We start from the raw sequence: 56,732 nt of genomic DNA, 5'->3' as shown, positions 1-56,732 counted from the left end.
GCCGCCGTAGCCAGATCCCACCGACGGCTTTTGCGCTCAGACCGCATCTTCTGTGTGTCGTTCGCCGCTAAAGTTTCGCCCATGTCGCTAGATATCCCGCCTTATTACCCTGAGAACAGCCTAGCCAGCCGATGCGCTCCGCACAACGCAGCGCGACCAGCAATCCAGTAGGTAACCGCCCGTCGAGTGATCGGCAGGCGCCCGTTCCCGGAATAGGTCAATCGGGCGCCGAACGGTCGAAAGCGGATCGTTCACGGCAGTTGGCAGCAAATGTCTGTGTTCCTCTGTCGTCGCTCCGCAGCGAACCGGCCGCTTTCCTCCCCATTCCGGCCATTCGTGCTACTCCGAGAAGAGCCACCACGCACACACCGCACATATTTACCTCTAGGTGCAGCAATCTGCATCCAACTGAAGGACCCAAAATCGCCCATAGAGGTTAGGTTGTGCCGGGCTGCATCAGATCTGCGAACTGCATCCAAAGCCACCTAAAAAGCTCGCGGGCGAGGCGGGGGTTCTTGCGCGGTATTTGGGGTCGCGGCACCGAGGGGCGGGTGGCCAGAGACCGGGGGCGGCTTTCACGTCGGATCGGTCAAGAAAGGTAGGCCCGGTCTCCGTCAGACGTCATTTGAGTTGTATCGTCGCGGAACGCGGACGACAGCTTGCGCCCAATTTCGGAAACTCGGGTTGCAAATCGGGGCTTCCAAAACGAGCCATTCGTTCAGGGCGATATTTCCCATACCCCCCATTCCGCATAAGCTCGATTGCGGACGTTAGAAGAGGCTGCCACTGCGGCGAGAGTATGTTGACCAGAATCGACAATGAAGATGCCGGCGTACTCGCGTGTGGGAGAACGAGATGATCCTGGCGACGTTTATCGCGGCATGGGCAGCGCAGTCTGCGCCAGAACAAGCTTTGCCGGTAGCAGCAAGTAAGCCGCTCTTTTCGTATTTTGTCTGCATCTTCGATCCGATTGCAGAGAAAACTGGCGGCGGGTTACCTGCTGGCCGAACGGAGCGAGAGCAGATCGTGACCGAGATACTTGCGCGATGTTCCGCCCGGAGATCGACTTCACGCAATGCAGCGAGACTGGCGGCGCCCTCAGGCTCTGGCAAAGCTGAGATCGAGCGTGCCTTGAATGCTGCTGAGAGCGAGTTTCGCTTCCTGATTGTAGATCGCGAGAAGGCCATAGCGGGGTCTGACGCGTTTTGCCGTGCTCGGGGAGACGAACCCGGATGCTGATAACTCAGCGGTAAGTGCGACAGCTTCGCGGAATGACGGCTAACCTTCCGAAACCGCCCATTCCGCTAACGCCCACACTCGGACATCCCGCTGGGCAATTCCCACTATCGAAAGCAGTCATCCGTTCATCCCGTCAGATTGACCACAGGGCTTACGGTCCGTATATGTTTCGTATTGCTTTGAGAAAGGGGCGGACATGGGCATTGTGAAAATTGACGACAGGCTGCACGAGGAGGCTCGCAAGGCCAGCACTGTTATGTGCCGCTCCATCAATGCGCAGGCAGAGTTCTGGATGAAGATCGGTATGCTTGCCGAAACGAACCCGGCCTTGTCGTTCAACGATATTGTCAAATCACAGTTAGCCAACGGTCCTGTTCGCCTCGTCGAAGCCGAAGCTGCCTGACATGGTCAAGACCTCGGATGAACTTGCGCTCATGCGCGTCTCCGGCAAGCTGCTTGCCTCGGTCTTCGAGATGCTCGACGAGCAAGACCTAGACGGAATGTCGACGCTCCAGATCAACGACATGGTCGAGCACTTCATCACCGTGGACCTCGCGGCACGCCCGGCCAGCAAAGGGCAGTACGGCTTCAAGTTCGTCTTGAACTGCTCGATCAACCATGTGGTTTGCCACGGCGTGCCGAACGAAGACGAGATCGTTCGCGGCGGCGACATCATCAATCTCGACATCACGCTCGAGAAGAACGGCTTCATCGCGGATTCGAGCAAAACGTATCTGGTTGGGGAGGCACCGCCAGCTGCGAAGCGACTGGTACGCGTTGCCCAAGAGGCAATGTGGAAGGGCATCGGCCAGGTTCGACCCGGCGCCCATATTGGCGACATTGGCTTTGCAATCGAGCGTCATGCTAAAAAGCATGGCTACTCAGTCGTGCGGGAATTCTGCGGGCATGGCATCGGTCGCGAGATGCACGAGGAGCCGCAAGTCATGAACTTCGGGCATCCGGGAACGGGTGTGCGGCTACGCGAAGGCATGGTGTTCACAATCGAACCCATGGTCAACCAAGGCACCCGGAAGGTCGTTACGCAGGACGACGTGTGGACGGTCGTTACCAACGACCGAAAACTGTCGGCCCAATTCGAGCATACGGTCGCAGTTACGCGCGATGGGGCGGAGGTTCTGACGCTTCGGCATGACGAGAAGTCCATGTCGGCGCGCGTGGCTTAACACCGGAACGTCTGCTTTCGCTGCCTGTCTTCTCAAGCAGCCCGACCGCTTTCCTCCCCTATACGGCCATCCCACTTGCGCTCATAGGCGGCCGTTCGAGGCTGGGTAAATCAGTGCGAAGCCTGTCGACGAAAGGTTAAATGCTTGCGGGCTCTATTTGCTCCGATCCTTGCTGGTGCCACGTTCGGTGGTCGACTTGTGGCGTGTATTGGCGCGGCGCTGAGCATCGCGTTCACCGCACTTGTGACAGCGATGGTATTCGGAGACGGGTGGCCCGCCGTGCTGCTCGTGGCCCCCATGGGCGCTTCGGCGGTACTCATCTTTACCGTTCCTGCCAGTCCGCTCGCGCAACCCTGGGCAGTGATCGGTGGCAACGTCATCTCGGCTATTGTCGGCGTTGGGATAGCATCAATGGTGTCATCGCCTGGGCTTGCGAGTGGCCTGGCAGTCGGAGGTGCAATCCTGGCGATGTCACTGCTGCGCTGTCTGCACCCTCCTGGCGGGGCTGCTGCACTGACCGCGGTGATGGGCGGTCATGCGGTGACCACAGCCGACTGGATGTTCCCGCTAATGCCAGTGGGGATTAACGCAGTAATCCTGACCACTGCCGGGGTGGTCTTTCATCATCTGTCTGGCCATTCGTACCCGCATCGCCCTGTATCAGGCCTGCAGATGCCCGCCGGTCCGCAGGTTGAGGGCATCCCTCATCCTGAAGATCTCGACGCAGCGCTCGCTGACCTTGGCGAGACATTCGACATCGGCCGCGACGATCTCGAGCTACTGTTCGACCGTGTGAGAGCCCATAGGGCAATGCGTCGTGGAAGTGAGAAGTTTGGGGGCCGCCGTTAGGCTCCACCGATCAGGTCGCGAGATCGTTTGCGTATACCCGTGCCCGTTCAATTCACCGACACCTAGAAGCGGACCGTCCGCTTTCCTTCCCATTCCAGCCATTCCGTTTCCGCCCATATAGCGGACATTCCACGGGCCGGGGTGACTGCAGGTTACCCGCCGGCTAGGTGAGACTGCTAATAGCGATCGGAAGTCGATCAGCCTTCAGGAGAGTGCCTGTGCTTTTTCACACCATGGTCGGATCCAATGACATTGAACGGTCCAAGCGCTTCTACGACACGGTGCTCGGCACCTTGGGTGCAGGGGAAGGGACGCGAAATATCGCCGACAGCGGCCATACACGTCTGATCTACAATAACGGCGACGGAACTAACTTTATCGTCAGCCAGCCGATCAACGACGAACCGGCAAGCGTCGCCAACGGCAGCACCGTCGCCTTTTCCTGCGACTCGCCCGAAAAGGTGAAGCAGCTTCACGATACCGCCGTTGCCGCTGGCGGGACATCGATCGAAGCTCCGCCCGGACCGCGCGAAACTGCCTCCATGGGCACCATCGAGCTGGCCTATTTTCGTGACCCCGACGGCAACAAATTGTGCGGAATTCATTTTCCTGCCTGATTTGTCCGACACGGGTCCGCTTCTATTTATAGCGGACCCCGATCATCGGATCCCGCGAATGTCCGCTTTCCTTCCCATTCCGGTCATTCCGTCCGCAAGCTCGCGCCTACCCGGCAGATGCGGGGCGGCATGACGCCGCCCCGATCGTCAGCGGGGATCAAAGTTTGAGATAATCAGCTCTGCGGCCTTCACCGGCCCGCCGCTGACGCTGTACGTCGTGTCCGCCTCGATCATGTGGAACGCGGCGAAGGTCGCACGCACGCCGGGCGTATCGTTGATCGACAAGAAGAACTTGCCCTTGATGCCGGCGAGCTGGGCGGCGAGCCGGTCGAAGTCGTCCCGCCCGAACACGTCCTGTCCATAGTCCTTCTCGCAACCCCAATAGGGAGGATCGAGGTAGAACAGCATGCCGGGGCGATCATAGCGGCCGATGAAGTCGCAGTAGCCGAGCTGCTCGATCATCACGCCAACGAGACGCTCGTGGATATCCGCAAGCATCGGCTCCAGTTTGGCGACGTTGAACCGCGCGCCCGTCGTCGTGCTGACGCCGAAGTTGCGGCCGTTCACCCTGCCACCGAATGCCAGGCGCTGCAGGTAAAGGAAGCGGCATGCGCGCTCCAGGTCGGTCAACGTCTCGGGTGGCGTCGCCTTCAACCGTTCAAACTCGGCGCGGGCGGCGACGCGGAATCGCAGCATGTCGATCATGTACGGGTAGTGGCGCTGGAGCACGCGGAAGAACGTCACGACATCGCCCGACACGTCGTTGATGACCTCGACCTTCGGTCGCGAACGGCGTCGCAGGAAGATCCCGCCCATGCCGACAAAGGGCTCGGCATAGCCGTCATGGTCGACGCGCTCGATCATCGCGACCAGCCGCGAGGCCAGATTACGCTTGCCGCCAACGTAGCCTGCCGCGGGTGCGACGGGCCGAACAAGATTCAGGGTGTTCACTTTACGTTCTCGCTGCATAAGGCCCGCACCCTGCGAATCGGCAGGGTGCGGGACGGCCGGTGGCCGATGGTCGTGGCGAGAGTGATCCTCGTCGGTTTGCCGGGTTGCACCCCGACATCCCCCGCCCGGCTATGCCGGACGCGAAAGCTATTTGACGGGCGCGATGGCGCGCGGCGTGAACCGGACGGCTTCGAAGCCGACGCGGTCGTTGATCTCGAGGAACGCCATCTGCAGCGGCAGGATCTCCAGCTCGAAGAACATGTCGACCGCCTCGCTGATCTTGCCGAGCTGCGATCCCTGCGCCGGCACGATCCCAAGGACGGACGGCGGGGTGCGGTGCGCCGCCAGCACGTCGTCGCGCGTCGCGTTCTTGATCCCGAGGAACTCGTCCTTCGCGCCGACCTCGGCGATCGGCAGGATCTTGATGCTGCCTTCCTTGCCGCCGGGCGCGTGGACGAACAGGTTTTTGAAGTTGCCCGGCCCCTTCGAGTTTTTCAGCGCGTCGCGCAGCTCGTCGGTGTCGTTCTCGTCGATGTCGCCGGTGGCGTAGCCGAGCAGCAGCCCGATCTGCTTGAGGGCACGGACCCGGAGCCGTTCGCGTTCGAGTCCGAACTGCTCGACGCCGAGCGCGCCGACGTCTCGATCAGCGTCGAGCTGACCGAGGCCGTTCGCGTCACGCCAAAGGAGGGTGGCGGGTTCGACGCGGACCACCTCGAGGAGCCGCGCCAGCTCGACGAGTTTCCCGGCGTTTGCTGCGTGAGCCTGTGGCAGCTGTTCATGCGCGATCAGCTTGTCGCACAGACATCGGACGCCGCGTTCGTGCCTGACGCATGACCGGCGACCTTGCCCAGATCGAGCAGCTTGCCGGTGCGCTGCTGCGCCGCGTCGATTCGGGCGAGCGCCGCAAGATCCTGCGTTTGATGGCGCGGAGGCTTCAGCGCAGCCAATCGGCCCGTATTGCCCGGCAGCAGGATCCTGACGGCCAACCCTATGCGGCGCGCAAGGCGCAGCCGGCCGGCCGGCTGCGACGGCAGGGCACGATCAAGCGCAAGGCGATGTTTCGAAAACTCCGCAACGGCTCCAATTTTAAGGCCGGCGCAACCGATACGGAGGCATGGGTCGGTTTCAGTGGTCGCGCGGCACAGATCGCACGCGTCCATCAGGAGGGGCTTGAAGACGCCCCTGCCAAAGGCCGTAAGCCGGTCCGATACGCGCAACGCATTCTTCTGGGTGACACCGAGGCAGAACGGCAAGCAATGTTGGACACCGTCTTTCGGCATATCGATGCTGACGTCCGGTGACTATTTCGCCCAAGAATGGACGTTCCGATGGGCATCATGCGCGCTCAAAAGCGGACATCCGTTCCAGCATCAAAGTTCGGACTTAGCGATTTTGGGTACAAGACCCGAGAATCTTTTGTCAGGAGCGCCAGCTGTCAGCAAACTGTAAGCAAACTTCAACATAAATAAGGGGGTGATTTTGATAAGTTTTCATACTGAAGGTAACGGACATGGTCGGCTACACAGGTTGGGATAGCTTAGTAAAGACAGTTAAGACCAAAAATATTACCGTATTGCTTATTGCATTTTCGTGTTTAATGCCGCCCTTAGCCAGTGGACAGACCTACCTCGTACGCCGCCTGAATGAGGGTAGTAGCAAGGGTTATTCGGATATCTATGCTTCACGTGCTGCTATATCCGGTGAGAAGATCAGAATATGGTTCGCCACACTGACCAATCCAGATTGTTCATCAGCAGGTACGGTAACGGCGCAGATTGTAACCCCACCCCATCACGGGCATGCCGACATCTCAACCGAAAAAGTTTATCCCAACTTTATTGCGCCGAACCCTCGAGTTATCTGCGACACACATAAAGTCGATGGCGTTCAGGCTTTTTATACATCCGATGCAGGATATCATGGACATGACAAAATTGTTTTGCAAAGCGCGACGTCCGAAGGACGCGTGCGACGCGTACTAATAGACGTTGACGTTCGCTAATCGCTTTTTGCTGCCAACTCGATCTGCCGCTAAGCCAACGAACACTATGGTGTGCGCATGCGTCGTGCTCGCCACTTTCCGTTTGCAATTGCAGACCCGCTCGATTCTTGGCTCGCTGAGTCGGCAAAGATAAGAACAGCATCAGCTCTATAGCTCCCCGTTCTCCGATCGTTGTAGTTGAAGGCGGTGCCGCGCTATGTCGGCCATCGACATCGGCGTTCCCGTAAGCTGCCGTTCCGCTTTCCTGCCCATTCCGGCCATTCCGCTTCCGCCCATAGTCGGTCACTTACCAAGCATCTTCGCTTCCTAATTGCGGACGTAGGAAAAACCGACGATCATGCGCCATGGCCAACCTCCGTATCGGTCGAGATGCTCTACCCAAGCCGTGGGCCAACCCGCTCATATTCGTTCTGACCGGCAGTGGTTGCAGCGTGGAGGCAGAGATTGAGCAGGAAGCAGCCATCGAATACCAAAGCGCGTGGCGTTCAGGCGGCGCATTCGCGCTTGCGCCACAGCGAACCGAGTATTTCGTCCAAAGCGTCGAGGATGCCGCAAACCGGATGTTGTCCACCGGTGACCCGGCCAGTTCCCCTCGACTCCTTCTAAGATGGGCGGATCTGAACCCGAGCGGACAGGGTAGCTAAGGCCATCTGAGCGCCCGAAAACGGACGGGCGGCTTTCATTCCCTTCCGGCCATACCGCTTCCGCTCAATAGCGCATGCGGGGGCGGCGTGTTAGCAGAAGAGGTGTCACGTCGATTCCTTGCCCATCCACTCGTCATTTGGCTTCTCGTCGTGAGCGCTGCGTTCGTAGTTGAGACTGCCTTTCGGGGTAGGACTGAGGCCATTGCGAACATTCCATTTCGAGCAATAGCAGTAGCCGTCACGATTTTTTGGACGCGTCGTGCAGCGCGGAGCCGCATGGCCGATCGTTGGTCGGCACTAAGAAAACCGGTCGTTCGTGATAAAAAAATCAAAAGTTTTGCATCAGCGCCTTTGGGGGAGTCGTTGACAGCCACATCCGGCCTCTGCCATTTTGATGATGGCAGATGTCGCCAGCCGCTCGCGTCCGCAAGGATAAGGTGAAGGCATCGAGGTATGATCTTCACCGGATAATCCGCCCGGCGATGGATCGGCAATGCGAGCACCGATGACCCGTTGCCGGCGCGAGGAACTATCATGCCGACTATTGATCAAGCCAAGGGAATGGCAAAACGACTGCGTTCGGCGCTCGCTGAGCGTGCCGTCGATATAACACACTCCATCAGCCTCGAACTCATTGCGGCCGAACTGGGCCATCAGGATTGGAATACGGCTGCGGCGAAGTTGCAACCAATCCCGCCAGATGGCGTATCCTTCCATCAGGCGATACCGATCCTTCGCATCTTCGATGTGGTCAAGGCGCGGGAATTTTACTGCGATTTTCTTGGCTTTGCGGTGACGCTGGAACAGCGCCACGAACCCGATCTTCCCCTGTATATGGCGGTGGAGCGGAGCGGACTCGAGCTTCATTTATCGGAGCATCATGGGGATGCCAGCCCAGGATCGACGGCGTTCGTTTGGATGGTGGGTGTACGGGCATTCAACGCCGAATTGATCTCGAAGCAATACGGCTATGGCCGCCCCGGCATTATACGACAGCCCTGGGGCGATCAGATGGAGGTGCATGACCCTTTCGGAAACCGCATCAGGTTCTGCCAGAAGCGTAGCTAAGCGTGACGCGGTCGTTTGGTGACACCTAGCATCGCCGAACGGCCGCGATACGTGATGCAAAACTCACGGATTTCGCATCAGCGCAAAAACAGCAGGAAACCGAGGGCTCCAGCGATGCAAAATATTGATGCATCTGGGATACCCGTTCAGTGGTGGGTTTCCTGGGGTGTGGCCTCCAAAGCGGACGGTTTGCTTTCCTCCCATATCCGACGTGAAGCGCGAGTGTGAAAAACGATCTCACACCCGAACATGATGGCGCTGCCATGAGCTGACCGACGACATGGCCGGATGGCCGAGCCGTCCACTTTCACCGCTGTCGATTTATCGCGCCTACCCGCGCCGACGATCGTCGAGACCCTCGATTTCGATACGATCTACGGGCAGATGCTGGCGCAATCGGTGGCGCTGGTTCCCGATTTCGATGCAACGGTTGAGTCCGATCCCGCGGTCAAACTCCTGCAGGTAGCAGCCTACCGTGAGATGCTGCTGCGCGCTCGCGTGAACGATGCAGCGCGCGCGGTCATGCCGGCATATGCCATCGGGGCGGATCTGGATAACCTCGCCGCGCTCATGGGCGTGGCCCGGCTCGTCATCACGCCGGCCAACGAACAGACCGGAGCGGCAGCAGTACTCGAAAGCGACGAGGATTTTCGCCGTCGCCTCGTCCTCGCACCGGAGGGCTATTCGGTCGCCGGTCCCGAGGGCGCATACATCTTCCATTCGCTGTCGGCGTCTTCCGACGTTCTCGACGCCAGCGCGACCAGCCCGGCCACCGGCGAGGTGCGGATCACGATCCTCGCCCGCGCCGGTACCGGCGTCGCCTCGGCAGCGCTGCTTGCCGCAGTCCTTGCCTATGTTTCCGCTGAGACCCGCCGCCCGCTGACGGACTATGTCACGATCCAGTCGGCGGAGATCATCCAGTATGGGGTCGATGCCTCGATAAGGACGTTCGCCGGACCGGATGGCTCGATTGTCATCGCCGAGGCTCGCGCACGCCTTGCCGCCTACATCGCCAACTCGCACTGCCTCGGCCGCGACATCACGCGGTCGGGGATCTTCGCCGCGCTCCACGTCGAGGGGGTACAGAACGTCGTCCTGACCAGTCCTGCGGCCGACGTCGTTCTCGATCGGACGCAGGCCGGCTGGTGCACCGCCACCAACGTCGTGCACGCCGGGCTTGGCGAGTGACGCTACTCCCGCCCAACGCGACCGCGCTCGAGCGCGCCGTCGAGGCCAGCATGGCGCAACTGGCGGAGGTTCCGGTGCCCCTGCGCTCGCTCTGGAACCCCGATACCTGCCCGGTCGAGTTGCTGCCCTATCTCGCATGGGCGCTATCGATCGATAGCTGGTCGAGCGACTGGTCGGAGACGATCAAACGCGCGCGCGTTCGCCAAGCCCTACCGATTCAACGCCGCAAGGGCACCGCGTCATCGGTCCGCGACGTCGTCGAGTCCTTCGGCGGATCCGTTGCGCTTCGCGAATGGTGGCAGATGACGCCGCCCGGCGACCCGCACACGTTCAACCTGCTGCTTAACATCACCGACCAGACCGGCGCTCCCGTCGATGCTGCCTTCGTCGATGCCGTGATCGCCGAGGTCTACCGCACCAAGCCGGTTCGCTCGCACTTTACCTTTAGCCAGGCGCTCAACGCCACCGCCGGCATCGTGCCGATCGCAGCCGCGCGTCCTGCCGTTTTCGCCCGCCTCACCATGACCGCACCAGCGGCCTGACCCGGAGAGATCATGTCGATCGTTCTACGCATCACCGACGCCGGCCGCGCCGCGCTCGTCAACGCCGCCCGCGACGGCACCAACGCCGTGCGGATCGCATCCGTAGGCGTTGCACCGACCGCGATCGTCGCCGCGGCGAACACCGCCGCGCTGCCCGGCGAGGTGAAGCGCATCGCGACTATCTCGGGTGCAGGCGTCGCGGCCGACGTCATCCACCTGATTGTGCGCGACGAAAGCGCCGACACCTACACAGTGCGCAGCCTCGCTCTGTACCTGACGGACGGGACGCTGTTCGCCTCCTATGGGCAGGCCGCACCGATCATCGAGAAGTCGGCGGGCGCGCTGCTGCTGCTCGCGATCGACGCCACGCTGCTCGACGTCGCCGCCAATCAGATCACGTTCGGCAACACCAGCTTCCTTAATCCACCGGCCACGACTTCGACCCCCGGCGTGGTCGCGCTGGCGACCGATGCCGAGGCCATAGTCACGCGCCCCTTCAAGGTTAGCGGCGGAGGGTTCCACAGTTGGACCGAGGAAGAGATCGCGGCTTTCGAGCGGCGCCACCCGATCGGTACGGTCGCGCGGCTGGCGTTTGATCTGATGATCTGGACGGGCCAGCGCGGCGGTGACGCCCGCAAGATGGGCCCAGCAAGCGTCCGTGATACTCGGCTCGAACTTACCCAGGAAAAGACGAAGGTTTTCGTCTCGCTGCCGATCATGCCCGGCCTCGCGGAATCTATTCTTGCGACGCCGACGGTCGGCGCGATCTTCGTGGTCACTGAGTTCGGCAAGCAGTTCTCGGTGAAGGGTTTCGGCAACAAATTTCGCCAGTGGTGCGACGAGGCCGGCCTGCCGAATTGCTCAGCCCACGGGCTCCGCAAGGCCGCGGCGCGGCGGTTCGCCGAGGCAGGTTGTTCGAACCAAGAGATCAAGGCGTGGACCGGTCACACGACCGACAGCGAGGTCGCACGATACACCGCTGCGGCCGATCAACGCACCCTTTCAGACACCGCCGCCGACAAGCTTTTGGCTAACCTTGCTGAAAGGTTAGCCAAAGATGCCGCTAAGGCATTGAAATCAGGAGAAAATAAATGACGTTTGGTGCACCCGACTGGATTCGAACCAGTGGCCTCTGCCTTCGGAGGGCAGCGCTCTATCCAGCTGAGCTACGGGTGCCGGATGGCCCGCCTAGCAAAGCGAAACGGGGGACGCCAGACGTTTTCGCGATCAGGGCTCTTCAGTCGGTGTGTGAATGACCGCTTGGGGTGACGAACTCGTGGCAGATCTGCTTTTTGGCAGCGGCGTCTTGGGTTTGTATGCGCACAGATCGCTCACGATGCAGCGCCAGCATTCGGGCGTCCGCGCCTTGCAGACATAACGGCCGTGCAGGATCAGCCAGTGATGCGCGTGGAGACGGAATGGCTGTGGAGTCGCCTTGTCGAGTTTCAGCTCGACCGCGAGCGGGGTCTTGCCGCGGGCGAGGCCGGTGCGGTTGCCGACGCGGAAGATGTGCGTGTCGACCGCGAACGTCTCGGCGCCGAACGCGACGTTGAGCACGACGTTCGCGGTCTTGCGTCCGACACCGGGCAGTCGCTCCAGTGCCGCGCGATCGTTCGGGACTTCGCCGCCATAATCGTCGATCAGCATCTGCGAGAGTGCGATGACGTTCTTCGCCTTGGTGTTGAACAGGCCGATCGTCTTGATGTGGCGCTTCAGCTCATCGAGGCCGAGCGCAACCATCTTCTCCGGCGTATCGACCTCGCGGAACAGCGCACGCGTGGCCTTGTTGACGCCGATATCGGTGGCCTGCGCGGAGAGCGCGACGGCGACGACCAGCGTATACGGGTTGACGAATTCGAGTTCGGTTTCGGGGTGCGGATCGGCTTCGGCCAGACGCGCGTAGAACTCGATGACGTCGGCTTTTTTCACCGCATCACAGCCCGAGCACGTCGCCCATCCGGTACCGGCCGGCAGGCTGACCGGCGAGCCAGATCGCCGCGCGTACTGCCCCTCGTGCAAAGATCGAGCGATCGTCGCCACGGTGGTTGAGTTCGATTCGTTCGCCTTCACCCGCGAAGATCACGCTATGGTCGCCGATCACCGATCCGCCGCGGAGTGACGCGAAGCCGATCGTACCTTCGGTGCGCGCGCCGACAAGGCCGGCGCGGCTGTCGACCCGGAGTTCGGCGAGTGACGATCCGCGGCCCTTGGCGGCGGCATCGCCGAGCAGGAGGGCGGTGCCCGACGGCGCGTCGACCTTGTGCTTGTGGTGCATCTCGACGATCTCGACGTCCCAGTCGGGGCCGAGCCGCGCGGCGGCCTCGCGGACGAGGATACCCAGCAGGGTCACGCCGAGCGAGGTGTTGCCGGTCTGGAGGATCGCGATATCGGCGGCGGCGTCGTCGATCATCGACTGATGCTGCGGCGACAGGCCGGTGGTGCCGATCACGATAGCGGTACCAGCCGCGCGCGCAGCGGTGAGGTGCGCCTCGACCGCGGAGGGCGTCGAGAAATCGACCAGCACGTCGGCAGTACGGGCGAGTGGGTTCGGGTCCTCGCGCGCGTCGACGCCACCGGCAAGCGATGCGCCGGCGGCCTCAATCGCTTCAACGATAGCCCGGCCCATACGACCGGCGCTGCCGTAAATGCCGATCGCAGGCGAACTGGTTACGGTCGGGGCGGTGTGGGTCGCTAGCGTCTGCATGCGCCGCGCTTTGCACCAAGCGGCGGTTCGGGGACAGGGGGGAGCGGTAGCTTGAGGCAATTTCTCCGCGAAAGACGACGTCGTCGTTCGCGGTGTACGGACCTTAGCGGCGGGCGATCAGGTCTCGGACAAGGTCGAGGTCGGCCGGCTTGTCGACATCGACCGCGGCGAGGCCGAACGGGCTGGCCACCGCTGCGGCGTTCAGGCCGGCGAGACGTCCGAGGTGCGCGAGGGCAGCGATCAATGTCAGGCGACCCGACATGTAACGGAACAGCGTGCCGATTCCGAGCCTACGGACGATCCGCCATGGCCGCTTGCGATCCGCCTCCACCTGCACCCAGAGATCGAGCGCGGCGACCGAGCGTGGCGTGGTGAAATGGAACAGATTGCACCCGGACCACGCGCCATCGGCGAAGCGGAGAAAGGTGCGTTTTGTGCCAGGCGCGGCGGCTTCGATCACGTCCTGGCGTGCGAGCAGGGCGGCGACGTCGGCGTTTGCCGGTACGTCGGCGAGGAAGCGTGTGATCCATTCGGGCTGGAGCAGTGCATGGTCAGCGGTGGTGACGAGGAGCGGGGTGCCGAGCGCCTCGATCCCGTCACGCACGCTGCGGCTGGGGCCGGATGCGGCGGTCAGGACAGTGAGGCCAAGCGCGGTGGCAGCGTCTCGGACCGTGTCGTCGGACACCGAGACCGCGATCTGCGTTGCGCCGGCCTCATGCAGCACCTGCGCGACACGGGCGAGCAGGGTCTGGCCATCGAGCACGATCAACGCCTTATGCGATACGTCCGCATAGGCCGCGACCGGATCGACGCCGCCGCGTGATCCCGCGAGGATCAGCGCGTTGAATCCTTTGCTCATACCGTCTTTTCACTCGTCTGCGCTCGCGCGCGCCAGACCCGCCATAGTACACCGGGTGCCGCGAGGATCGGATGCTTCTCACGCCATGGGGTCAGCGGCACGGCGACGCCGGTGTGGCGCTCGACCTTCCAGATGCCGTAGCGCGCGGCGCCCTCGAAGGTGAAGGCAGCGCGTACCAGGCGAGCGATGTTGAGCGGTTTGCCCGCGCGGCGGCGGCGTGCCCAGGCCTGAAGCAGGGCGCGATGTCGTGCCGGCGCCAGGTCGGGTTTCAGCATGCCGGCCTCGTCGCGGAAGGCGATGCCGTCGGCGGTCCACGCCAGCGGGAGGAGTTCGGCATAGCGCACTGGATCGAAGCCGAGGATTTGCCCCTCGCGACCCTTGCGTTCGACGCGGAGTTCCGCGGCATAGGTCTGGCGGAACAGCGCGCGCCAATACTCGTCTGCGGTGCCCGACTCGGGGCCGAGCGCGGCGGCAAAGCGCGCGGCGGACTTGGCCGCGTCGGCGATGGCCTCGGCAACCTGCCTCGCGGTGTCCGGATCGCGCACCCAGACGAGTGCGGAGGGCTGCACGAACCGGGTCCAGATCGTCGTGTCGAGCGTCCGCGCCGCCGCCGCCTTCGCGAAGGTTGCCAGCCGCATGGTGGCGATCTTCGCGCGCAGCGTCTCGCCGTGCAGGTCGAACTCGCGGTAGCTGACGGTCGGCCACATGCCGCGCTCGGGTGGGCCAGCGGTCAGCACGTAGAAGTCGAGCACGCCTTCGGTCGCGCCGGTGCGCAGGTTCGAGCCGTAGAACAGCACCGCCACGATGTCGTCCGATCCTTCCGCCAGCAACGCCGCAACGTCGCGTACCGCGGGGATGGTCGGGACGTGCAACTGGCGGCGGACGACGTCGCCGAGCGTGATCACGGGACGACGAAACTGAGCGCGCGCGCTTCGCGGACGGTCAGGTCGCCGCCGGGATAGACTTCGCCGTCGAGGATGAATCCCGAGTCGATCGACAGGTCGAAGCTTGGCGAATCGATCCGGTGATAGCCCGCGCGGTCGAGCCATGCGGCGGGCGAGCCAGCGACGATCAACGGCGTCGCAGCGGCGAGCCAGCGTGGCGGCGCATCGACCAACAGAGTCTTCAGCCCGGCGCGAGGGACGCCGAACGGACGGATGCCGATCGGCATGCGCTTCAGCGTCGAGGCGAGCAGGATGTAGCGCGCGCGATCGGTATCGGCGTGCTTGCCAGCGGCGTGTACGCCCTCGTCGCCGCGCGACTGGAAGCGGATCCGCATCCGGTTGCCCGCACGCCACGCGCTGTTAGCGCCACCGAACAATGTCTGCAGGATCGCCCAGCACAATGCGAGCCCGACCGCGACGCCGTTGAAGGCGCCGGCGCGGTGCGTCCGCTGGGCCAGCGCGGTGGCGTCGACGAACGCGCCCGCGCCGAACAGGAAGCCACATAGTTTGGCGCCGCTGTCCTTGCGGATCACTTCGACGGGACTGCGCAATTTGACGCGCCCATGGCGTGCCGCGGTCAACGCCTGATCGAGCGTCCAGCTATCGGGGATACCAAGATCGAGCGCGAGCGCGTTGGTCTTGCCCGAGGGGACGATCGCGACGCGTGGTGCGGCGCCGGTCCAGACGCGCGCGGCGGCGGTCATCACGTCGCGGATCGTGCCGTCACCGCCGTCGATCACGAGCAGCTCGATGCCGTGGCGTGCGAAATCGGTCAGGACTTCGGCGAGCTCGTCCTGCGTGCGCGGCGTGACGGCCAGAACGGTGCCCGACAGGAAGGGCTTGGTCGCCTCGACGCTGCTGCGGTTACGATGGCTCTTGGGGTTGCAGATGATCCCGGTACGGATCTTCGCAGCAGCCTCGCGCGGGTTCACGCCCGGCCGATCCAAGGCAGCGGAATCGAACATCCCCTCGGGCAGCCACGCGGGCACCACCGGAGGGGAGAGCGATTGCCCGCCAAAGGCATCAAAGTTCGAAACAGCATCAGCCACGATATAGGGATACCCGTCACGGTACAGAACCGCTACAAATTTGTGTCAGTAGGATTTCCGTTCCGCGTCGGTCGCAGTCCGGACGCAAATTATCCGCGATACCGCATCTTCATCCGCACGACGGCGCCGGATGCGGGCAAGGCGGTGCGGACCGCGTCGAACGACGGCAGTCCGATCGAGGTTGGTGCATCGTTGGAAAAGCCGAAGCCCTCCTTTGGCATGAGCAACGTCCGGTTGAATTTATGATCGCCATTCTCGTCGTGATATTGCGCGATCGCATAATGGCCGGGCTTCATCCAGAAGCAGGCGTGCGGGTTTGCGGCAGATACGCGAGCGCGTCCCACCTTCGCACCCTTTGCCAAAAACCGGGATTTGTCGTCGGGATAGATCGCGAATGCGACTTCGCCGGCGGTGTTGTGCAGTGTCATCGCCTCGAGAATCAGCTTGGCGTTGCCGTTGCCCGGCGCGCCTTCGCAGGTCTCGACGGCCCGGGCCTGAACCGGCGCGAGCGCGGTCGCCGCGCCGAGCGCGATAAGGAATGCGTAGTTCATCGCTAGACCAAGACCCGAAAATAGTGGCGATAGAGCGGCGCGCAGATGACATTTGCGACGTGAACGCGGCGTTATCGCAAACGCCGGTCGCTCTGTGGGCTTATGCCCGGTCCGGTGTCCGCGTCATCCGTGCCGCCGCGAAGCCCAGCAGGATTGCCACCGCAACCGATCCGGAGGCGACCGCAGCGGCAATCCCTGCCGAGCCATATGTCGGCATCAACGCAAACGCCGCCACGAACAGCAAGCCGACGCCGACCGCTCGGATCGCGAACACCGTGCCCGCGCGGTGCAGCGCGGTCATAACCGTGTCGAGGCTGACGGTGGCAAGGTCGAAGCATCCCGCGGCGGCGAGCCACAACAGCACCGGGTAGGCGCCGACGAACGACTTGCCGCCAACGAGCTTCAGGATCGGCTCGCCGACCATCGCGACGATGGCGAGGATGACGAGCGCGGCAGCGGTGCTGGCGAGCATCGTCCGGATCAGGATACGGCGCAGGCGTGACGGCTCGGCGGTGCGGACCGCGCGGACGATCTCGGGGAAGGCGGCGCGCGACAACATCTGCGACAGTTTCGCCAATGCCTGGGCTAGTTGAGTCGCCAACCGGAACGCACCCGCCGCCGCCGGGCCGATCGATGCGCCGACCAGGAGCAGCGGGATCTGCTTGCTCGACAGGCCCAGCGTCGCGCTCGCGTTGGTGCTGAGCGAGAAGCGGACGATGCCGGGGTTCTCGTCGCGGACCTGCCGCCAGGTGCCGCGGCCGCTCGCGAGCAGGCGCAGATCGCCGCTTTTCGCGACCATGATCCAATAGGTCGCGGCGGTGACGATCTCGGCGACCGCCCAGGCGAGCATGAAGCCGCGGATCGTCGGTTCGAAGATCATCGCCGCGCCCGCGCCGACGAAGCGCATGATCGGCGTCATGCTGTCCGCCACCGCCGACAACGAGAATTTGTCGCGCAGCCGCAGGATGCCGAGCGGGGTCGAGCGGATCGTGATCAACTGCACCACCGCGAACATCAGCGTGTCGCGCATCAGGTCGGGCGGGATGCCGAACCCGTCGCTCCACGCGAACAGGATCGCCACGGTCAGCGCGGCGCCGACTAGCGCGCTGCAGATGTCCAGGATCGCCGACAACCGGAGCAGCCGCGCGAGCCTGGGCGTGTCGCCGTGCTGGATCGGCTCGACGCCGTATTGGACGATGATCTGCCACGTCTGGAAGCCGACGAAGGTCGCCAGCGCCTGCGCTGCGCCCGAGATCAGCGCGAACCGGCCGAAATCGACCACGCCCAGCGTGCGTGTCGCGAACCCGAGATAGAAGAGCGACAGGATCGCCAGCACGCTGCGACTGGCGAGCAGCCAGCCGAGGTTGCGCGCCGCCGCCCGGAAAATCCCGGTCGTGCCGGCACGTGCCGGCGCATCCGCCGGGGCCGGAGAAGGAGCGGGGTCCTGAACCATCTGCGATCGGCCCCTAGAGCGCGACGGCGAGTGCGGCAAGGTGCCCGGGGGCCGTGAGGTGTGAAGAAGGGGCCGGCGCGCCCGAAGGTGACAAAGCGCCGGGCGGCTCCTAGACCGCGCGCGTCCGGGCGGCGGTGCTGCCGTCATGCGAGGGATCGTTCGTCATCTGCGGAATTGCCGGCCTTTACGCACGAGGTGGCGGTGTCGTCTCGCCCCGCCTCATTACCGCGCAGTGCGATACGATCCTGCACCGCGGACCCGACGACCAGGGCGTGATCACCGATGGCGACTTCGGCTTCGGGATGCGCCGGCTGAGCATCATCGACATCGAGGGCGGGCACCAGCCGTTCCATTCGCCCGACGGCCGCTATGTGCTGGTCTTCAATGGCGAAATCTACAATTTCCGCGAATTGCGGAGCGAGTTGCAGGCGTTGGGGCGGGTGTTCGACAGCGCGGGCGATACAGAGGTCATCCTCGCCGGCTATGAACGCTGGGGCGACGATGTCTGGGCAAGACTCGACGGCATGTTCGCGGTCGCGGTGTGGGATACGCACGCCCGACGGCTCACGCTGGCGCGCGACCCGATCGGCATCAAGCCGCTATACTATACCGACCAGGCTGCCGGCTTCGCGTTCGGCTCCGAGTTGAAGACGCTGACGTTGCTGCCGGAGATGGCGTTCGACGTCGACCACCGCGCGCTCCACGATTATTTCAGCTTCGGCCATGTCCGCACCCCGCGTTCGATCTATGCGCAGGTTCGCACCTTGCCGCCGGGTCATGTAATGACTGTCGACGCGAGCGGACCGCCGACGATGCGCGCCTATTGGACGCCGGCCTACCATCCCGCCGAGCCTTTGTCGGAAGCGCAGTGGATCACGCGGTTCCGCAACGAATGGCTCGACACGATCGGCAAGCAGATGGTCGCCGACGTCGATGTCGGCGCGTTCCTGTCGGGCGGCGTGGATTCGTCGGCGGTGGTCGCGGCGATGGCGCAGGTCTCCGACCGCCCGGTCCGCACTTTCACGATCGGCTTCCCGGACCCGCGCTTCGACGAATCGCCGCATGCGGAGGCGATAGCGCGGCATCTCGGCTGCCACCACGTTACGCGCACCTTGGAACTCGCGGATGCGCAGGCGATGCTGCCCGAGGTCCAGCATTGCTATGACGAGCCGTTCGCCGACCCCTCCGCGGTGCCGACCTGGTACGTCAGCCAGATCGCCGCGCAGGAGGTGAAGGTCGCGCTGTCGGGCGATGGCGGCGACGAGCTATTCTTCGGGTATAAGCGGCATGCGACCGAGCGACGGATTGGCGCATTGCCGGCACCGCTGCGTCATCTCGCCCGCGCGCTCGACGCGGTGCCGACCCTGCCGTCGCGCCACGCGAACGCGGTGCTACAACGCTGGCGGAAAACCACCGGTAGCGCCGCGCTCCCGAACGGCATCGCGCGATTCTTCGCCAAGACGCAGATCACGAACGAAGCCTTTCGTCGCGAGATCTTCTCGGCGGAGTTCATCGCCGAGGAGGAGGGCGGGATCGCCGCGCTGGTCGCGGAATATTTCCCCGACCCCGACGCGATCTCGACCGACACGCTGGAGCAGTTCGGCTTGGCGGACCTCGCGCTTAACCTCCCCGGCGCGATGCTGACCAAGGTCGATCGCGCGAGCATGGCGCATTCGCTCGAGGTTCGCGTGCCGATGCTAGGGCAGGGGATGGTCGACCTTGCCTTGTCAATGCCTGCAGACATGAAACTGCACGGCAAAATCGGCAAATACGTTATCCGCCAAGCCATCGCGCCGTGGCTGCCGGAAGGGATTCTCGACCGCCGGAAACAGGGGTTCCAGATGCCGCTGGCGGCGTGGTTCGCAGGCGATTTCGGGGCCTATGCCGAACAGCTCTGGCGCGACAGCGGCGTGCGCGAGCAGGGCATCTGGCGCGCCGGCGCGGTCGACAAGGTGTTCGCCGATCACCGTGCGGGACGGCGGGACTATAGCCGCTTCCTGTATGCTCTGGCGATCTACTGCCTGTGGTGGATCGGACGGCCCAAGGCCGTAACCGTTCGTGCTGAGTAGCGACCGAGTAGCTTCGAAGAAGCGTATCGAGGGCGCGTATCGAAGCATGGGTTCCGCGCGCCAACCTGTCCTTCGATACGCCCTCTCGATACGCTGCAAGAGCAGCTACTCGATGGCTACTCAGGACGAACGGAAGGGAGGGAGGTCGGCGTTAGCAGGTAGCGACCCCGCGAATCCTCAAGCCAACCAGCTCACTAACGTCTCACCCCGAGCTTTGCGCAGCATCGCCTGCACCAGCCGCACGAGATGCACCACCAGCGAAATCGCCGTCCACGCCGCCACCCCGATGATTCCCCAGTCCGGCCGCGTCACTAGCAACCCCACAAACAAAATCACCATGTTCGGATTGCGCCGCGCGGTGATCAGCCGGAACCAGCTGTCGAACCGCTCCCACACATGGATGTGCATCCCGAACCGGACGATGAACGCCCCCTCGATCAGCCGCTGCGCGACATAGCCGAACAGCATCGTCCCGATCACCGCCCAGAACACGCCGTCCTCGAGCGGTCGCCCGTATGGCGCACACCCCGCCGCCCAGGCCCACCACCAGAATGGCGGATGCACCAGGTCGACCCCGTGATCCCACGCATTCCCCAGCTTCGACGACGTGATCGTGCAGCGCGCGAGCTTCCCATCGACGGTATCGAGCACCATGAAGAACAGCCCGGTCGCGAGGCCCGTCCAGAACCAGCCATACCAGAACGCCACCGTCGCAACGATGCACAGCACCGATCCGAGCGCAGTCACCTGGTTCGGCGTGATCCCCGCACGCGCGCAGACCCGCGTGATCGCCAGCGCCCATTCGGGCCACAGATACTTGGTCAGCAGGTCGGTGACGCCCTTGTACGCGCCGACATAGCTCGCCCGCTCGATCGCCGGCACGGCGGCGGGGGTGAGCAGTTCGGCGAACGGGCGCTCGCGCTTGCGCAGCGCCTCGTTGAGGATGCCTTCCTCGGCCTCGGCGGCGATCACCGTCAGCCCGGTCACCAGCGGCGCTTCGCCGAGCATCGCCGCGGTCATCCGCGCACGCTCATCGGCGTCGCGGACATGCGCGAGCACAGGTACGCCGGTACGCGTGACGACGGTACCGGGGCGCGACTTTAGATGCGCGATCCACACCGGATCGAACGCATAAGCGAGGTTGGCGAGGATTACGGGACCATTCCCATCGTCCTCCGGCAACCCCTGCGCGACGCCGATCCGCCGAATCCGCTCGGCATTGGTCATGCCCCAAAGCAGCGTGTCGTTCGCCCTGACCGTCCGGAGCGCTGGCGTGGGGGCTGTCGAATCTACCATCCCGCACCCGTTACCCGATCTGGTCGTGAAAGCGAGAGGGGCGTGGGATAGGTCGAGGCGCATACCTTCCCGCCCACCACGACTGCACCACACCGATTGCAACCACCCCGGCGAAGGCCGGGGCCCAATTGGAACGTCCGGAGTAATCTCGCGCAGTCCCTCGTTGGCAACGTCCCCCAATTGAGCCCCGGCCTCCGCCGGGGTGGTGGAGACTTAACGGGCTGGCGTGGCCTCCAGCAGTCGAAGAATCTCCCCCGCAGCCCGAGCCGCGCCCCCTTCGACCGCGCCGAGCGATTGCCCGGCGAACTCCACCTGAATCTTCACATACTCCGCATGCATCAACGCCGCCCGGTCCACCGCCGCCACGACGTCCGCAACCTCCTCAACCACCTCGCCACACCCCCACATCACGTAATTCGGATCGCCCTCCCACACGGCCCCCCCCGCATTGAGGAACACGCAAGGCCGCGGCCGCATGAGAAACTCGATCACCTGGCTCGACGTATCGCCCAGATACACGTCCGCGACGCCGGTATAGCTCCCATCGACCATCGCGAACCCATCGATATCGCAGTGCACATGGGCGAGATCGCCAATCTCCCGCATAAGATCCGCCACCTCGGGCGCGCGCTCGACCAGTCGCTGGTGCGGCGCGAAGATCAAATTGTAGCGTCCGTCCGCGACGATCCGCCGCACCACCTCCGCGCCCCAGCGCCACCACGACGAGCGATGCTGCTGCCAGTGCGGCGTATACAACACCACCGGCCGCGTATCCGCGAACGGCGGCGCGGCGTGCGTGCGATGCGTGAAATCCGCCTTCACATAGCCGGTCGCGACGAACCGTTCGGGCGCGAACCCGCGGTCGAGGTACGTCAGCCGCTCCAGTTCGCTCGGCACCAGCGTCAACGCCGCCGCCCGCCGGCGCGGGTCATCGCGCGCGCTCATCGACCCGACCCCGTGCGAGGTCTTCACGAACTTCGCGCGCATCGGAAACAGCCGCGGGAGCCACAAACTCGTCTGCTCGGCACACACCACGATCGTCGCGCTACGCAGATAGGGCAGTAGCCGAAGCAGTATCGGTATCTTCGCAGGCAGCACCGGATTACGCCCACTGCCGTCATCCGCAACGACACTAAACCCCGGTGCCCGCCGGATGCGAACGGTCGGGAAGGGCGCCGTCCAGCGCGTCAGCAACGTCTCGTGCACCGACGTGCTCACCCAGAGCTCGATCGGCACGTCCGACGTCGCGGCGAGCGCCTCGACGATCGGATAGAGATGCGGGATCAGCAGCGTCTCGCCGAGAAACAGGAACGCGACCTTTCCGCGCGCGCCGGGGCGGGTCATGCTCGGTGATCGCCTTCCCACAGCGCGATATCCTCGGGCCGGTCGATTTCCTGCCAGTGCGCGTCCGGCGGGATCCGGATGGCGCGGACGCCCGGCCCCCGCGCGACGCGGCCGACGACGGCGTGGTGATAGGCGTGGATGCCGTTCTCCTCGCCGATCACTTCGCGTAACGCCTCGGCATAGGCCGCGCCGCCATGTGACACGATCAGCCCGAGCGAACGATCCGTCGCCTCATGGCCGACGAGGTGCTTGCCGACTGCGATAACGCGGTCGCCGTCCGCTTCGACCAGCATGTCGTCGAGCCCGGCATCGGTCAGCGGCTCGACCAGCAACGATACGCCGTCCGCGACGCCGCTCAGCGCGGTGCGCAGGATCGTCGGCTCGAACACCGTGTCGCCGTTCATCAGCGCGAACGGCGCTTCGAGATACGCGCGCGCCGCCCAGACGCTGCCGATGCTGTTCGCGATCGACCAGAACGGGTTGAAGACGAGCTCGGTCGGTAGGCCACCGTCTCGCGCTGCCAGATGCGCGGCGATCTGGTCGATCCGGTAGCCGCCGATGACCACCGCGCCATCGAACCCGGCCGCGGCGACCGCGTCGAGCTGGTGATCGAGGATCGCGCGACCGCCGACCTCGACCAGGCATTTCGGCGTGGTGAGCGTGAGTGGCAGGAGCCGCGATCCGTGACCCGCGGCAAGGATGATGGCCTTCATGGCGTGAGGCTGTACGGGCGAAGTGTGGCAGGAAAATGCATCGATCGAGCGGCCTTCTACCTGCGGGTGCTCCCGCTTCTGCGGAGGAACATTATCGTCGAACCGCCGCCGCATCCTCGCGAGACCAGCCCCCACCCATCGCCTGGTACAAGGTCACATACGCCGTCAGCCGATCCGCCCGCGCCTGCACCAGCGACAGCTCCGCGGTGAGCAGCCCACGCTGCGCATCAAGCTGGTCGATATACGCCGAATATCCGGCGCGGTAGCGGTTCGACGCATTGCGCAGCGCGCCCGCGAGCGCATCGCGCTGCCCGGCGAGCGCCACCGCCTGCTGGCCCGACCGCTGGACGCCGGCGAGGCTGTCGTCGACTTCGCGGAACGCCTGCAACGCGGTCCGGCGATAGGCGAATGCCGCCTGATCGCGGCGTGCGGTCGCGGCATCGGCCTGTGCCCCCAGCCGCCCGCCATCGAAGATCGGGCTGAGCACGCTAGCGCCGATCGAGAACACTACGATCGGATTGGCAAGCGCGGACGACAGAACGACGCCGGTCGAGCCGGTCAGCGCAAGGTTCGGCAGCATCGCCGCGCGGGCGCTGTCGAGCGAACGGTCGGTCGCGACGAGGGTCTGCTCGGCTTGATAGAGATCGGGGCGGCGGCGGAGCAGGTCGGCGGGGAGGCCATCCGGGATCGCTGGAGCCGCCAACTGGTCGAGCGTGCGGCCGCGCGGGATCGGGCCGGGATTGTCGCCGAGCAGCAGGCTCAGCGCATTCTCCTGCCGGCTGATCGCGAGCTGGGCGGCGGGGACGAGCTGTTCGGTGGCGTGGAACTCAGCCTCCGATTGGCGCAGCTCGAGGTTCGAGGTGTAGCCGGTCTCGGCGCGGCGACGTGCGATGCGCAGGCCTTCCGCACGCGCTGCCAGCGTCTGGCGCGCGACGGCGAGACGCTGGTCGAGTGCACGCAGCGTGATGTAGCCGGTCGCAACGCTGCTTGCGATGCCGAGGCGCACCGTGTCGCGCGCTGCCTCGCTGGCGAGCAACTGCGCGCGGGCGGCGCGGGCCGCCTGGCGGAGGCGGCCGAACAGGTCGAGATCATAGCTGATCGACACCGCTGGCTGCGCACCGATCGCGTCGGAGGGCAGGCCAAACGGGCTGACGGTCTGGCCGGTGGTGCTCGGCGCCGAGCCGCTGACGAGCGGCGTCTGTTGCGCGCGGGCGAGGCGGGCGGTGGCGCGGGCTTCGTCGATGCGCGCGGCGGCCGAGCCAAGGTCCGGGCTGTTGGCGAGCGCTCGGGCGACGAGGCTGGTGAGGGCGGGGTCGCCGAATGCACTCCACCAGTCCGCCCGGATCGGCGCGCCGGTGCCGAGTGGCGTGCGCCAAGTCGGGGGCGGGGCGACGGCGGTGGTTGCAGGCGCTTCGGGGCGGGGGCCGATGCAGGCGGTGGCGAGGAGGGCCAGGGTGATGGCGCCTAAGCTTTTACTGCGCCGCCATCGTGATGCGCGATGCCACCCCGCAACGCTACGCCACCCCGGCGAAGGCCGGGGCCCAGTTGGAAAGGTTGAGGTAATAGCCGACCGCGCTTCGTTACAGCCGTCCCTCAACTGGGCCCCGGCCTTCGCCGGGGTGGTGGCATGCGTCGGGGCGGTGGCGTGGGGCGGGGCGGCGGCGTTCTGGATTCGAATTACCCCCTCCTTCACGCCGCTAGGCTCGCGGCTGGAACAAACCGTGTTTCCCCGCGAAGGCGGGGACCCAGACTGGGCTCCCGCCTTCGCGGGAGAACAAGACGCGGGCGCTATGCCAGCTCGGGCCCCATCACCGAACCCCCGGCCCGCCGGCCGTATCCACGCGAGCCTGCACCGACATCCCCGGTCGCAACCGTGCGCTCAGCGGCTGCCCCGCATCCACCCGAATCCGCACCGCGATCCGTTGTGGCACCTTGGTGAAGTTGCCCGTCGCGTTGTCCGCCTTGAGTACCGCGAACTCCGACCCAGCCGCGGGCGAGATCCGCTCGACATGCCCGGTCAGCCGCGCGTTCGCCAGACCGTCGACGGTGAACGAGGCCGGCTGCCCAACCACCATCTTCGCGGTCTGCGCTTCCTTGAAGTTCGCGATCACCCACGTCTCGGGCGGCACCAGGAACATGAGCTGCGACCCGGCCGTCACATACTGCCCCAGGCGAACGCCGACCTCGCTCAACCGCCCCGTCTCCGGCGCGCGGATCACGGTGTTGGCGAGGTCGATCCGGGCAAGCTGTCGCGCTGCCTCCGCGCCCGAGACGCCTGCCTGCTGGCCACCACGCCCGACCTCGACCGTGCGGATATCCTGCCGCGCGATCTCCCGCGCGGCCTTGGCCTGCCGGACCTGCGCCTGTGCCTGGCGCAACGCCGCCAGCGTCTGGTCACGCTCGCGCAGTGACACCGAGCCGTCGGTCACGAGGTCGTTGACGCGCGCCATGTCGGCCTGCGCGCGCATCAGTTGCGCCTCGGCATTGGCGACCGCGGCATCCTGCGCCGCGAACGTCGCTTCGCGGCTGGCGGCCGTTTGCCGGCTGTTGGCGAGCGTCGCGGCCTGCGCATCGACCTGCGCCTGAGCCTGATCGACGCGCTGGCGGTAGATGCGGTCGTCGATCTTCACCAGCGGATCGCCCTGCTTCACATCGGCGAAATCGCGCACCAGAACCTGCGTCACGTAGCCGCTGACCTGCGGGCTGATCACCGTCGTCCGGCCGCGCACATAGGCGTTGTCGGTCGACTGATAGCTAGTCGCGAACGGCGGCAGACGCCACGCCGCAAGCACCGCGCACACGCCCGCGATCGCGAGCAGGGCGATGACGATGATGACGTTGCGGCTGGGCGGTTGCGGTCGCCAGCCGGAGCCGACCGGCGTGACCGGGGCGGCGGGTGCAGCAGTCGTCTCCGCCTGCTTTTCTTCGGTCGCCGGCCCCTCGGCCACCGGGCTACGTGCGTCGCTCATGTCGTCCCCTCAACCGGGCCCTCAAGCCGCGCCCGTCGTTCGCGTCGCGCGCGTCTCGCCAGCAGGAACAGCAGATACCCGAACGTCCCGCCGGCCAGCACCGCGATCAACCGGAAGACGTCGTCATACGCAAGCACGTTCGCCTCCCGCGTCGTGGTTTGCGACAGGATCGCGGCGCCCTCCGCATTGCGCAGCGTTGGATCGACGATCACCCGGCTGACCGCGGCGCCACCGGCGGCGATGCGCTGCGTCACGATCGGGTCGGTCGGCGAGATCTGCTGGACAAGCGCGACGCTGTTCGCCTTCTCGCGGATCACCTGATAGCTGCCGAGCAGCGCGGTGCCGCCGAGCCCGCCAAGCGAATTGATGATCCCGAACAGCGCGATGAAGCTGATGATGTGCCCCGCGCCTTCCTTCAGCGCGCGGGTCATGCCGAACAGCAAAGCGGGGCCGAGGAAGAACGTCGCGGAGAAGCCGATGATCGCCTGCGTCACGTACATCTGCGGCGCGCGCGTCAGGCTGGTCGCGTAGGAATCGAACCATGCCGCTACTGCTACGAGGCCAATGGCCAGCATGATCGGGTGGCCGAGCCGCTCGACGTCCAAGGTCACCGCGCTCGCGATCACGCCGGCGACCGACGCGACGAAGATGATCAGGAAGAACGGCACGAGCTGGTCGTTGTTCTGGCCGAGCACGGTGAGCAGCCCGACCGACGCATAGGTCTGCTCCGACAGCACGATCCGCGCCATCACGATCACGATCGTGAAGCGGACGATGTCGGCGCTGCCCAGCCACCGGGTGTTGAGCAGCGGGTTGGCGCGGTGATGCTCGACGACGATCGCGGCGGCGAACATCGGGATCGCGACGATCAGCGCCCAGCCGATCCACGGCGCATTGGTCCACCACACGATCCGGCCGAGCCCGAGCACGGCGGCGAACAGCGCGGTCGATCCGGCGAACAGCACGAACGTCAGGAAGTCGAGCGGCTCGAACGCCTTGCTCCGCGTCGTCGGCGGGAGGCGCAGCGCTGCGACCGCGGCGAGCGACAGCAGCGCAAGCCCGAGTTCGAACAGGTACAACGTGCGCCACTGCGACATCGCCAGCAGGTCGGGCGAGAACAGCCGTGCGAGCGGCGTCGCGCATTGCGGGATGCCGATGCCGAGCACGACCGCCTTCAACCGCCATTTCGCGGGGAGCGACTGCATCACGTAATAGAGGCACAGGCTGCTTAGCGCGGCGCCCGCCATCCCGCTGATCGCCCGCACCGCGATCGCGGTCGCGAAGCCGTGGACGAACAGATGCGCGAGCGTGATCAGCACGTAGAGAATCAGGAAGATCATCGCGAACGGGCGCAGGCCGAACTGCGCGCGGAACTTGATCATCAGCAGGTTTATGCTGACGTTGGTCATCACGTAGACCGTCGGCAACCACGCGATCTCGGCGGGATCGAGCCCGAGCGCGCCCTGAAGGGTGTAGGTGTTGGCGCTGATCAGCGCGTTGCCGAAGCCTACCGTCAGGCCGAGCAGGATACCGATCAGCGCGTAGGCGATCTGGCGGTGTCTGGGGTGCGCTGGCGAGCCGGGGGAGCCGGGGAGGACGGGGCGTTCGTGTTCGGCGAACTGCCAGTCCTCTTCGCTCAGGAAGTGTCTGATTCTCTGGGCGATCATGGTTGGGTGGTTCTGGCATGATCGGGGGGAGACGTCATTGGGTATCGTTTGCGGCGGAGCGTAATCGGCAGCAAAAACATGACCACCCCGGCGAAGGCCGGGGCCCAGTTGGGGGACGGGATTAACTGCGGACAGCCCGTTGTTACTGCCACCTTTCCAACTGGGCCCCGGCCTCCGCCGGGGTGGTGGTTTTTTGATGAGATGGCCGTCCCAAGTTCACCGCCAACCAAAATGCTGCACTGCAGCGGAACATCCCGCTTCCCCCGACCGTTGCGCTAAAATGCGCATGTTCAGATCGCTCCACATACCCTCCGAATGGGTCTGGCTGGAGAGCGTCGCCGTCGTCTCGGCGGCCGTCCTCGTCGCGCTGATCGCGCATTGGCTGACAATGCGGATCGGCGGCCACGCCCAGCGTCGCTCGACTGCGAAGACCGACGGCCTCGTCCTTGCCCGCGTCCGCCGCCCGTTGCGCGCGGTGTTCGTCTCGGTCGCGGTCGCGTTCGTCGCGCGGATCCTGCCGATGGACAACGACATCGAGGATCTTTGGAAGCAGTTGCTCGGCTTCCTCGTGCCCGCCTTGCTCGGCTGGCTCGCGGTCGCGGCGCTCCGCGCGTTCCAGGACGTCATCGAGATCCGTGCCGACATCTCGGTCGAGGATAACCTCCGCGCCCGAAGGAAACGCACGCGCGCGGCGATCCTCGGAAGGATCGGGACGTTCTTCATCATCTTCGTCAGCGTCTGCCTTATGCTGCTGAGCGTCCCCGGCATCCGCTCGATCGGCGTCACACTGATGGCGTCGGCCGGTATCGCCGGCCTCGTCGTCGGTGCGGCCGCACAGCCCGCGCTCAAGAACCTGATCGCGGGCGTGCAGATGGCGTTCACCGAGCCGATCCGGATCGATGATGTGCTGATCGTCGACGGCGAATGGGGGCGGGTCGAGCAGATCAACCTGACGTTCGTGGTCATCAAGATCTGGGACGAACGCCGCCTCGTCGTGCCGGTGTCGAAGTTCCTCGAACAGAGCTTCCAGAACTGGACGCGCGAGACCAGCCAGCTGATGGGGTCGGTGTTCTGGTATCTCGATCCGTCCGCCGACGTGCCGCGGCTGCGCGAGAAACTGGGGGAGATCGTCACCTCCAACCCGCGTTGGGACAAGCGGTTCTACAACCTCCAGGTGACCGACGTGAAGACGGACTGCATCGAACTGCGCGGTTTGATGACCGCCAAGGACGCTGCGATCGCGTTCGATCTGCGGTGTGATGTGCGGGAAGCGTTGCTGAAGTATATCCGCGAGGAAATGCCCGAAGCCATCCCGCGCAACCGCCTGCTGATGGCGCCGGACCCGGTGCCGCGGACCTAAGCGAATCCTCCCCCGCCAGGGGGAGGTGGCGCCGAAGGCGACGGAGGGGAGGCACGCGCCACGTGCGTTCCGTGTCCTCCCCCCTCCGTCTGGCAAGTGCCAGCCACCTCCCCCTGGCGGGGGAGGATTGAATTACGCCTCGACGTGCTCGGGCACCGCCTCGAGGGCCGTAATAAACAGCTCGCACCACCACATCACGTCCTCCTTCCGGACGTTGTCGATCAGCTTCTCCCACCGCGCTTTCCGCTCGGCCAGCGGCATCTTCAGCGCCCGGTCGATCGCGTCGGACATCTCCTCGGGGCTGTACGGATTGACCAGCACCGCGTCCTTCAACTGCGTCGCCGCGCCCGCGAAGTGCGACAGCACCAGTACGCCCGGATCCTCGGGGTCCTGCGCCGCGACATATTCCTTCGCGACCAGGTTCATCCCGTCGCGCAACGGCGTCACCAGCCCGACCCGGGCGGCGCGATAAATCCCCGCCAGTACATCGCGCGGAAAGCCCTGGTTGACGTAGCGGATCGGCGTCCAGTCGATGTCCGAATATTCGCCGTTGATCCGCCCCGACATCGAATCGAGGTTCGCGCGGATCTCCTGGTACGTATCGACCTTCTCGCGCGATGGCGGTGCGATCTGTAGCATGTAGACTAGTCCACGCCGGTCCGGATGCGATCCGAGGAAGCGCTCGTACCCAGCAAACCGCTCGGCGAGCCCCTTCGAATAATCGAGCCGGTCCACCCCGACGATCAAGCTGCGCCCCGTGGCGGACATGTACATCCGCTCCTTGGCATGCCGCGCCGCGTCGCTGTTCGCAGACTTTTCGAAGTCCGCGGTCTCGATCCCGATCGGCGTCGTGATCGCCTTGATCGTACGGTCGCCGACCGTCACCCAGCCATCCTCGCCGACCACGCCGTCGAGCTGGCTCGTCACGTAATGCAGGAAGCTGTCGAGCCAGTCCTGCGTCTGGAACCCGATCACGTCGTACGCGAACATCGATTCGACCAGCGCGCGGTGGCTCGGCAGCGACAGCAGCATCGCCATCGGCGGCCACGGGATGTGGAGGAAGAACCCGATCTTGTTCTCGACGCCGAGCTTGCGCAGTTCCTGGCCGAGCGGGACGTGGTGGTAATCGTGGACCCACACCAGATCCTCGGGCTCGATCAAGGGCAGCACCGTCTCCGCGAACCGCTTGTTCACGCGCGCATAGCCGCTCGAGAAATCGCGTTCGAACTCGGTCAGGTCGATCCGGTAATGGAACAGCGGCCACAGCGTGCGGTTCGCATAGCCGTTATAATATTCGTCGAAATCTTGCTCTTCGAGGTCGATCGTCGCGGTGGTGACGCCCTTGCCCTGCTGGAAATTGATATGTCCCGTGAAGGTCTCGGTGGTCGATCCCGACCAGCCGAACCACACGCCGCCCTTTTCACGGAGTGCAGCAAGCAACGCGACCGCAAGGCCGCCCTGGTTGCCCGAGGGCGCGTCGACCGACTGGACGCGGTTCGAGATGACGACGAGGCGGCTCATCGGACGGCACTCCACGGCTTGCTGAGCAGGACCGCGCAGTTGATCAGCCCCACCAGCGAATAGGTTTGCGGATAATTGCCCCACAATTCGCCGGTGTTCGGATCGATGTCCTCCGACAGCAGCCCGGCCGGCGTCCGTCGCGCGACCATCTCGCAGAACAGCGCGCGCGCATCCGCGGTCCGACCGGTCGCGTGCAGGGCTTCGATCAACCAGAAGGTGCAGACGTTGAACGCGGTATGCGGCAAGCCGAAATCGTCCTCGGTCGCATAACGCAGCATGTGGCTGCCGCGCCGCAGACCCTCCTCGACCGCCTTCAGCGTCGACTGGAACCGCGGATCGTCGGGCGCGAAGAAGCGCAGGTCGAGCAGCTGGATTAGGCTTGCATCGAGGTCGTCGCCACCGAACGTCGCCGAGATACGCTGCGTATCCTCGCGCCACGCCGATTGCTCGATCGTGGTGCGGATCGTGTTCGCGCGCTCTTCCCAGAACGTCCGGCGATCCTCGAGCCCGAGCACCTCCGCCGCATTGGCCAGCCGATCGCACGCCGCCCAGCACATCGCCGCCGAATAAGTGTGGACGTGCGCCTTGGTGCGCAGCTCCCACAACCCTGCGTCGGGCTTGTCGTACGTCTCCCATGCACGGTCGCCGACCAGTTCGAGGCTCTTGAAATCTTCCTCGCTCGACATCCGGAACAATCGCTTGTCGAAGAACGCCTGGACGTCGGACAGGATGATCTGTCCGTACGCGTCGTGCTGGATCTGCTCGTACGCCTGGTTGCCGACGCGCACCGGGCCCATCCCGCGATAGCCCGGCAGGTCGCTTTCGATCCGCTCGATCAGCGTCGCTTCGCCGCCGACTCCGTAAAGCGGTTGGACATGGCCGCCCTTCGACGCATCGACGATGTTGCGCAGATATTCGAGATACCCTTCGAGCACGTCGAGCGCACCCAGCCGGTTGAGCGCCTGCACGGTATAATAGGCGTCGCGAATCCAGCAGTAGCGATAGTCCCAGTTGCGCTCCGACCCCTCATGCTCGGGGATCGAGGTGGTGAGCGCGGCGACGATCGCGCCGGTCTCCTCGTGCTGGCACAGCTTCAGCGTGATCGCGGCGCGAATGACGACGTCCTGCCACTCGACCGGCGTCGCCAGCCCGCGCACCCAGTGCCGCCACTCGTCCTTGGTCCGCGACAGCATCGCTTCGGCCGCCTCGTGCAGCACGCCCGCGAAGCTTTCGTCGGGGCCGAGGAACAGGTGCATCTGGCGTTCGAGCCGGAACCAGTTCTCGCCGACGATATGCCCGACCGGCGCATCGGTGGTCAGCCGCAGGGTCTGGTCGTCCATCAGGAAACGGATGTGGTTCGAGCCCTGCGTATGCTCGGTCGCATGCCCCCAGTTGGTCGCGACGCGCATGCGGATGCGGATCCGCGGCGAGCCCGCGACCGGCTTGACGATCCGGACGAAGCTGGTCGGGCGATAGGTCCGCCCCTCGCGCACGAAGCGCGGACAGAAATCGATCACCTCGACCGCGTTGCCCGCCTCGTCCTCGTGCCGCGTCACCAGGATCGGCGTGTTGCGGATATAGGCCTGCGTGGTCTTGGCGGCGTTCTCGATCTCGATCGCCCAAAACCCGGTCTCGGGCGCATCGCCGCCGAGCAGCGCGCAGAACGCCGGGTCGCCATCGACGCGGGGCACGCAGCCCCAGACGAACGTGCCGGTCTTGTCGATCAGCGCGGAGACCTGGCAATTGCCGATCGGCCACAGGTTCATGTCGGCTTTTTGGGTAGGTGCGGTCATCGTATTTCCAATATGGCAGCAATCCAGTCGCGAAGTGCGGCAACGTCGTTCAGGCGGTAGGTGGCGGCGGTAGGCCGTTGCTCGCCGATCAGCACGCCCGCCCCGCCAAGGTCGCGCGCCGCCTCGAACCCGTCCTCGTCGGTGACGTCGTCGCCGAAGAAATACGGCACGCTGCCCGTCATCGCGGGCGCCGCGATCAGGTCGCGGAGGGCGGCGCCCTTGTCGCCGGGGGTGCGTAGCTCGACCATCATCTTGCCGCGCTGGAGCGTGAGGCCGTGGGTGGCGGCGAGGTCTTCGGCGAGGCGGACGGCGGCGGGTTCGAAGTCCGGCGCCATCCGGTAGTGCAGCCCGGCGCCGAGGCTCTTGGCTTCGTAGACCAGGCCGTTGGCGTCGGCGAAATTGCGAAACGAGGCGGCGGCGGCTTCGAGCGAGGCGGGGCGCTCGGCCGCGACATGACCGTCCTCGGGCGTGCGCGTCTCGGCCCCGTGACTGCCGGCGACCGCGAACAAATGCGCGTGGCGCCCGAGCATCGCGTCGAGCTGCGCGATCGAGCGCCCGCTGATGATCGCGACGCGACCGGGGAAACGCTCGGCGAGCGTATCGAGCGTATCGAGCAGCATCTGGCTCACCACAACCGCATCCGGCGTGGCGGCTAGGTCGACGAGCGTCCCGTCGAAATCGAAGAACAGGCTCACGGCATCGGGCACGGCAAGGGGCGGCGCGAGGACATCAGTCGCGGGCTGGCGTTCGGCTAGCATCATCCCTGAACCCCTAGCGCCATCGCTCCGTTCCGCTGCACTGCAAAATTGGAACGGGTGCGGTTCGATTTTCGGGGGTGGGGGAGGGGTGGATGGCTGCGGCTGGGGAACTGCGCCGTCTTGTTCTCCCGCGAACGCGCGAGCCCAGGGCCCAGCAGCGCATCGTATGTCATCCTGACCCTCCGCCTCCGCGGGGGAACAAGAAGGGAGGGGCAGGGCGAGAAGGCAAGGAAGCATGCACATTTTCACCACTCACATTGCCGCACCTACCACCACCCCGGCGAAGGCCGGGGCCCAATAGGAAAGGCAGTTGTAATAGCCCAACAGTCATTCATTAGCCCGGTCCGCCCAACTGGGCCCCAGCCTCCGCCAGGGAGGTGCTAGAGCGGGGAGGTGCAAAGAGTGCACATCTCACTCCCTTCAGGCCTGCAAACATTGTTTCCCCGCGAAGGCGGGGACCCAGACTGGGCTCCCGCCTTCGCGGGAGAACAAAGCAGCGGGGGGTGGCTCGAGTTAAACGGCGCATACACGCCCCAGCGGGATAGCCACCAAGCAAGTCCGCGGTGCCGGCGCTAGTTGAACCCACCCCCTCCAATCCACCCCACCTGCGACACCTCGCGACACAAAACCGCTGGACTAGCCCCAGCCGCTTGGTCATGCCTGCCGCCCATGTCCCGCGTCCGCGCCCTCCTCATCGCACCCGTATCCGCGGCCGTCCTGCTAGCCGGCTGCACCGTCGGCCCGGACTACCACCCCAAGGCGGCGGCAGAGCTGGGCGTACCCGACGCCTATTCGGTCACGCCCGAGACCAAGCCCGAAGACCTCACCCGCTGGTGGCAGAAGTTCGACGACCCCGTCCTTGGCCAGCTCGTCGAGCAGGCCGCCGCCGCCAACCTCGACATCGCGCAGTCCGTCGCCCGTCTCCGCCAGGCCCGCGAAAGCCTGCTCCAGAATCGCGCGTCGCTGCTTCCGACAGTCAACGGCTCAGCCGGCTATCAGCGCAACGAGAACGTACGCGGGGGTGGACGCTCGTTCACGCTTCCCGACGGCACCGTCGTCGACACCGGTGGCGGCGGCGCGAACAGCTTCACGCTCGGCGCCAGCGCCAGCTACCAGGTCGGCGTCTTCGGTGAGATCCGCCGCACCGTCGAGGCCAGCCGTGCCGACTACGCCGCGTCCGGCTACGACTACGCCACCGTCCTCATTTCCGTCGAAAGCGAGGTAGCGCGCAACTACGTCCTGGCGCGCTCGTACCAACAGCAACTCGCCAACGCCCGCGCCTCGCTCGCGATCCAGGACGACAATCTCGAAATCGCCGGCTTCCGCGTCCAGGCCGGTCTCGTCTCCAGCGTCGACGCCGAACAGGCGCGAGCCCAGCGTGCGCAGACCGCCGCGACGATCCCGAGCCTCGACCAGCAATACGCCGCGGCGGTCGCGCGGATCGGCGTGCTGACCGGCCAGGCCCCCGGCGCGCTCCGGACGATGATGGCGCCCGCGAAGGCAATCCCGACCGGCCCCGCCGCGGTCGGCGTCGGCATCCCCGCCGACACGCTGCGCCAGCGTCCCGACATCCGCTCCGCCGAACGCGCGCTCGCCGCCGCCACTGCGCGGATCGGCGTCGCCAAGGCGCAGCTCTATCCCGCGCTCGCGATCACCGGCAATCTGAACACCAACGCGACCTCGATCGGCAACATCGGCGACGCGATCACCGGCAGCCTGTTCGCCGGGCTGACCCAGGCGATCTTCAACGGCGGCCGCCTGCGCAGCCAGGTCCGCACCAGCGAAGCCGCCGCCGACGGTGCACTCGCGCTCTACAAATCGACCTTCCTCACCGCGCTGGAGGATGTCGAGAACGCCGTCGTCGCGCTGCAGACCGCGCAGGAACGCGAGCGGCAGTTCGCGATCGCGCTCGACGCGTCGAACAATTCTGCGATCCTCAGCCGTAGCCAGTACCGCACCGGCCTCACCGATTTCACGACGCTCAACCAGCAGGAAACCGCGCTCCTGTCCGCGCGCAACGGCGCCACGCAGGCGCGCGCCGACGCCGCGACCGCGTTGATCGCACTCTATGCCGCGCTCGGCGGCGGCTGGGACTCCACCGTGATCCCTGAAGCGCCCATATCCAATCCAGAGGCACGCTGATGGCCGACGCATCGATCGACGACTTCCTCGGCGTGAAGCCGCAGGCCCCCTGGAAACGCTACGTAAAGTGGGTCGTGATCGCGGTCGGCGTGGTCCTGCTGTGCCTGCTGCTCGCGAAGTGCTTCGGCGCGAAGGAGCAGACGCAATATTCGACGCAGGCCGCCCAGCGCGGCAACCTGACTGTCAGCGTCTCGGCAACCGGCAAGCTCGCCCCGACCACGCAGGTCACGGTCGGCTCGCAGCTGTCGGGCCTCGTCACCAAGGTCGTCGTCGACGTCAACGACCGTGTCACGGCGGGCCAGCCGCTCGCGCTGATCGATCCCGAACAGCTCGACGACCAGATCCGCCAGACCAGCGCGCAGCTCGCGGCGAACCAGGCGCAGGTCGCGCAGGCACAGGCCACCGTCGCCGAATCGCGCGCACAGCTGAACCGCCTCGAAGAAGTCTCGCGCCTCTCGGGTGGCCGCGTGCCGTCGAAGACCGAACTCCAGACCGGCCGCGCCGACTACGCGCGCGCCGTCGCGGCGCAGAAGGTCGCCGAAGCCAACGTCGTCGCCAGCCGCGCGCTCCTCGCGCAGAACCAGACGCAGCGCGCGCGCGCGATCATCCGCTCGCCGGTGACGGGGGTAGTGCTCGCGCGCCAGATAGATCCCGGCCAGACCGTCGCGTCGTCGTTCAACACCCCGACGCTGTTCGTGATCGCCGAAGACCTCACCAAGATGAAGCTCGAGGTCGCGATCGACGAGGCCGACGTCGGCGAGGTCAAGATCGGCCAGAAGGCCAGCTTCACCGTCGACGCGTTCCCCGGCCAGACCTTCCCCGCGACGATCAGCCGGGTCGATCTCGGCTCGAACCTGACGGTCAGCTCGGCCACCTCGTCGACCTCAACCACCGCGACCTCGACCACCGGGCAGGTCGTCTCGTACGCGGCTGACCTGACGGTGGGTAACCAGTCGCTGACGCTGCGTCCCGGCATGACCGCGACCGCGGACATCGTGACGTCGGACAAGCGCAACGTCCTGCTCGTCCCCAACGCCGCGTTGCGCTTCAAGCCGACCGCGGCGTCCGGCGATGCAGGCGGCGGCATCGCCGGCTCGCTGACCTTCCGTCCGCGCCGCGGCGGCGGTGCGGAGCGCACCGCGACGGTCGCTCGCGGCGCGCAGCAGACGATCTACGTCAAGGGCGCGGACGGCACGCCGCAGCCCGTGCAGATCACCACCGGCGACACCAACGGCACGATGACCGAAGTCCTGTCGGGCAATCTCCAGCCCGGCGCGCAGGTCATCACCGGCCAGTTGGCGAGCGGCGGCGACGATGCCAAGCGCAGTGGCGGCGCACGTCGCGCAGGGAGCGCCAGCAAGGGTGGGGGCGGTGGCCAGTAACGCGCCGCTCACCGCCGAACCGCTCATCTCCCTGCGCGGCGTCACCAAGACGTACGGGCAGGGCGCGACGATGTTCCAGGCGCTCAAGGGCGTCGACCTCGACATCGCGGCGGGCGATTTCGTGGCGGTGATGGGGCCGTCGGGGTCGGGCAAGTCGACGACGATGAACATCCTCGGCTGCCTCGACGTGCCGAGCGACGGCACCTTCCTGTTCCGCGGCCACCACGTCGAGACGCTCGACCGCGACCAGCGCGCGCTGCTCCGGCGGAAATATCTCGGCTTCGTGTTCCAGGGCTTCAACCTGCTCAGCCGCACGTCCGCGCTGGAGAATGTCGAGCTACCCTTGCTCTACCGCGGCGACGAAAAGCGCGCGCGCCGAGATGCGGCGATGGCGAGTCTCGACACCGTCGGCCTTGCGGACTGGTGGGACCACACCCCCGCCGAACTCTCCGGTGGCCAGCAACAGCGCGTCGCGATCGCCCGCGCGCTGGTGACGAGCCCCGACGTACTGCTCGCCGACGAACCGACCGGCAATCTCGACAGCGAACGCTCGGTCGAGATCATGCAGTTGCTCACGCGGCTGAACGCGGAGAAGAACATCACGGTCCTGATGGTCACGCACGAACCCGACATGGCCGCCTTCGCGCGGACGGTGGTCCACTTTAAAGACGGCCTGGTAGAACGCATCGAAAGCCAGCACCGCCAGGGCGAAAGCGTGGAATCGTGAGCGGCGCCTTATCTTCCCCCCTCCCGCAAGCGGGAGGGGCCGGGGGTGGGCACGCGCTCACCTCGAACGCAACGCCAGCGACAGTCGCGCGCACTTCGACCGCTGCGCTTGCCGTTAACGCGAGCCCACCCCGCAACCCCCTCCCGCAAGCGGGCGGGGGGGAAGAAAGCTAATGTTCGGCACAACTCTCGTCCTCGCGCTCCGTTCGATCCGCCGCCACCTCCTGCGATCGTTCCTCACCATCCTCGGCATCGTCATCGGCGTCGGCGCGGTGGTAACGATGGTCACGCTCGGCAAGGCGACCACCGCCGCCGTGCAGCAGTCGATCTCCGCGCTCGGCACCAACATCCTCCAGGTCCGCCCCGGCCAGGGCTTCGGTCGTGGCGGCGGCGGCCCGCGCCCGCCCGACTTCAAGCCCGAGGACGTCGCCGCGATCGCCAACCAGATCGCCGGCGTCACCGCGGTCGCGCCGCAAGCCAGCGCCACTGCCACCGCGATCTACGAAGGCGCCAACTGGTCGACCACGATCAACGGCACCACCGACGCCATCTTCCAGGTCCAGCCATGGCCGCTCGCCTCGGGCCGCCGCTGGACACCGGTCGAGGAAAGCGCCGGTGCCGCGGTCTGCATCATCGGCAATACCGTCTCGAAAAACCTGTTCCCCGGCGGCGATCCGGTCGGCCACCGTTTCCGTATCGGACCGATCAGCTGCGACGTGATCGGCGTGCTGACTACCCGCGGCCAGGCCGGGTTCGGCGGCGATCAGGACGACACCGTGGTCATGCCGATCAAGGCGGTCCAGCGGCGCTTCACCGGCAACCGCGATATCCGCCTGATGCTGGTCGGCGTCGATGAGCGTTTCTCGACCAGCACGGTGCAGGCCGGGATCACCGACCTGCTCCGCGAACGCCGTACCATCACCGGCGACAAGCCCGACGACTTCAACATCTTCGATACCAAGCAGATTTCGGACACGCTGACCGGCACCACGACCCTGCTTACCGGCATCGTCGCCGCGGTCGCCGGGATCAGCCTGGTGGTCGGCGGGATCGGCATCATGAACATCATGCTGGTGTCGGTGACCGAGCGCACGCGCGAGATCGGTATCCGTTTGGCCATCGGCGCGGTCGCGCGCGAAGTGCTGTTGCAGTTCCTCGTCGAGGCGATCGCACTCTCGTGCCTCGGCGGCGTCATCGGGCTGATCGTCGCGCAGGCCGCGATCGCGATCATCGCGCCGCTGATCAAGGTTCAGTGGCTGTTCGTGCCCGAGATCAACATCTTCGCGTTCGCGATCTCCGCGGTGATCGGCGTCGTCTTTGGCTATTTCCCGGCGCGCCGAGCCGCCGCGATGAACCCTATCGACGCGTTAAGGCACGAGTGATCGCCGCCTTGGGATCGCGGACCAGCGCCTGCAGCCGGTCCAGATCCTCGGGCGTATCGATATCGATCAGTTCGGCGGGCGCAGTCACGACATGCCGCCCCGCCTTCACCAGATCGCGCGCACCCGCATCGCCGTCCAGCGTCAGCAGGAAATCGAACCGCTCGCGCCCGAACAGGGCAGGGGGGCTCGGCTTTTCGCCATCGCTCGACGCGACCACCGCGTCCGCGCTGTCGGCGGCATCAAGCATCCGGTAGATATGCGCCGCGGTCACGCGCGGCATGTCGGCCAGCGCGATCAGCACCGCCTCCGCGCCCTCGTCCTTGGCGCACTGCACGCCGAGCTTCACCGACTGCGACATGCCTGACGACGGATCGTCGTTATGCACCACCTCGAAATGATGGCTGATGAAGTCGAGCTTGCAGCCGTCGGTGACGACCAGCCGGCGCTTGAACGGAATATTCTCGAACGCCGTGACGACGTGCATCCCGAGCGGCTTGTTGAGGAACGGCACCTCGAGCTTGTTCGGAATGCCGAACCGCTCCGAGCGCCCGGCCGCGAGGAGGATGAGGAAGACGTTTTCAGCGGCGATCATTGAACGCTCCTATCATCGCCGCGGCTACCGACAGCGCGATTTCCGATGGTCCGATCGCGCCGATGTCGAGCCCGACCGGCGCATCGATCCGGTCGATATTCTCCGCCGTAACGCCCTCCGAGGCAAGCCGCTCGCGCCGCGCCGCATGGCTCTTGCGGCTGCCGAGCGCGCCGACATACGCAGCATCGGACGCGAGCGCCGCGATCAGCGCAGGATCGTCGATCTTGATGTCGTGGCTCAGCGTCACGACCGCGGTCGACGGGCCGGGGCGGAGCGCGGCGATCGCCTCGTCGGGCCAGCGGTCGTCGAGCGTCACGCCCGGAAACCGCTCCTCGGTCAGGAAGCGCGCGCGCGGGTCGATCACCACCGTCTCGATCCCGAGTTCGCGTGCCAGCCCCGCCAGAGCCTGCGCGATCTGCACCGCGCCGACGATCAGCAGCCGGCGTGGCGGATCGTAGCGATTGACGAACACTTCCCCCGTTTCCAGTGGCCGCGCATCGCTGTGCCCGGTGGCGAGGTCGGTCGTCACGGTCAGCGCATCGCCCTGGTCGCGCGCATCGGCGATCCGGTCGAACAGTTCGGGATCGAACCCCTCGGCGGACACCGGCTGTACCATCACCGCGATCTCGCCGCCGCACGGCAGCCCGACTTCCCACGCCGCCGCATCCGCCACGCCGTAGTTGCGCAGCTGGAATGGCGCGCCGGCGATCACCTCCGCGGCGGTGGCCAGGATGTCGCTCTCGACGCACCCGCCGGAGACCGATCCCTCGAACCGCCCATCGGCATGGACGAGCATATGGCTCCCCTTGGGCCGCGGCGCGGATCCCCAGGTCGAGACGACCGTGGCGATCGCCATCCTCTCGCCCTTCCAGGTCTTCGCAGCAGCGAGCACGCTATCGTTTTCGGCCATGTTGTCTCTCTTCTATTCCTCCCCGCACGCGGGGAGGGGGACCAGCGCAGCTGGTGGAGGGGGCCAGCCGCAGACGTTACGCTTGGGGTCGCCCCCTCCACCACGCCAAGGGGCGCGATCCCCCTCCCCGTGCCGGGGAGGATCAGATGGCGGGCAAACCCTCGAGCAGCTTGTCGAGCGTCACCGGAAAGTCCCGAACCCGAACCCCCGTCGCGTTGTAGATCGCATTCGCCACCGCAGCCCCCGCGCCGGAGATCCCCAACTCGCCAACGCCCTTCGCCCCCACCGGGTTCGCGGAGTCATCGATCTCCTCGATGAAATGCACTTCCAGCTGCGGAATGTCGGCATTCACCGCAACATGATACTCGCCGAAATCGGGGTTCACGAACGCCCCCGTCCGCGTGTCGACGATGCCCTCCTCGGTCAGCGCATACGCGATCCCCCACGCCATCCCGCCAGTGATCTGGCTCGTCGCGGTCTTGCGATTGAGCACGCGCCCGACATCGAACACGCCCAGCATCCGCCGCACCCGCGTCTCGCCCGTCACCGCGTTCACCGCGACCTCGACGAAGTGCGCGCCGTGGCTAGCCTGGCTGGTGCGCTTGCTCTCGGCACCCGGCCCGGTCTTGCCCATCGCCACGATCGGCTCACCGCGGACCAGATCGGCGAGCTTCACCGATCGCCCGCCAGCGCTCACGCACCCATCGTGCAGGCTCAGATCCTCGGGCGCCGCATTCATCCGCAGCGCCAGTTCGCCAAGGATATCCTCGCACGCCAGCACCACCGCCGAACACGCGCTGCCAGCGCCGAACGATCCGCCCGACCCCGCGCTCGGCGGGAAGTCGGTATCGCCGATCCGCACGTTCACCTCGGCGACCGGCAGCCCGAGCATCTCGCCCGCGGTCTGCGCGAGAATGGTGTACGTCCCCGTGCCGATATCGGTCATGTCGCACTCGACCGTCGCGCGGCCATCCGCCTCCAGCCGAACACGCGCCTGCGCCTCGACGGTGAAGTTGCCGCGCAGGCTCGCCGCCATGCCGATCCCGATCAGCCACTCGCCGTCGCGCACCGAACCCGGCGCCGGCACGCTCGCAGGCCAGCCGAACCGCTCGGCGCCCTGCGTATAGCAATCGAGCATCCGCCGCGTGGAGAACGGTTTGCCGCTCACCGGATCGGTGTCGGGCTCGTTGCGCCGCCGCAGCTCGATCGGGTCGATCCCGAGCTGCTCGGCCAGTTCATCCATCGCGCACTCGACACCGAACGTCCCGACCGCCTCGCCCGGTGCGCGCACCGCGCCACTAGCGGGCAGGTCGACACGCACCAGGTCGGTCTTGAACCGCCGCGCGTCGCCCCGGTACAGCGGCAGAGTCCCGAACGGCACCGGCTCGAGAAATTCGCCATCGTCGTTCTGCGCGACGACGCTCTCATGCCCCATGCCGAGGATCACGCCGTTCGCGTCGGCGGCGATCCGGATCCGCTGCGTCGTGTGCGAACGGTGATGCACCATGTACGCGGTCTGGCGGCGGGGCAGCGCGACCTTCACCGGCCGCCCGACGACCTCCGCCGCGATCGCCGCGAGGATCGCCTCTGGACCGACGCCGGTCTTGCCCCCGAACCCGCCGCCGACATACGGCGCGAGCACGCGCACCTTGTCCGCATCGATCTTCAGCGCCTTTGCGATCGTCTTCCGCGCGCCGCCGATCACCTGGTTGCTGGAGCGTACGGTGAGCTTATCGCCCTCCCACCACGCAGTGGTCGCATGCGGCTCCAGCGCGGCGGGGAAATGTACGGGCGTCGTGTAGGTCCGGTCGAACGTCACCGCCGCATCGGCCATCACCGCGTCGAGATCGCCCTTGTCGATCGGCGGCAGGAAACCGATTTTCGGCGCGGTATCGACCGGCTGCGCCTCGACGTCGAACCGGTCCTCGCCCGCCTCGGTACGAACCACGACCAACGCCGCGGCACCGCGCGCGATCGCCTGATCCTCCGCGACGACGATCGCGACCGGCTGGCCGAGGTGGAGGATGACGTCGGTATCGAACAGCGGCATTGCGCGCGAATTGGACTCGCCGGCCGGCATGCGCGCGTCGTTATGGATGACGGCGATGACACCGGGCAACGCCTCGGCGGCGCTGACGTCGATGCCGAGGATGCGCCCACTGCCTACGGGCGTGCCGACGATCGCCGCGTAGGCGATGCCGTCGGGAGTGCCCTCATACGCATAGTCCGCGACGCCGGTGACCTTCGCCGGCCCCTCGATCCGGTCGAGCCCCAGCCCGAGAACGCCCTGCTTCGCACGGTCGAGACCGCTCGGCCGAAACGCCGCATCCATCACGTGTTCGTTCATTCTGCGGTCCTCGAGTGGAGGGAGGGATATGGGTAGGGCGGGGGTGTTTGACGAGACGGACCGCCCTTCCGCGCCTGAAAGAAAACGCCCGCAACATTTCCCGTTTCCCCGCGAAGGCGGGGATCCAGGGTTACGGGCGTTATCCTGCGTGGCTCCTGGGCCCCCGCTTTCGCGGGGGAACTAGGAGGAGGCGGTCGGTGTAAGCCCTCAAACAGCCGGCAACTGATCCAGCAGCTTGTCCAGCGTGATCGGGAACTCCCGCACCCGGATACCCGTCGCGTTATACACCGCGTTCGCCACGGCCGCACCCGCGCCCGAAATCCCCAGCTCACCAATGCCCTTCGCGTGGATCGGGTTCGCATGGATGTCGCGCTCGTCGACGAAGTGGACGTCCATCTGCGGCACGTCCGCATTGGCCGGCACGTGGTATTCGCCGAGATCGTGGTTCACCAGCTTGCCGGTCCGTGTGTCATGCACGAGGTCCTCGGTAAGCGCCGTGCCGATCCCGAACGTCATCCCGCCCAGGCACTGCGACCGCGCGGTCTTCGCGTTGAGGACGCGCCCAGCCGCAAACGACCCGAGCATCCGCCGCACCCGCGTTTCGCCGGTGACCACGTTGACCGCGACCTCGGCGAAATGCGCGCCGAACCCGGCCTGCGTCGTCTCCTTCTCCTGCTTGCCCGGCTTGATGTGTCCAATAGCCTCGAGGCCCTTGCCGACCAGCTCGCCGATCGGCGTCGAGCGGTTGTCGCCGATCGCCTTGCCGTCCTTCAACGTCAGGCCGTCCTCGTCGACGCCCGCCGCCTTGGCGAGCTTCCCGCGCAGCATCTCGCAGGCCAGATACACGGCTGTACCTGAAGACGCCGCACCCCACGAACCACCCGAACCCGCTGCCGGAGGATCGTTGGTATCGCCCAGCGACATCGTGATGTTGTCGACCGGAATCCCCAGGATCTCCGACGCGATCTGCGCCAGGATCGTGTAGCTGCCCGTGCCGATATCGGTCATCGCCGACGACACCGTCGCCGAGCCGTCCGGGTGGATCTCGACCTTGGCGGACGATTCCATCATCATGTTGCCGCGCACCGCCGACGCGACGCCCATGCCGATCAGCCACTCGCCCTCGCGCCGCGTGCCGGCCTTCTGGCGCTTGTCCCAGCCGAACTTCTTCGCACCCTCGTCGAGCGCGCGCGTCAGGTTGCGCGACGAATAGGGCACGTCCTTTTCGGGGTCGATCTTCGGATCGTTGCGCTTGCGCAGCTCGATCGGATCCATCTCGAGCTTCTCGGCCAGCTCGTCCATCGCGCCCTCGAGCGCGAGCATCCCGACCGCCTCGCCCGGCGCGCGCATCGAGCCCGACAGCACGAAGTTCACATCGACCACCTCATGCGTGATCAGCCGGTTCTCACCGCCGTACAGCAGATGCGTGCCGATACCCGCCGGTTCGAAATAATCCTCGGTCGGCTGGTTCGAGGTCAGCGTCTCGTGACCGATCGCCAGCAACTTGCCGTCAGCGTCGGCCGCAAGCCGCACATGCTGCTCGGTATTCGACCGACGCACCGTCGCCTCGAACACCTGCGGGCGCGACATCACCGCCTTGACCGGACGGCCAAGCTGCTTCGCCGCGATCGCCGCCGCGACGCTCTCGGGCGCGATTCCGAGCTTCGACCCGAACCCGCCACCGATATAGCGCGCGATGATCCGCACCTTCTTCTCGGACAAGCCCAACGACTTCGCCAGCTGCTGCGCATCCGAGGTCGGCATCTGGTACGCGCCGTACAGCGACAGCGATCCGTCCTCTTCCCACACCGCGGTCGAGGCATGTGGCTCCATAGCCGCCGAGTTCTGGCTCGGCGTGACATAGGTCGAATCGATCGTCACCGCCGCCTCGGCCATCGCCTTGTCGACGTCGCCCTGCTTGAAGTGCGCGGGCGTCGCATCGTCCGGCGGCGTCCGTGTCTCGTCGCGGTGCGCGGCGAAGTCGTACTGACCCTCGGCCTCGTCATATTCGATCGGCAGGCGCGCCGCCGCATCGCGCGCGACCTCGAAGCTCTCGGCGAGCACGATCGCGACGATCTGGCCGAAGAACGCGATGTCCTTCACGCCCTGCGTCGGCGCGTCGGTCGCGCCACCCTGCGCCGAAACGCGGATGAACTGGTCGGAATCGGTGACGACGTCGATCACGCCGGGGATCGCCTTCACGGCGTCGACGTCGATCGAGACGACCTTGCCCGCCGAGATCTTCGTGCCGACCAGTACGCCATACGCCATGTTCGCGAACTGGTATTCCGCGGCATAGGTCGCCGTGCCCGTGACCTTCAGCGGGCCGTCGATCCGGTCGAGCGGCTTGCCGATGACGCCCTGGACGCCCGTATCCAGAAGACTGTCCGGATGCGGCTTGTCCATCGTCAGGCTATTCGTAGTGCCAAGACCAAACATGCTTATGCTCCCGTGACGTTGCGCAGCGTCGCGATCAGCGTGCGACGGGCGAGGGGGATCTTGAAGTCGTTCGAGCCGTAGCCCTTGGCGTCGGCCAGCAGCGCCGTCGCCGCAGCCTCGAACACGGCATCGGACGGCGCCTTGCCGACCAGCGCCGCCTCGACCGCCGGGTTGCGCCACGGCATCGGCCCAAGCCCGCCGAACGCGAGCGAGGCCGACGCGATCACGCCGTCCTGCACGTCGACGATCGCGGCCACCGAGACGAGCGCGAACGCATAGGACGCACGGTCTCGCACCTTGCGGTATTCCTGCTTGCCCTTGACCGGCGCCGGCAGCTCGATGTGCGTGATCAGTTCACCCGCCTCGAGCGCGTTCTCGATCTGCGGCGTATCGCCCGGCAGGCGATAAAAGTCGTGGATCGAGATCCGCCGCCGATCGCCGTCTGCCTTGAGCGTCACGATCGTCGCGTCGAGCGCGCGCATCGCCACCGCCATGTCGCTCGGGTGGGTCGCGATGCAGTGCTCGCTCGTCCCCAGCACGGCGAGGATGCGGTTAAAGCCGCCGATTGCCGAACAGCCGCTACCGGGCGCGCGCTTGTTGCACGCCGCCGCCGTGTCGTAGAAATAATAGCACCGCGTCCGCTGGAGCAGATTGCCCCCGGTCGACGCCTTGTTGCGCAACTGCCCCGACGCGCCGGCCAGCAACGCGCGGCTCAGCACTTCGTACTTGGCGACGACGCGACGGTCGGCGGCGAGATCGCTGTTCGGCACCAGCGCACCGATCGTCAGCCCGCCATCCTCGCGCTCCTCGATCTTCGCGAGATCGAGCCGCGAGATGTCGACCAGCTTGTCCGGCGTCTCGACCTGCAACTTCATCAGGTCGAGCAGGTTCGTACCGCCCGCGATGAACTTGGCGCCGCTCGTATCGATATCCTTGACCGCAGCCTCGGGCGTGGCGGGCTTCTCGTAGGTGAAGGTCTTCATGCCACCAGCTCCCCGCGCGCGTTGGCTTCCATCGCGGCGTCCTTCTCGTCTGCGGTCCGGCCTGCGGGCTCGGCACCACCGACTTCGCGGATCGCATCGACGATGTTCGGATACGCGGCGCAACGGCACAGATTGCCGCTCATCCGCTCGGAAATCTCGGCATCGTCGAACTTCGGATCGGTCAGGTCGCCCGACGCATGGCTGGCCCAGCCCTTCTTGACCTCGTCGAGCATGCCGACCGCCGAACAGATCTGCCCCGGCGTGCAGTATCCGCACTGATAGCCGTCATGCCGCACGAACGCGTCCTGCAACGCGTGCAGGTTGCCCGGCTGGCCGATGCCCTCGATCGTCGTGATCTCGTCGTCCTGGTGCATCACCGCGAGCGTCAGGCAGGAATTGACCCGGCGCCCGTTGATCAGCACCGTGCACGCACCGCACTGGCCATGATCGCAGCCCTTCTTCGAGCCCGTCAGCCCGAGATGCTCGCGGCACAGGTCGAGCACCGACGTGCGAATATCGGGCTCGGCGTCATATGATTGACCATTGATCGTGAAATGCATGGGGATGCCCCTGGTTGAATGTGCCGGGAATGTACGGATTTCGAGGACTCAACGCCGATGCGACCGATCGTTTCCTATTGCGACAAGCTCTCACACATCGGCGCGCTGGCGCTCGTCGCGGCAAGCGGGCAAGCTGCAGCGATGACGCCAGCTTCTTCCCGATTGTCGCCCCCAATCGTGATTGCGCACCGCGGTGCGAGCGGTCTCCGCCCCGAGCACACGCTGGCGGCCTATTCGCTCGCGATCGACCAGGGCGCGGACTTCATCGAGCCCGATCTCGTCCCGACCAAGGACGACGTCCTCGTCGCGCGGCATGAGAACAACATCGCCGAGACGACCAACGTCGCCGACCACCCCGAGTTCGCCGCGCGGAAAACCACCAAGACGATCGACGGCCAGACGATGACCGGCTGGTTCGTCGAGGACTTCACGCTCGCCGAACTGAAGACACTCCGCGCGAAGGAGCGCCTGCCAAAGCTCCGCCCCGCGAACACGGCGTATGACGGCCAGTTCCAGATCCCGACGCTCGCCGAGATCATCGCGCTCGCCAAGCGCCGCACGACCGAGACGGGCCGGACGATCGGCATCTATCCCGAGACCAAGCATCCGACCTATTTCGCCAAGATCGGCCACCCGACCGACGCGAAACTGGTCGCCGAACTGCGCGAGGCCGGCTGGGATTCAGCGAAGGCGCCGGTCTTCATCCAGTCGTTCGAGGTCGCCAATCTCCAGCGCCTTCACAAGATGACGAAAGTCCGCCTGATCCAGCTCATGGACGGGGAGGGCGGTCCCGCCGATGGCGCACAGCCGAGCTACAAGGCGATGATCACGCCCGAGGGCCTGAAGGCGGTCGCCGCCTACGCCTACGGCATCGGCCCGAACAAGAGCATGCTCTGGACCGACGCGACCCCCACCACGCTGGTCGCCGATGCGCACGCCGCGGGTCTACGCGTCCACCCCTGGACCTACCGCGCCGAAAACTATTTCGAACCGACCCGCTTCCGCCGCGGCACCGACCCCGCAGCCCACGGCGACATCGCCGCGGAGATCGACGCAGGGCTTGCACAAGGTATCGACGGTTTCTTCACCGACTTTCCGCTATACGGGGCAGAAGCGCGCGGCCGGTTGCGCGCAGGAGTGAAGTGAATGCGTAAGGTTCTTCCCGTACTCGCGGTGCTGCCGTTCCTCGTAAGTGGCTGCATCAGCACCGCAACCTCGATCGTGAAGGCACCGTTCCAGGTCGCCGGCAAGGCGGTCGACTGGACGACCACCAGCCAGGAAGAATCGGACCGCAACTACGGCAAGAAGATGCGCAAGCAGGAAGCCGAAGAAGGCAAACAGCGCAAGGAGCTCGCGAAGCGCTGCAACAAGGACCCGCAGCGCTCGGAATGCGGCCAATACCAAGGCTACCGCGCCGGGAACTGACCTCCCTTCTACCACCCCGGCGAAGGCCGGGGCCCAGTTGGGAAACAGGAGTAACGTAGCGCTGCGCTCAGTCAGCAACGTCCCCCAACTGGACCCCGGCCTCCGCCGGGGTGGTGCCCCAAGCCAATGTTTTCTGACTTCCTTGTTCTCCCGCGAAGGCGGGAGCCCAGTCTGGACTCCCGCCTTCGCGGGAGAACAAGCTTGGCTCAAAACCACCCCATCACAGTAACCGGAAACGGCGTCCACCACCCAACCCGAACCCCCGCAAACCGCAGCGCATCCCCCGTCCAAGCATTACACGTCCGCACCGCGCTATACCGCCCGTTAGCCTCGTAAAACGCATCATACCCAGCATACCCCCGATACCGCGCACCCCCATCCCGAAAGCTAGCCCGGATATACGCCGCCAACCGCCGATACTGCGCGGGCGTCACCACGATCTCCCGAGCCCCATCGCCCGCGCGCGGCCTCGGCAGATGGTCGACATGCATCAACGTCCGCGTACTGCCGAACGCCGCGCCGATCACGGTGCGCAGCTTCACGTCCGCCCAGGTCGGCGTCTCCAGATAAAAAGTCTTCTCCCCCCACCCGAACGCCACATGATCGAACGCACCATAGCGCGGGTCGCGCAAATCCTCCGCCCGAGCTACCCCGCGCCAGTCCACCCCGGCCGCGACCTTCGGCACGATGATCCCGGTATGCACGCCGTTGCTCTCGACGAAGATATGCACGCCCTCGGCCGGCGCCCGCCAGTCGCGGTTGCTCGGGATCGACCCGCCGACCAACCCCGCCACCGCATAGCTCGCAACCACCCCGAACACCGCGGCGATCGCCCAAATAATCCACTTAACCCAGCGCGTTTCCGTCTTCATTCCGTCATGCTAGACCAGCCGCATGGCCAATGACACACACGTACTGAGCACCCCGCCCGAAGGCGCTCCCGACTGGACGATCCCGCAGAACTGGGCGGATTACACCGCGGAGGATCACGCGACCTGGGACACGCTGTTCGCGCGCCAGTCGAAGCTGCTCCCCGGCCGCGCCTCGAACGCCTGGCTGCGCGGGCTTGATGTCCTGAAGCTGTCGAAGCCGGGCATCCCCGATTTCGAGGAGCTGTCCGAACGCTTGACGAAGCTCACTGGCTGGTCGGTCGTCGCGGTGCCCGGCCTCGTGCCCGACGACGTGTTCTTCGACCACATGGCGAACCGCCGCTTCGTCGCCGGCAACTTCATCCGCCGCCCCGACCAGCTCGACTATCTGCAGGAACCCGACGTCTTCCACGACGTGTTCGGCCACGTCCCGATGTTGGCGGATCCGGTCTTCGCCGACTACCTCGCCGCCTACGGCCGCGGTGGCCAGCGTGCGCTGGGGCTCGACGCGCTGAAGTATCTAGGCCGGCTCTACTGGTACACGGTCGAGTTCGGCCTGATCGCGGAACCCGAAGGCCTGCGCATCTACGGCTCCGGCATCGTCTCCAGCTACGCAGAAACGCGGTTCGCGCTCGACGACCCGAGCCCCAACCGGATCGCGCTCGACCTCGCCCGGGTGATGCGGACCGAATACCGGATCGACGATTTCCAGCAGAACTACTTCGTCATTCCGAGCTTCGAGGAGTTGTTGAGACTGACGGTAGAGACGGATTTCGCACCGCTGTACGAAGAGCTGAAGGCGCTCCCGGATATTCCCGTCGCGCGGATCGAGCCGGGCGATGTGGTGATAACCGAGGGTACGCAGGACTACGCGACGTCGAAGGCGTCCGCTGAGACTGCATAAGCATGATCTAGAAGCCACCACCCCGGCGAAGGCCGGGGCCCAGTTGGGATAGCGGTGCGGTTCTATCTCAAGGGTTCACCCAACTGGGCCCCGGCCTCCGCCGGGGTGGCGGCGGAAGTGGGGTGAGGGTAACCCTTCCCCAACTTGTTCCCCCGCGAAGGCGGGGGCCCAGACTGGACCCCCGCCTTCGCGGGGGAACAACCTTCTACCCTGGGCTCAAATATCCAACGCCCACCCATCACGCCCCTTGGGATCGAACGGCCCCTCCGCCACGAACCTATCCGCCCCAGCGCGCAACCGAAGCACACTCCAATCCCCCCGCCGGTCGACCGCCTCGAGCGAACACCCGCAAGCCTCATACGCCGCCACGACGCCAGCCCGCTGAGTCTCCAGCAACCCGGCCAGCACGATCGTCGCCCCCGCATCCGAAATCGAAGCAATCTCCGGCGCCATAGACACCAGCGGCCCCGCCAGAATATTCGCGATCACCAGATCATACGGCGCGCGAACCACGATTGCGTCGTCCAGCGTACCGTCCGCCACAACCAGATCGATCCCCTCGACTCCATTCAGCGCCGCATTCTCAGCCGTCACATCGATCGAGACCGGATCGATATCCGTCCCCATCACCTTCGCCGCAGGCCAAAGATGCGCCGCGGCAAACGCCAGCAACCCGGTCCCCGTCCCGATATCGATCACGTTCGCAAACGACGCATCCGCCAACCCGTCGAGCATCGCCAGACACCCGCTGGTCGTCTCATGATGCCCCGTCCCGAACGCCCGGCTAGCCTCGATCAGGAACGCCCGCTTGTCCGCCGGCACCGCGCCCGAATGCGCGCCGGTGTGCACAAAGAACCGCCCGACCGACAAAGGCTCCAGCCCGGCCTGGCTCATCGTCACCCAGTCCGCATCGCCCAACCGCTCGACCGCGATCTCGGCCCCCGCCGCACTCGGCACCAGCGCCCGCACCGCCGCGACCGTATCCGCCGCCGGCTCATGCTCGAAATACGCATCGAGCCGCCAAGATTCGACGTCGTCCTCGATCTCCTCTGTGGTCATCAACACGCCGTCGATCGTCAGATCGTCGCTCGCATCGATAGCCTCCGCCTCCGCCCGCGTGCAGGGGAGGGTAAGCTTCCAACTATCGGACATAGCTTGCCCCATTCACGTCGATCACCGACCCGGTCATCGACGCCGGCGCCTCCAACGCCAGAAACTTCGCCGCCGCCGCGATCTCGTCAGGCGCCGCGACCCGCCCGAGCGGAATATCAGCCAGCAACGCATCGCCGCCCCGGCTCGACAGATAATCCTCCGCCATCCCGGTCATCGTGAACCCAGGGCACACCGCAAACGCCAGAATGCCCTCCCGAGCATAGCCCCGAGCAATGGTCTTGGTCATCGCCACCATCCCAGCCTTAGACGCGGCATAATGCCAATGCGCCGGCGAATCCCCGCGATACGCCGCCCGGCTCGCGATATTCACGATCCGCCCGCCGACACCCCGAGCCTGCCAATGCAGCACGGCCAACCGGCAAAGCTCGGCCGACGCGGTGAGGTTGATCCGCATCGTCCGCTCCCACTGCGCGGTCCAGTCGTCATCGCCGAGCGGTGCCGCCTCGAACACCCCCGCATTGTTGATCAAGACGTCGATCGCGCCGCCAGCCTGCTCCAGCGCCGCGTTCCACAACGCAGTCGGCCCTTCGGGATCGCTGAAGTCGGCCGGGATGCCGCTAGCGGTCCCATGCCCGATAACGGAGGCCCCCGCATCGGTCAGCGCCGTGTGAATAGCCGCGCCGATACCGCGACTGGAGCCGGTCAGAAGAATGGTCATGGGCTGCTCTTAGCGCGCGGTATCGCGCTCCGTCACCCCAATGTGATGCTCAGGCGGGCCTGCGAGTGCCTGCCCAGCGTCATTCTGGCGCGCGCTGAAGGACACCGACGCGTTGAATCCGGGTAACGGTGCCGTCCTGGCTCATCGCGACGCCCTCGCTGCGCGGGTCGGCCGCACCGACCCATTTGCCGCCTACGCGCTCGATCGCGTTCGCTTTCAGGCCGAGCGCGGCGACCTGGACGGTCTCGCCGAGTGCCTGCAACGCGGGGACCATCGCCTCGCGCTCGGTGCCCTCTTCGGCGGCGGCGACGTGGCCGGGAGCGTAGAGCAGGCCGAGCGCGATCGAGTCCTGCGCGGACAGCTTCCAGTCGACCACGCCGATTATCGCCTTGGCCACCTGTGCGATGATCGTCGAACCGCCTGCCGCGCCGACCGCGAGGCGGACTTTGCCGTCGGGGCCGTAGACGATGGTCGGCGACATCGAACTGCGCGGTCGCTTGCCGCCCTCCACACGGTTGGCGACCAGCGCGCCGTTCTTCTCGGGGACGATGTCGAAGTCGGTAAGCTGGTTGTTGAGCACGGTGCCGTCGACCGTGAGACCCGATCCGAAATAGCCCTCGACGGTGGTGGTGACCTCGACGACGTTGCCACGTGCGTCGACCGTCGCGATGTCGGTGGTGCCGGGGACTTCGCTGACCGGTGCGCGGACGCGCGCGGGAGCGCCGGGGGGCGAGCCGGCGACGACGGTCGCCATCGTGGTGGTGGGGGAGATCAGCGCCGAGCGTGACGCGAGATACTTGGCGTCGAGCATGCCCTGCACCGGCACGCGGACGAAATCGGGATCGCCGACGTAGAGGTCGCGGTCGGCATAGGCGAGCCGCGAGGATTCGGCGAACAAATGCCAGGCTTGCGCGCTGTCCTTGCCGAGCTTGCCCATGTCGAAGCGTTCGAGTTGCTTCAGGATCATCAGCACGGTGATGCCGCCGGACGAGGGCGGGCCCATCCCGCAGACGCGGTAGACGCGGTATTTGACGCAGACCGGCGGGCGCGATTTGGCGTCGTAGCTGGCGAGGTCGCCGAGCGTCATCTTCGACGGATTGCGCGCTGCGGTGTTGACTGCGGTGACGATCTTCTGCGCCTCGGGGCCGACGTAGAAGCTGTCCGGACCGCGCGTGGCGATGCGCTGGAGGAGCGCGGCCTGCTCCGGATTCTTGATCGTGGCACCGATCGCGACCGGCGAGCCGTCGGGGGCGGAGAAGAGTTTCCTTGTCTCGGGCGTGATGTGGTCGCCATACGCCTTCATCCCGTTGACGAGGCGGGGTGAGGCCTGGAAACCGTTTGTCGCGAGCCGGATCGCGGGGGCGAACAGTTGCGCCCAGGGGAGTTTGCCCGAGGCGCGGTGCGCGAGCGCCATGCCGCGGAGTGCGCCGGGGATGCCAACGCTGCGTCCGCCGGGGACTGCGTCGCTGTGGCTGAGTGGCGTGCCGTCGGGGGCGTAGAACCAGCGCGCATCCGCGGCGGCGGGCGCGGTTTCGCGCGCGTCGATCGTGCTGAGCGCGCCGCCGGCCGCGTGGGAGATCCAGAAGCTGCCGCCGCCGATGCCCGAGCTTTGCGGCTCGACGACGTTGAGGGCCAGCATCGTGGCGATCGCGGCGTCGGTGGCGCTGCCGCCAGCGCGGAGGATCTCGACGCCGGCGGCGGCGGCGCGGGGGTCTGCGGCGCTGACCATGCCCTGGTCTTTTGCCGGGGCGGGTTGGCGCGCCTCTACGGTGGCTGTGGGGACGAGGAGGGCGAGCGCTAGGAGGGAGATCTTCATCGAGCGCGAGCCTAGCGTGGTTCGAATACTAGGCAACCCGTCTAGCGGTTCGACCTCACGATCCTCCCCCGCCAGGGGGAGGTGGCGCCGTAGGCGACGGAGGGGGAGGACAAGGAACAGAGGTTGCCCTTTTCCTCCCCCTCCGTCTGGCAAGGGCCAGCCACCTCCCCCTGGCGGGGGAGGATCGTTAGGTGTCTACGCCCACCGCGTCGGCGACCGTGGCGAAGCCGTCGCGGGTGAGTAGCGCGTCCAGTTCCCGGAGGATGCGGGCGGGGAGGCCGGGGCCTTCGTACACCAGCGCGGTGTAGAGTTGGACGAGGCTCGCACCGGCGCGGAGGCGGGCATAGGCTTCGGCGCCGCTGTCTACGCCGCCGACCGAGATCAGCGGGATCGCTGCGCCGGTGGCCTTGCGGAAATCCGACAGGCGTTGGCGGGCTAGCGGGGCGAGGGGGGCTCCGGACAGGCCGCCGGTTTCCTTTGAGTTGGCCGAGCGCATTTTGGGGCGGGAGATCGTCGTGTTGTTGACGATCAGCGCGTCGATCCGGATGTCGATCGCGGCGCGGGCGATGTCGTCGATGTCGGCGGGTTCGAGGTCGGGGGCGACCTTGAGGAAGATCGGCGTCGTGCCCTTGGCGGCGGTGCAGGCGGCGAGGAGGTCGCGGAGCGCTGCACCGTGCTGGAGGTCGCGCAGGCCGGGGGTGTTGGGGGAGCTGATGTTTATGGTGATGTAGTCGGCGTGGCGCGCGGCGCGGGTCACGCCGTGGACATAGTCGGCGGTGCGATCGGTCGCGTCCTTGTTCGCGCCGACGTTGATGCCGAGAACCCCGTTCCGCTTTGCGCTCTGTGCCCGGGGAAGCGCGCCATTGAGGCCGCCGTTGTTGAAGCCCAAACGGTTGATCACCGCACGGTCTTCGGGGAGGCGGAAGATGCGGGGTTTGGGGTTGCCGGGCTGCGCGAGCGGCGTGAGCGTGCCGATCTCGACGCTGCCGAAGCCCAAGCCGAAGAACCCGTCGATTGCGCGGCCGTCCTTGTCGACGCCTGCCGCCAAGCCGACGGGGTTGGGGAAGGCGATCCCCGCCACGGTCGTCGCGAGCCGCGGCACGCTGGGGGCGAGCGGCGTGCCGGCCTTCCCCCATGCGGCAAGCGCAGCGATCGTGAGGGTATGCGCGCGCTCGGCGTCGAGACGGAAGAGGATCGGGTGGTAGAAGGCCATGCGCGCTCTTAGGCATATCGGCTGGGGTGGCCAAACCCTTCTTCCGTCACCCCACATTCTCCGTCACCCCAGCGAAAGCTGGGGTCTCCCCGTTCGAGGCGCCAGACCCAAACCAGGAGACCCCAGCTTTCGCTGGGGTGACGGGTTGTAGGGGGGCGGGCCGAATCGGGGCATGAGCGGCAAGAAAAACGGCCTCCAGTTGCGAGTCGTTAGCACGGCTCCGCGGGTTGACGATGCAGTGCACAAAGCCCATTTGACCAATCGGATCATATCGGTCCGATTGGACTCTTAAGCCACCATGCGTCTTTCCAGCCTAGCCGACTATGCAGTCGTGATGATGAGCGCCGCGGCGCGTCATTGCGGCGGTATCGCGCGGCTGAACGCGACGCTGCTGGCAGAGGAGACCGGCGTGCCGCTGCCGACCGTGCAGAAGCTGGTCAGCCGGCTGTCCGCGGCGGGGCTGATCGAGAGCACGCGCGGCACCGGCGGCGGCTTTCGCCTGTCGCGACCGCCCGCGATGATCTCGCTTGCCGACATCATCGAGGCGGTCGAGGGACCGATCGCGCTGACGTCTTGCGTCGATGGCGCATCGCAGGATTGCTGCGTCGAGCAGACGTGCAAGGTGAAGCCGCACTGGAACGCCGTCAACGGCGCGGTCCGCGGTGCGCTCGCCGGCGTGTCGCTTGCCAGCCTTTCGCAAACCCCCGTTTTACAGGTGCCCGCATGACGAACACATCGCGCGCAGCGTTCCACCTTTTCCTCCGCGCCTCCGCGGCTCCGCGTGAATCAGTTTTGTTCACGCGGAGACGCGGAGACGCGGAGATTTTAGAGAGCCGCTTTGCGGTCGAGGACAGATAATGGCTACCCGGAACGCAGAGGCATACGCCGCCGCGAACAAGACGTACGAGTGGGGTTTCTCCTCGGACATCGAACAGGAATTCGCGCCGAAAGGTCTGTCGGAAGACACGGTGCGCTTCATTTCCGCCAAGAAGGGCGAGCCGCAGTGGATGCTCGACTGGCGGCTGAAGGCGTTCGCGTTGTGGCAGACGATGGAGGCGCCCGACTGGTCGAAGCTCAACGTGCCCCCGATCGATTACCAGGACGCGTATTATTATGCGGAGCCCAAGGCGAAGCCTAAACTCGGGTCGCTCGACGAGGTCGATCCGGAGATCCTGCGCGTCTACGAGAAGCTCGGTATCCCGATCGGCGAGCAGAAGATGCTGGCGGGCGTGGTCGAGGATCCGCTGAACGAGGACGGCACGCCCAAGCGTCGCGTCGCGGTGGATGCAGTGTTCGACAGCGTGTCGGTCGCGACCACGTTCCGCAAGGAGCTCGAGGCTGCGGGCGTGATCTTCCGCTCGATCTCCGAGGCGATCAAGGAATATCCCGAGCTCGTCCGGAAGTGGCTCGGCAAGGTCGTGCCGCAGCGCGATAACTATTTCGCGACGTTGAACTCGGCGGTCTTCTCCGACGGCACGTTCGTCTACATCCCGGAGGGCGTCCGCTGCCCGATGGAGCTGTCGACGTATTTCCGCATCAACGCGGAGAATACCGGGCAGTTCGAGCGCACGCTGATCGTGGCGGACAAGGGATCGTACGTCTCGTATCTCGAAGGCTGCACCGCGCCGATGCGCGACGAGAACCAACTGCATGCGGCGGTGGTCGAACTGGTTGTGCTCGACGATGCCGAGATCAAGTATTCGACCGTGCAGAACTGGTATCCGGGCGACGAGAACGGCGTCGGCGGGATCTATAATTTCGTCACCAAGCGCGCGCTGTGCCAGGGGAAGAGCTCAAAGGTCAGCTGGACTCAGGTCGAGACCGGCAGTGCGATCACGTGGAAATACCCGTCGTGCGTACTACTCGGCGATGGCTCG

The 56,732-nt window shown here is 65.9% G+C and carries 53 protein-coding genes and 1 tRNA gene (2 of these 54 only partly in view); 23 read left to right on the top strand and 31 right to left on the bottom strand.

Going from position 1 to position 56,732, the window contains the following annotated elements; genetic code table 11:
• Positions 1 to 83: the start of a hypothetical protein gene (locus C8J46_RS14085; protein WP_132740340.1), read on the bottom strand. 505 nt of this gene lie to the left of the window's left edge; only the first 83 of its 588 coding nucleotides appear in the window; it begins with the start codon at positions 81 to 83; its stop codon lies off the left edge, out of view.
• A gap of 772 nt (positions 84 to 855) precedes the next feature.
• On the opposite strand from C8J46_RS14085, the gene C8J46_RS14080 reads away from it, so the two are divergent.
• From C8J46_RS14080 to C8J46_RS14060, 5 genes are all read left to right on the top strand, one after another.
• Complete coding sequence (locus C8J46_RS14080; protein WP_132740337.1) at positions 856 to 1,239, top strand: hypothetical protein; 384 nt, start codon at positions 856 to 858, stop codon at positions 1,237 to 1,239.
• 196 nt (positions 1,240 to 1,435) lie between these two features.
• Entirely contained in the window at positions 1,436 to 1,642 is a 207-nt protein-coding gene (locus tag C8J46_RS14075) for a ParD-like family protein (protein WP_132740334.1), read from the top strand.
• Position 1,643: 1 nt separating this feature from the next.
• A complete protein-coding gene (map, locus tag C8J46_RS14070) occupies positions 1,644 to 2,423 on the top strand; it encodes a type I methionyl aminopeptidase (RefSeq protein ID WP_132740331.1) in 780 nt (259 codons plus the stop codon).
• Positions 2,424 to 2,567: 144 nt separating this feature from the next.
• A complete protein-coding gene (locus C8J46_RS14065; RefSeq protein ID WP_132740328.1) occupies positions 2,568 to 3,272 on the top strand; it encodes an HPP family protein in 705 nt (234 codons plus the stop codon).
• Between the two features lie 218 nt (positions 3,273 to 3,490).
• Entirely contained in the window at positions 3,491 to 3,889 is a 399-nt protein-coding gene (locus C8J46_RS14060) for a VOC family protein (RefSeq protein WP_132740325.1), read from the top strand.
• Positions 3,890 to 4,036: 147 nt separating this feature from the next.
• Here C8J46_RS14060 and C8J46_RS14055 read toward each other — a convergent pair whose 3' ends face one another.
• Positions 4,037 to 4,840, bottom strand: a complete 804-nt coding sequence (locus C8J46_RS14055) for a DNA adenine methylase (protein ID WP_243643395.1) — start codon at positions 4,838 to 4,840, stop codon at positions 4,037 to 4,039.
• Positions 4,841 to 4,987: 147 nt separating this feature from the next.
• Positions 4,988 to 5,551 (bottom strand): hypothetical protein, encoded by a 564-nt coding sequence (locus C8J46_RS21220; RefSeq protein WP_243643394.1) that lies wholly within the window; start codon positions 5,549 to 5,551, stop codon positions 4,988 to 4,990.
• A 119-nt stretch (positions 5,552 to 5,670) separates the two neighbouring features.
• On the opposite strand from C8J46_RS21220, the gene C8J46_RS14045 reads away from it, so the two are divergent.
• The 7 genes from C8J46_RS14045 (at position 5,671) to C8J46_RS14015 (ending at position 11,379) form a co-directional block, all read left to right on the top strand.
• Complete coding sequence (locus C8J46_RS14045; protein WP_132740317.1) at positions 5,671 to 6,141, top strand: phage virion morphogenesis protein; 471 nt, start codon at positions 5,671 to 5,673, stop codon at positions 6,139 to 6,141.
• Positions 6,142 to 6,350: 209 nt separating this feature from the next.
• Positions 6,351 to 6,842: a hypothetical protein gene (locus tag C8J46_RS14040; RefSeq protein WP_132740314.1), complete on the top strand. Its 492-nt coding sequence runs from the start codon at positions 6,351 to 6,353 to the stop codon at positions 6,840 to 6,842.
• Between the two features lie 344 nt (positions 6,843 to 7,186).
• Positions 7,187 to 7,486, top strand: a complete 300-nt coding sequence (locus C8J46_RS14035) for a hypothetical protein (protein ID WP_132740311.1) — start codon at positions 7,187 to 7,189, stop codon at positions 7,484 to 7,486.
• 534 nt (positions 7,487 to 8,020) lie between these two features.
• Positions 8,021 to 8,554 (top strand): glyoxalase superfamily protein, encoded by a 534-nt coding sequence (locus tag C8J46_RS14030; RefSeq protein WP_132740309.1) that lies wholly within the window; start codon positions 8,021 to 8,023, stop codon positions 8,552 to 8,554.
• Positions 8,555 to 8,842: 288 nt separating this feature from the next.
• Positions 8,843 to 9,742, top strand: coding sequence for a baseplate J/gp47 family protein (locus C8J46_RS14025; protein ID WP_132740306.1), 900 nt, complete (start codon positions 8,843 to 8,845; stop codon positions 9,740 to 9,742).
• On the top strand, positions 9,739 to 10,284 hold the full coding sequence (locus C8J46_RS14020; RefSeq protein ID WP_243643393.1) for a phage tail protein I: 546 nt from the start codon (positions 9,739 to 9,741) through the stop codon (positions 10,282 to 10,284). The genes C8J46_RS14025 and C8J46_RS14020 overlap by 4 nt, the downstream gene beginning before the upstream one ends.
• A 12-nt stretch (positions 10,285 to 10,296) precedes the next feature.
• Complete coding sequence (locus C8J46_RS14015) at positions 10,297 to 11,379, top strand: tyrosine-type recombinase/integrase (RefSeq protein ID WP_132740304.1); 1,083 nt, start codon at positions 10,297 to 10,299, stop codon at positions 11,377 to 11,379.
• Between the two features lie 4 nt (positions 11,380 to 11,383).
• On the opposite strand, the gene C8J46_RS14010 is transcribed toward C8J46_RS14015, so the two are convergent.
• The 8 genes from C8J46_RS14010 to C8J46_RS13975 all read right to left on the bottom strand — a co-directional run bounded on the left by C8J46_RS14010 (position 11,384) and on the right by C8J46_RS13975 (position 17,844).
• Positions 11,384 to 11,460 (bottom strand) — tRNA-Arg (locus tag C8J46_RS14010).
• 51 nt (positions 11,461 to 11,511) lie between these two features.
• The gene (gene nth, locus C8J46_RS14005; protein ID WP_132740301.1) at positions 11,512 to 12,213 is read right to left on the bottom strand and encodes an endonuclease III; all 702 of its coding nucleotides are present in this window, start codon (positions 12,211 to 12,213) and stop codon (positions 11,512 to 11,514) included.
• A gap of 4 nt (positions 12,214 to 12,217) precedes the next feature.
• Positions 12,218 to 12,988, bottom strand: a complete 771-nt coding sequence (gene dapB, locus C8J46_RS14000) for a 4-hydroxy-tetrahydrodipicolinate reductase (protein ID WP_132740298.1) — start codon at positions 12,986 to 12,988, stop codon at positions 12,218 to 12,220.
• A gap of 103 nt (positions 12,989 to 13,091) precedes the next feature.
• Positions 13,092 to 13,847: a nucleotidyltransferase family protein gene (locus C8J46_RS13995; protein WP_132740296.1), complete on the bottom strand. Its 756-nt coding sequence runs from the start codon at positions 13,845 to 13,847 to the stop codon at positions 13,092 to 13,094.
• Positions 13,844 to 14,752 (bottom strand): hypothetical protein, encoded by a 909-nt coding sequence (locus C8J46_RS13990; protein WP_347812383.1) that lies wholly within the window; start codon positions 14,750 to 14,752, stop codon positions 13,844 to 13,846. Before C8J46_RS13990 ends, C8J46_RS13995 begins: the two co-directional genes overlap by 4 nt.
• A complete protein-coding gene (locus C8J46_RS13985) occupies positions 14,749 to 15,840 on the bottom strand; it encodes a diacylglycerol kinase family protein (protein ID WP_132740293.1) in 1,092 nt (363 codons plus the stop codon). Before C8J46_RS13985 ends, C8J46_RS13990 begins: the two co-directional genes overlap by 4 nt.
• 89 nt (positions 15,841 to 15,929) lie before the next feature.
• Entirely contained in the window at positions 15,930 to 16,391 is a 462-nt protein-coding gene (locus C8J46_RS13980; protein WP_165886553.1) for a DUF2141 domain-containing protein, read from the bottom strand.
• A gap of 100 nt (positions 16,392 to 16,491) precedes the next feature.
• On the bottom strand, positions 16,492 to 17,844 hold the full coding sequence (locus C8J46_RS13975; RefSeq protein ID WP_132740290.1) for a lipopolysaccharide biosynthesis protein: 1,353 nt from the start codon (positions 17,842 to 17,844) through the stop codon (positions 16,492 to 16,494).
• A gap of 134 nt (positions 17,845 to 17,978) precedes the next feature.
• Between C8J46_RS13975 and asnB the strand changes: the two genes are divergently transcribed.
• A complete protein-coding gene (gene asnB / locus C8J46_RS13970) occupies positions 17,979 to 19,913 on the top strand; it encodes an asparagine synthase (glutamine-hydrolyzing) (RefSeq protein WP_243643392.1) in 1,935 nt (644 codons plus the stop codon).
• A gap of 177 nt (positions 19,914 to 20,090) precedes the next feature.
• Here asnB and C8J46_RS13965 read toward each other — a convergent pair whose 3' ends face one another.
• The 6 genes from C8J46_RS13965 to C8J46_RS13940 form a co-directional block, all read right to left on the bottom strand.
• The gene (locus C8J46_RS13965) at positions 20,091 to 21,209 is read right to left on the bottom strand and encodes a CDP-alcohol phosphatidyltransferase family protein (protein WP_132740287.1); all 1,119 of its coding nucleotides are present in this window, start codon (positions 21,207 to 21,209) and stop codon (positions 20,091 to 20,093) included.
• Between the two features lie 213 nt (positions 21,210 to 21,422).
• A complete protein-coding gene (locus tag C8J46_RS13960) occupies positions 21,423 to 22,553 on the bottom strand; it encodes a hypothetical protein (protein WP_132740285.1) in 1,131 nt (376 codons plus the stop codon).
• Positions 22,550 to 23,266 carry a phosphocholine cytidylyltransferase family protein gene (locus tag C8J46_RS13955; protein WP_132740282.1) on the bottom strand — a complete coding sequence of 239 codons (717 nt, stop codon included), beginning with the start codon at positions 23,264 to 23,266 and terminating at the stop codon, positions 22,550 to 22,552. Before C8J46_RS13955 ends, C8J46_RS13960 begins: the two co-directional genes overlap by 4 nt.
• A gap of 91 nt (positions 23,267 to 23,357) precedes the next feature.
• Positions 23,358 to 24,725 (bottom strand): efflux transporter outer membrane subunit, encoded by a 1,368-nt coding sequence (locus C8J46_RS13950; RefSeq protein WP_132740834.1) that lies wholly within the window; start codon positions 24,723 to 24,725, stop codon positions 23,358 to 23,360.
• A gap of 349 nt (positions 24,726 to 25,074) precedes the next feature.
• Positions 25,075 to 26,235, bottom strand: coding sequence for an HlyD family secretion protein (locus tag C8J46_RS13945; RefSeq protein ID WP_132740279.1), 1,161 nt, complete (start codon positions 26,233 to 26,235; stop codon positions 25,075 to 25,077).
• Positions 26,232 to 27,902: an MFS transporter gene (locus C8J46_RS13940; RefSeq protein WP_132740276.1), complete on the bottom strand. Its 1,671-nt coding sequence runs from the start codon at positions 27,900 to 27,902 to the stop codon at positions 26,232 to 26,234. Before C8J46_RS13940 ends, C8J46_RS13945 begins: the two co-directional genes overlap by 4 nt.
• Before the next feature lie 286 nt (positions 27,903 to 28,188).
• On the opposite strand from C8J46_RS13940, the gene C8J46_RS13935 reads away from it, so the two are divergent.
• Positions 28,189 to 29,262, top strand: coding sequence for a mechanosensitive ion channel domain-containing protein (locus C8J46_RS13935; RefSeq protein WP_243643391.1), 1,074 nt, complete (start codon positions 28,189 to 28,191; stop codon positions 29,260 to 29,262).
• 132 nt (positions 29,263 to 29,394) lie between these two features.
• Here the strand turns inward: C8J46_RS13935 and C8J46_RS13930 are convergent, their stop codons facing one another.
• Genes C8J46_RS13930 through otsB form a run of 3 tightly spaced genes read right to left on the bottom strand, consistent with a single transcriptional unit; the run spans position 29,395 to position 33,337 of the window.
• Positions 29,395 to 30,783, bottom strand: a complete 1,389-nt coding sequence (locus C8J46_RS13930; protein ID WP_056060743.1) for a trehalose-6-phosphate synthase — start codon at positions 30,781 to 30,783, stop codon at positions 29,395 to 29,397.
• Complete coding sequence (locus C8J46_RS13925) at positions 30,780 to 32,576, bottom strand: glycoside hydrolase family 15 protein (protein WP_132740271.1); 1,797 nt, start codon at positions 32,574 to 32,576, stop codon at positions 30,780 to 30,782. Before C8J46_RS13925 ends, C8J46_RS13930 begins: the two co-directional genes overlap by 4 nt.
• The gene (gene otsB / locus C8J46_RS13920) at positions 32,573 to 33,337 is read right to left on the bottom strand and encodes a trehalose-phosphatase (RefSeq protein WP_243643390.1); all 765 of its coding nucleotides are present in this window, start codon (positions 33,335 to 33,337) and stop codon (positions 32,573 to 32,575) included. Before otsB ends, C8J46_RS13925 begins: the two co-directional genes overlap by 4 nt.
• A 666-nt stretch (positions 33,338 to 34,003) precedes the next feature.
• Here otsB and C8J46_RS13915 point away from each other — a divergent pair.
• The 4 genes from C8J46_RS13915 to C8J46_RS13900 all read left to right on the top strand — a co-directional run bounded on the left by C8J46_RS13915 (position 34,004) and on the right by C8J46_RS13900 (position 38,966).
• On the top strand, positions 34,004 to 35,476 hold the full coding sequence (locus tag C8J46_RS13915) for an efflux transporter outer membrane subunit (RefSeq protein WP_132740268.1): 1,473 nt from the start codon (positions 34,004 to 34,006) through the stop codon (positions 35,474 to 35,476).
• Complete coding sequence (locus C8J46_RS13910; RefSeq protein ID WP_120299382.1) at positions 35,476 to 36,858, top strand: efflux RND transporter periplasmic adaptor subunit; 1,383 nt, start codon at positions 35,476 to 35,478, stop codon at positions 36,856 to 36,858. Before C8J46_RS13915 ends, C8J46_RS13910 begins: the two co-directional genes overlap by 1 nt.
• Before the next feature lie 70 nt (positions 36,859 to 36,928).
• A complete protein-coding gene (locus C8J46_RS13905; protein WP_243643425.1) occupies positions 36,929 to 37,585 on the top strand; it encodes an ABC transporter ATP-binding protein in 657 nt (218 codons plus the stop codon).
• Between the two features lie 172 nt (positions 37,586 to 37,757).
• Positions 37,758 to 38,966: an ABC transporter permease gene (locus C8J46_RS13900; RefSeq protein WP_056060727.1), complete on the top strand. Its 1,209-nt coding sequence runs from the start codon at positions 37,758 to 37,760 to the stop codon at positions 38,964 to 38,966.
• On the opposite strand, the gene C8J46_RS13895 is transcribed toward C8J46_RS13900, so the two are convergent.
• From C8J46_RS13895 to C8J46_RS13870, 6 genes are all read right to left on the bottom strand, one after another.
• On the bottom strand, positions 38,941 to 39,558 hold the full coding sequence (locus tag C8J46_RS13895) for a nucleotidyltransferase family protein (RefSeq protein WP_093396750.1): 618 nt from the start codon (positions 39,556 to 39,558) through the stop codon (positions 38,941 to 38,943). The two genes, C8J46_RS13900 and C8J46_RS13895, sit on opposite strands and share 26 nt — an antisense overlap.
• Positions 39,545 to 40,468, bottom strand: coding sequence for an XdhC family protein (locus C8J46_RS13890; RefSeq protein WP_132740262.1), 924 nt, complete (start codon positions 40,466 to 40,468; stop codon positions 39,545 to 39,547). The genes C8J46_RS13895 and C8J46_RS13890 overlap by 14 nt, the downstream gene beginning before the upstream one ends.
• A 142-nt stretch (positions 40,469 to 40,610) precedes the next feature.
• On the bottom strand, positions 40,611 to 42,815 hold the full coding sequence (locus C8J46_RS13885; RefSeq protein ID WP_132740259.1) for a xanthine dehydrogenase family protein molybdopterin-binding subunit: 2,205 nt from the start codon (positions 42,813 to 42,815) through the stop codon (positions 40,611 to 40,613).
• Positions 42,816 to 43,022: 207 nt separating this feature from the next.
• Positions 43,023 to 45,221, bottom strand: coding sequence for a xanthine dehydrogenase family protein molybdopterin-binding subunit (locus C8J46_RS13880; RefSeq protein ID WP_243643389.1), 2,199 nt, complete (start codon positions 45,219 to 45,221; stop codon positions 43,023 to 43,025).
• A gap of 35 nt (positions 45,222 to 45,256) precedes the next feature.
• Positions 45,257 to 46,237 carry a xanthine dehydrogenase family protein subunit M gene (locus tag C8J46_RS13875; RefSeq protein ID WP_132740253.1) on the bottom strand — a complete coding sequence of 327 codons (981 nt, stop codon included), beginning with the start codon at positions 46,235 to 46,237 and terminating at the stop codon, positions 45,257 to 45,259.
• The gene (locus C8J46_RS13870) at positions 46,234 to 46,797 is read right to left on the bottom strand and encodes a 2Fe-2S iron-sulfur cluster-binding protein (RefSeq protein WP_082441359.1); all 564 of its coding nucleotides are present in this window, start codon (positions 46,795 to 46,797) and stop codon (positions 46,234 to 46,236) included. Before C8J46_RS13870 ends, C8J46_RS13875 begins: the two co-directional genes overlap by 4 nt.
• Positions 46,798 to 46,938: 141 nt before the next feature.
• Here C8J46_RS13870 and C8J46_RS13865 point away from each other — a divergent pair, with 141 nt between their 5' ends.
• Entirely contained in the window at positions 46,939 to 47,943 is a 1,005-nt protein-coding gene (locus C8J46_RS13865) for a glycerophosphodiester phosphodiesterase (protein ID WP_132740828.1), read from the top strand.
• On the top strand, positions 47,944 to 48,222 hold the full coding sequence (locus tag C8J46_RS13860; protein ID WP_132740250.1) for a hypothetical protein: 279 nt from the start codon (positions 47,944 to 47,946) through the stop codon (positions 48,220 to 48,222). It begins immediately after the preceding gene.
• 206 nt (positions 48,223 to 48,428) lie between these two features.
• Here C8J46_RS13860 and C8J46_RS13855 read toward each other — a convergent pair whose 3' ends face one another.
• Complete coding sequence (locus tag C8J46_RS13855; RefSeq protein ID WP_132740247.1) at positions 48,429 to 49,094, bottom strand: TIGR02117 family protein; 666 nt, start codon at positions 49,092 to 49,094, stop codon at positions 48,429 to 48,431.
• Between the two features lie 22 nt (positions 49,095 to 49,116).
• On the opposite strand from C8J46_RS13855, the gene phhA reads away from it, so the two are divergent.
• A complete protein-coding gene (gene phhA, locus C8J46_RS13850; RefSeq protein ID WP_132740244.1) occupies positions 49,117 to 49,995 on the top strand; it encodes a phenylalanine 4-monooxygenase in 879 nt (292 codons plus the stop codon).
• Between the two features lie 216 nt (positions 49,996 to 50,211).
• Here phhA and C8J46_RS13845 read toward each other — a convergent pair whose 3' ends face one another.
• The 4 genes from C8J46_RS13845 to C8J46_RS13830 all read right to left on the bottom strand — a co-directional run bounded on the left by C8J46_RS13845 (position 50,212) and on the right by C8J46_RS13830 (position 54,855).
• A complete protein-coding gene (locus C8J46_RS13845; RefSeq protein ID WP_132740242.1) occupies positions 50,212 to 51,147 on the bottom strand; it encodes a 50S ribosomal protein L11 methyltransferase in 936 nt (311 codons plus the stop codon).
• Complete coding sequence (locus C8J46_RS13840) at positions 51,137 to 51,826, bottom strand: SDR family oxidoreductase (protein WP_132740239.1); 690 nt, start codon at positions 51,824 to 51,826, stop codon at positions 51,137 to 51,139. The genes C8J46_RS13845 and C8J46_RS13840 overlap by 11 nt, the downstream gene beginning before the upstream one ends.
• A gap of 79 nt (positions 51,827 to 51,905) precedes the next feature.
• Positions 51,906 to 53,642 carry a gamma-glutamyltransferase gene (ggt, locus tag C8J46_RS13835; protein WP_165886552.1) on the bottom strand — a complete coding sequence of 579 codons (1,737 nt, stop codon included), beginning with the start codon at positions 53,640 to 53,642 and terminating at the stop codon, positions 51,906 to 51,908.
• Positions 53,643 to 53,829: 187 nt separating this feature from the next.
• Positions 53,830 to 54,855, bottom strand: a complete 1,026-nt coding sequence (locus C8J46_RS13830) for a quinone-dependent dihydroorotate dehydrogenase (RefSeq protein WP_132740237.1) — start codon at positions 54,853 to 54,855, stop codon at positions 53,830 to 53,832.
• 298 nt (positions 54,856 to 55,153) lie between these two features.
• Between C8J46_RS13830 and C8J46_RS13825 the strand changes: the two genes are divergently transcribed.
• The gene (locus tag C8J46_RS13825) at positions 55,154 to 55,582 is read left to right on the top strand and encodes an SUF system Fe-S cluster assembly regulator (protein WP_056057656.1); all 429 of its coding nucleotides are present in this window, start codon (positions 55,154 to 55,156) and stop codon (positions 55,580 to 55,582) included.
• Positions 55,583 to 55,712: 130 nt separating this feature from the next.
• A protein-coding gene (gene sufB, locus C8J46_RS13820) for a Fe-S cluster assembly protein SufB (protein WP_132740234.1) crosses the window boundary here: on the top strand, positions 55,713 to 56,732 show its 5' portion. The gene runs 471 nt beyond the window's last position; 1,020 of the gene's 1,491 nt are visible here — the first part of the coding sequence; the start codon lies at positions 55,713 to 55,715; its stop codon lies beyond the right edge, outside the window.

It is taken from the genome of Sphingomonas sp. PP-F2F-A104-K0414 (genome assembly GCF_004340945.1).
Classification (GTDB): domain Bacteria; phylum Pseudomonadota; class Alphaproteobacteria; order Sphingomonadales; family Sphingomonadaceae; genus Sphingomonas.
The sequence above is the reverse complement of the archived record's forward strand: the minus strand, read 5'-3'. Positions and strand labels throughout refer to the sequence as shown.

Bases quoted from the DNA above. Each gene is read 5' to 3' on its own strand.
- C8J46_RS14080 (WP_132740337.1), top strand. From the start codon at position 856: ATGATCCTGGCGACGTTTATCGCGGCATGGGCAGCGCAGTCTGCGCCA.
- C8J46_RS14075 (WP_132740334.1), top strand. From the start codon at position 1,436: ATGGGCATTGTGAAAATTGACGACAGGCTGCACGAGGAGGCTCGCAAG.
- map (WP_132740331.1), top strand. From the start codon at position 1,644: ATGGTCAAGACCTCGGATGAACTTGCGCTCATGCGCGTCTCCGGCAAG.
- C8J46_RS14045 (WP_132740317.1), top strand. From the start codon at position 5,671: ATGACCGGCGACCTTGCCCAGATCGAGCAGCTTGCCGGTGCGCTGCTG.
- C8J46_RS14040 (WP_132740314.1), top strand. From the start codon at position 6,351: ATGGTCGGCTACACAGGTTGGGATAGCTTAGTAAAGACAGTTAAGACC.
- C8J46_RS14035 (WP_132740311.1), top strand. From the start codon at position 7,187: ATGGCCAACCTCCGTATCGGTCGAGATGCTCTACCCAAGCCGTGGGCC.
- C8J46_RS14030 (WP_132740309.1), top strand. From the start codon at position 8,021: ATGCCGACTATTGATCAAGCCAAGGGAATGGCAAAACGACTGCGTTCG.
- C8J46_RS14025 (WP_132740306.1), top strand. From the start codon at position 8,843: ATGGCCGAGCCGTCCACTTTCACCGCTGTCGATTTATCGCGCCTACCC.
- C8J46_RS14015 (WP_132740304.1), top strand. From the start codon at position 10,297: ATGTCGATCGTTCTACGCATCACCGACGCCGGCCGCGCCGCGCTCGTC.
- dapB (WP_132740298.1), bottom strand. From the start codon at position 12,988: ATGCAGACGCTAGCGACCCACACCGCCCCGACCGTAACCAGTTCGCCT.
- C8J46_RS13995 (WP_132740296.1), bottom strand. From the start codon at position 13,847: ATGAGCAAAGGATTCAACGCGCTGATCCTCGCGGGATCACGCGGCGGC.
- C8J46_RS13980 (WP_165886553.1), bottom strand. From the start codon at position 16,391: ATGAACTACGCATTCCTTATCGCGCTCGGCGCGGCGACCGCGCTCGCG.
- C8J46_RS13975 (WP_132740290.1), bottom strand. From the start codon at position 17,844: ATGGTTCAGGACCCCGCTCCTTCTCCGGCCCCGGCGGATGCGCCGGCA.
- C8J46_RS13965 (WP_132740287.1), bottom strand. From the start codon at position 21,209: ATGGTAGATTCGACAGCCCCCACGCCAGCGCTCCGGACGGTCAGGGCG.
- C8J46_RS13960 (WP_132740285.1), bottom strand. From the start codon at position 22,553: ATGACCCGCCCCGGCGCGCGCGGAAAGGTCGCGTTCCTGTTTCTCGGC.
- C8J46_RS13955 (WP_132740282.1), bottom strand. From the start codon at position 23,266: ATGAAGGCCATCATCCTTGCCGCGGGTCACGGATCGCGGCTCCTGCCA.
- C8J46_RS13945 (WP_132740279.1), bottom strand. From the start codon at position 26,235: ATGAGCGACGCACGTAGCCCGGTGGCCGAGGGGCCGGCGACCGAAGAA.
- C8J46_RS13940 (WP_132740276.1), bottom strand. From the start codon at position 27,902: ATGATCGCCCAGAGAATCAGACACTTCCTGAGCGAAGAGGACTGGCAG.
- C8J46_RS13935 (WP_243643391.1), top strand. From the start codon at position 28,189: ATGTTCAGATCGCTCCACATACCCTCCGAATGGGTCTGGCTGGAGAGC.
- C8J46_RS13930 (WP_056060743.1), bottom strand. From the start codon at position 30,783: ATGAGCCGCCTCGTCGTCATCTCGAACCGCGTCCAGTCGGTCGACGCG.
- C8J46_RS13925 (WP_132740271.1), bottom strand. From the start codon at position 32,576: ATGACCGCACCTACCCAAAAAGCCGACATGAACCTGTGGCCGATCGGC.
- otsB (WP_243643390.1), bottom strand. From the start codon at position 33,337: ATGATGCTAGCCGAACGCCAGCCCGCGACTGATGTCCTCGCGCCGCCC.
- C8J46_RS13915 (WP_132740268.1), top strand. From the start codon at position 34,004: ATGTCCCGCGTCCGCGCCCTCCTCATCGCACCCGTATCCGCGGCCGTC.
- C8J46_RS13910 (WP_120299382.1), top strand. From the start codon at position 35,476: ATGGCCGACGCATCGATCGACGACTTCCTCGGCGTGAAGCCGCAGGCC.
- C8J46_RS13905 (WP_243643425.1), top strand. From the start codon at position 36,929: ATGTTCCAGGCGCTCAAGGGCGTCGACCTCGACATCGCGGCGGGCGAT.
- C8J46_RS13900 (WP_056060727.1), top strand. From the start codon at position 37,758: ATGTTCGGCACAACTCTCGTCCTCGCGCTCCGTTCGATCCGCCGCCAC.
- C8J46_RS13895 (WP_093396750.1), bottom strand. From the start codon at position 39,558: ATGATCGCCGCTGAAAACGTCTTCCTCATCCTCCTCGCGGCCGGGCGC.
- C8J46_RS13890 (WP_132740262.1), bottom strand. From the start codon at position 40,468: ATGGCCGAAAACGATAGCGTGCTCGCTGCTGCGAAGACCTGGAAGGGC.
- C8J46_RS13885 (WP_132740259.1), bottom strand. From the start codon at position 42,815: ATGAACGAACACGTGATGGATGCGGCGTTTCGGCCGAGCGGTCTCGAC.
- C8J46_RS13880 (WP_243643389.1), bottom strand. From the start codon at position 45,221: ATGGACAAGCCGCATCCGGACAGTCTTCTGGATACGGGCGTCCAGGGC.
- C8J46_RS13875 (WP_132740253.1), bottom strand. From the start codon at position 46,237: ATGAAGACCTTCACCTACGAGAAGCCCGCCACGCCCGAGGCTGCGGTC.
- C8J46_RS13870 (WP_082441359.1), bottom strand. From the start codon at position 46,797: ATGCATTTCACGATCAATGGTCAATCATATGACGCCGAGCCCGATATT.
- C8J46_RS13865 (WP_132740828.1), top strand. From the start codon at position 46,939: ATGACGCCAGCTTCTTCCCGATTGTCGCCCCCAATCGTGATTGCGCAC.
- C8J46_RS13860 (WP_132740250.1), top strand. From the start codon at position 47,944: ATGCGTAAGGTTCTTCCCGTACTCGCGGTGCTGCCGTTCCTCGTAAGT.
- C8J46_RS13855 (WP_132740247.1), bottom strand. From the start codon at position 49,094: ATGAAGACGGAAACGCGCTGGGTTAAGTGGATTATTTGGGCGATCGCC.
- phhA (WP_132740244.1), top strand. From the start codon at position 49,117: ATGGCCAATGACACACACGTACTGAGCACCCCGCCCGAAGGCGCTCCC.
- C8J46_RS13845 (WP_132740242.1), bottom strand. From the start codon at position 51,147: ATGTCCGATAGTTGGAAGCTTACCCTCCCCTGCACGCGGGCGGAGGCG.
- C8J46_RS13840 (WP_132740239.1), bottom strand. From the start codon at position 51,826: ATGACCATTCTTCTGACCGGCTCCAGTCGCGGTATCGGCGCGGCTATT.
- ggt (WP_165886552.1), bottom strand. From the start codon at position 53,642: ATGAAGATCTCCCTCCTAGCGCTCGCCCTCCTCGTCCCCACAGCCACC.
- C8J46_RS13830 (WP_132740237.1), bottom strand. From the start codon at position 54,855: ATGGCCTTCTACCACCCGATCCTCTTCCGTCTCGACGCCGAGCGCGCG.
- C8J46_RS13825 (WP_056057656.1), top strand. From the start codon at position 55,154: ATGCGTCTTTCCAGCCTAGCCGACTATGCAGTCGTGATGATGAGCGCC.